56 protein-coding genes and 1 tRNA gene (1 of these 57 running past the window's edge) are annotated in these 55,739 nt (G+C 64.6%); 28 read left to right on the top strand and 29 right to left on the bottom strand.

Annotated elements, in window-relative coordinates; genetic code table 11:
* A protein-coding gene (locus tag ACE3SL_RS12495) for a ribonuclease R family protein (protein WP_374526069.1) crosses the window boundary here: on the top strand, positions 1-213 show its 3' portion. Its footprint begins 2,097 nt before the window's first position; 213 of the gene's 2,310 nt are visible here — the last part of the coding sequence; the start codon falls outside the window, past its left edge; its stop codon occupies positions 211-213.
* Between the two features lie 25 nt (positions 214-238).
* Here ACE3SL_RS12495 and ACE3SL_RS12490 read toward each other — a convergent pair whose 3' ends face one another.
* Positions 239-694 carry a universal stress protein gene (locus ACE3SL_RS12490; RefSeq protein ID WP_374526068.1) on the bottom strand — a complete coding sequence of 152 codons (456 nt, stop codon included), beginning with the start codon at positions 692-694 and terminating at the stop codon, positions 239-241.
* 171 nt (positions 695-865) lie between these two features.
* Between ACE3SL_RS12490 and ACE3SL_RS12485 the strand changes: the two genes are divergently transcribed.
* The 7 genes from ACE3SL_RS12485 to ACE3SL_RS12455 all read left to right on the top strand — a co-directional run bounded on the left by ACE3SL_RS12485 (position 866) and on the right by ACE3SL_RS12455 (position 7,452).
* The gene (locus ACE3SL_RS12485; RefSeq protein WP_374526067.1) at positions 866-2,197 is read left to right on the top strand and encodes a pyruvate dehydrogenase complex dihydrolipoamide acetyltransferase; all 1,332 of its coding nucleotides are present in this window, start codon (positions 866-868) and stop codon (positions 2,195-2,197) included.
* 66 nt (positions 2,198-2,263) lie between these two features.
* On the top strand, positions 2,264-2,692 hold the full coding sequence (locus tag ACE3SL_RS12480; protein ID WP_374526066.1) for an endonuclease domain-containing protein: 429 nt from the start codon (positions 2,264-2,266) through the stop codon (positions 2,690-2,692).
* Positions 2,685-4,082 (top strand): dihydrolipoyl dehydrogenase, encoded by a 1,398-nt coding sequence (lpdA, locus tag ACE3SL_RS12475; RefSeq protein ID WP_374526065.1) that lies wholly within the window; start codon positions 2,685-2,687, stop codon positions 4,080-4,082. The genes ACE3SL_RS12480 and lpdA overlap by 8 nt, the downstream gene beginning before the upstream one ends.
* Before the next feature lie 6 nt (positions 4,083-4,088).
* On the top strand, positions 4,089-4,682 hold the full coding sequence (locus tag ACE3SL_RS12470) for a hypothetical protein (RefSeq protein ID WP_374526064.1): 594 nt from the start codon (positions 4,089-4,091) through the stop codon (positions 4,680-4,682).
* Positions 4,679-5,290, top strand: coding sequence for a phosphatase PAP2 family protein (locus ACE3SL_RS12465; RefSeq protein ID WP_374526063.1), 612 nt, complete (start codon positions 4,679-4,681; stop codon positions 5,288-5,290). The genes ACE3SL_RS12470 and ACE3SL_RS12465 overlap by 4 nt, the downstream gene beginning before the upstream one ends.
* A gap of 54 nt (positions 5,291-5,344) precedes the next feature.
* Positions 5,345-6,058 (top strand): hypothetical protein, encoded by a 714-nt coding sequence (locus tag ACE3SL_RS12460; RefSeq protein WP_374526062.1) that lies wholly within the window; start codon positions 5,345-5,347, stop codon positions 6,056-6,058.
* A 77-nt stretch (positions 6,059-6,135) separates the two neighbouring features.
* On the top strand, positions 6,136-7,452 hold the full coding sequence (locus tag ACE3SL_RS12455) for an amidohydrolase family protein (RefSeq protein ID WP_374526061.1): 1,317 nt from the start codon (positions 6,136-6,138) through the stop codon (positions 7,450-7,452).
* A gap of 34 nt (positions 7,453-7,486) precedes the next feature.
* Here the strand turns inward: ACE3SL_RS12455 and ACE3SL_RS12450 are convergent, their stop codons facing one another.
* The 8 genes from ACE3SL_RS12450 to ACE3SL_RS12415 form a co-directional block, all read right to left on the bottom strand.
* On the bottom strand, positions 7,487-8,272 hold the full coding sequence (locus ACE3SL_RS12450) for a tyrosine-protein phosphatase (protein ID WP_374526060.1): 786 nt from the start codon (positions 8,270-8,272) through the stop codon (positions 7,487-7,489).
* Positions 8,269-9,072 (bottom strand): crotonase/enoyl-CoA hydratase family protein, encoded by an 804-nt coding sequence (locus ACE3SL_RS12445; RefSeq protein ID WP_374526059.1) that lies wholly within the window; start codon positions 9,070-9,072, stop codon positions 8,269-8,271. Before ACE3SL_RS12445 ends, ACE3SL_RS12450 begins: the two co-directional genes overlap by 4 nt.
* Before the next feature lie 103 nt (positions 9,073-9,175).
* The gene (locus ACE3SL_RS12440) at positions 9,176-10,306 is read right to left on the bottom strand and encodes a CaiB/BaiF CoA transferase family protein (RefSeq protein WP_374526058.1); all 1,131 of its coding nucleotides are present in this window, start codon (positions 10,304-10,306) and stop codon (positions 9,176-9,178) included.
* Positions 10,307-10,428: 122 nt separating this feature from the next.
* A complete protein-coding gene (locus ACE3SL_RS12435) occupies positions 10,429-11,679 on the bottom strand; it encodes an acetyl-CoA C-acetyltransferase (RefSeq protein ID WP_374526057.1) in 1,251 nt (416 codons plus the stop codon).
* A 27-nt stretch (positions 11,680-11,706) separates the two neighbouring features.
* Positions 11,707-12,489 carry an SDR family NAD(P)-dependent oxidoreductase gene (locus ACE3SL_RS12430; RefSeq protein WP_374526056.1) on the bottom strand — a complete coding sequence of 261 codons (783 nt, stop codon included), beginning with the start codon at positions 12,487-12,489 and terminating at the stop codon, positions 11,707-11,709.
* A gap of 11 nt (positions 12,490-12,500) precedes the next feature.
* Positions 12,501-13,706 (bottom strand): acyl-CoA dehydrogenase family protein, encoded by a 1,206-nt coding sequence (locus ACE3SL_RS12425; RefSeq protein ID WP_374526055.1) that lies wholly within the window; start codon positions 13,704-13,706, stop codon positions 12,501-12,503.
* Positions 13,703-14,788, bottom strand: a complete 1,086-nt coding sequence (locus ACE3SL_RS12420) for an acyl-CoA dehydrogenase family protein (RefSeq protein WP_374526054.1) — start codon at positions 14,786-14,788, stop codon at positions 13,703-13,705. The genes ACE3SL_RS12425 and ACE3SL_RS12420 overlap by 4 nt, the downstream gene beginning before the upstream one ends.
* A gap of 258 nt (positions 14,789-15,046) precedes the next feature.
* Positions 15,047-16,231, bottom strand: coding sequence for an acyl-CoA dehydrogenase family protein (locus ACE3SL_RS12415; RefSeq protein WP_374526053.1), 1,185 nt, complete (start codon positions 16,229-16,231; stop codon positions 15,047-15,049).
* 122 nt (positions 16,232-16,353) lie between these two features.
* Here ACE3SL_RS12415 and ACE3SL_RS12410 point away from each other — a divergent pair, with 122 nt between their 5' ends.
* The 4 genes from ACE3SL_RS12410 (at position 16,354) to ACE3SL_RS12395 (ending at position 19,815) form a co-directional block, all read left to right on the top strand.
* A complete protein-coding gene (locus ACE3SL_RS12410; protein WP_374526052.1) occupies positions 16,354-17,334 on the top strand; it encodes an NAD(P)H-dependent flavin oxidoreductase in 981 nt (326 codons plus the stop codon).
* Positions 17,335-17,439: 105 nt separating this feature from the next.
* Positions 17,440-18,537, top strand: coding sequence for a flavin reductase (locus ACE3SL_RS12405; RefSeq protein WP_374526051.1), 1,098 nt, complete (start codon positions 17,440-17,442; stop codon positions 18,535-18,537).
* 134 nt (positions 18,538-18,671) lie between these two features.
* A complete protein-coding gene (locus ACE3SL_RS12400) occupies positions 18,672-18,905 on the top strand; it encodes a hypothetical protein (protein ID WP_374526050.1) in 234 nt (77 codons plus the stop codon).
* 403 nt (positions 18,906-19,308) lie between these two features.
* Positions 19,309-19,815: a hypothetical protein gene (locus ACE3SL_RS12395; RefSeq protein ID WP_374526049.1), complete on the top strand. Its 507-nt coding sequence runs from the start codon at positions 19,309-19,311 to the stop codon at positions 19,813-19,815.
* 62 nt (positions 19,816-19,877) lie between these two features.
* On the opposite strand, the gene ACE3SL_RS12390 is transcribed toward ACE3SL_RS12395, so the two are convergent.
* Positions 19,878-20,546, bottom strand: coding sequence for a recombinase family protein (locus tag ACE3SL_RS12390; protein WP_374526048.1), 669 nt, complete (start codon positions 20,544-20,546; stop codon positions 19,878-19,880).
* Between the two features lie 709 nt (positions 20,547-21,255).
* Here ACE3SL_RS12390 and ACE3SL_RS12385 point away from each other — a divergent pair.
* Positions 21,256-21,966, top strand: coding sequence for a GIY-YIG nuclease family protein (locus ACE3SL_RS12385; RefSeq protein ID WP_374526047.1), 711 nt, complete (start codon positions 21,256-21,258; stop codon positions 21,964-21,966).
* Between the two features lie 12 nt (positions 21,967-21,978).
* Here the strand turns inward: ACE3SL_RS12385 and ACE3SL_RS12380 are convergent, their stop codons facing one another.
* The 5 genes from ACE3SL_RS12380 to folK form a co-directional block, all read right to left on the bottom strand.
* Positions 21,979-22,407, bottom strand: coding sequence for a hypothetical protein (locus tag ACE3SL_RS12380; RefSeq protein ID WP_374526046.1), 429 nt, complete (start codon positions 22,405-22,407; stop codon positions 21,979-21,981).
* A gap of 847 nt (positions 22,408-23,254) precedes the next feature.
* Positions 23,255-23,854, bottom strand: coding sequence for a hypothetical protein (locus tag ACE3SL_RS12375; RefSeq protein ID WP_374526045.1), 600 nt, complete (start codon positions 23,852-23,854; stop codon positions 23,255-23,257).
* 814 nt (positions 23,855-24,668) lie between these two features.
* On the bottom strand, positions 24,669-26,306 hold the full coding sequence (locus ACE3SL_RS12370) for a hypothetical protein (protein ID WP_374526044.1): 1,638 nt from the start codon (positions 26,304-26,306) through the stop codon (positions 24,669-24,671).
* 95 nt (positions 26,307-26,401) lie between these two features.
* Positions 26,402-26,477, bottom strand: a tRNA-Lys gene (locus ACE3SL_RS12365).
* Between the two features lie 44 nt (positions 26,478-26,521).
* On the bottom strand, positions 26,522-27,058 hold the full coding sequence (folK, locus tag ACE3SL_RS12360; RefSeq protein WP_374526043.1) for a 2-amino-4-hydroxy-6-hydroxymethyldihydropteridine diphosphokinase: 537 nt from the start codon (positions 27,056-27,058) through the stop codon (positions 26,522-26,524).
* A 23-nt stretch (positions 27,059-27,081) separates the two neighbouring features.
* On the opposite strand from folK, the gene ACE3SL_RS12355 reads away from it, so the two are divergent.
* A complete protein-coding gene (locus ACE3SL_RS12355) occupies positions 27,082-27,771 on the top strand; it encodes a uracil-DNA glycosylase (RefSeq protein WP_374526042.1) in 690 nt (229 codons plus the stop codon).
* On the opposite strand, the gene ACE3SL_RS12350 is transcribed toward ACE3SL_RS12355, so the two are convergent.
* Entirely contained in the window at positions 27,732-28,205 is a 474-nt protein-coding gene (locus ACE3SL_RS12350; RefSeq protein ID WP_374526041.1) for an RNA pyrophosphohydrolase, read from the bottom strand. The two genes, ACE3SL_RS12355 and ACE3SL_RS12350, sit on opposite strands and share 40 nt — an antisense overlap.
* Positions 28,202-29,143 carry an alpha/beta hydrolase gene (locus ACE3SL_RS12345; RefSeq protein WP_374526040.1) on the bottom strand — a complete coding sequence of 314 codons (942 nt, stop codon included), beginning with the start codon at positions 29,141-29,143 and terminating at the stop codon, positions 28,202-28,204. The genes ACE3SL_RS12350 and ACE3SL_RS12345 overlap by 4 nt, the downstream gene beginning before the upstream one ends.
* 187 nt (positions 29,144-29,330) lie before the next feature.
* Here ACE3SL_RS12345 and ACE3SL_RS12340 point away from each other — a divergent pair, with 187 nt between their 5' ends.
* The 5 genes from ACE3SL_RS12340 (at position 29,331) to ACE3SL_RS12320 (ending at position 35,868) form a co-directional block, all read left to right on the top strand.
* Positions 29,331-31,208, top strand: coding sequence for a 2-oxoacid:acceptor oxidoreductase subunit alpha (locus ACE3SL_RS12340; RefSeq protein WP_374526039.1), 1,878 nt, complete (start codon positions 29,331-29,333; stop codon positions 31,206-31,208).
* A complete protein-coding gene (locus tag ACE3SL_RS12335; protein ID WP_374526038.1) occupies positions 31,205-32,242 on the top strand; it encodes a 2-oxoacid:ferredoxin oxidoreductase subunit beta in 1,038 nt (345 codons plus the stop codon). The genes ACE3SL_RS12340 and ACE3SL_RS12335 overlap by 4 nt, the downstream gene beginning before the upstream one ends.
* 38 nt (positions 32,243-32,280) lie before the next feature.
* Positions 32,281-33,234: a metal-dependent hydrolase gene (locus ACE3SL_RS12330; protein ID WP_374526037.1), complete on the top strand. Its 954-nt coding sequence runs from the start codon at positions 32,281-32,283 to the stop codon at positions 33,232-33,234.
* A gap of 158 nt (positions 33,235-33,392) precedes the next feature.
* A complete protein-coding gene (locus tag ACE3SL_RS12325; RefSeq protein WP_374526036.1) occupies positions 33,393-34,673 on the top strand; it encodes a class I SAM-dependent methyltransferase in 1,281 nt (426 codons plus the stop codon).
* Positions 34,674-34,692: 19 nt separating this feature from the next.
* A complete protein-coding gene (locus ACE3SL_RS12320; protein WP_374526035.1) occupies positions 34,693-35,868 on the top strand; it encodes a serine hydrolase domain-containing protein in 1,176 nt (391 codons plus the stop codon).
* 33 nt (positions 35,869-35,901) lie between these two features.
* Here the strand turns inward: ACE3SL_RS12320 and ACE3SL_RS12315 are convergent, their stop codons facing one another.
* Genes ACE3SL_RS12315 through purF form a run of 3 tightly spaced genes read right to left on the bottom strand, consistent with a single transcriptional unit; the run spans position 35,902 to position 38,544 of the window.
* Positions 35,902-36,288 (bottom strand): hypothetical protein, encoded by a 387-nt coding sequence (locus ACE3SL_RS12315; RefSeq protein WP_374526034.1) that lies wholly within the window; start codon positions 36,286-36,288, stop codon positions 35,902-35,904.
* A gap of 59 nt (positions 36,289-36,347) precedes the next feature.
* Complete coding sequence (locus ACE3SL_RS12310) at positions 36,348-37,076, bottom strand: SDR family NAD(P)-dependent oxidoreductase (RefSeq protein WP_374526033.1); 729 nt, start codon at positions 37,074-37,076, stop codon at positions 36,348-36,350.
* Positions 37,077-37,086: 10 nt separating this feature from the next.
* Positions 37,087-38,544 carry an amidophosphoribosyltransferase gene (purF, locus tag ACE3SL_RS12305; protein ID WP_374526032.1) on the bottom strand — a complete coding sequence of 486 codons (1,458 nt, stop codon included), beginning with the start codon at positions 38,542-38,544 and terminating at the stop codon, positions 37,087-37,089.
* Between the two features lie 141 nt (positions 38,545-38,685).
* On the opposite strand from purF, the gene hisI reads away from it, so the two are divergent.
* The 6 genes from hisI (at position 38,686) to ACE3SL_RS12275 (ending at position 44,683) form a co-directional block, all read left to right on the top strand.
* The gene (gene hisI / locus ACE3SL_RS12300) at positions 38,686-39,060 is read left to right on the top strand and encodes a phosphoribosyl-AMP cyclohydrolase (protein ID WP_374526031.1); all 375 of its coding nucleotides are present in this window, start codon (positions 38,686-38,688) and stop codon (positions 39,058-39,060) included.
* Positions 39,061-39,097: 37 nt separating this feature from the next.
* The gene (locus ACE3SL_RS12295; RefSeq protein ID WP_374526030.1) at positions 39,098-39,715 is read left to right on the top strand and encodes a hypothetical protein; all 618 of its coding nucleotides are present in this window, start codon (positions 39,098-39,100) and stop codon (positions 39,713-39,715) included.
* A gap of 65 nt (positions 39,716-39,780) precedes the next feature.
* Positions 39,781-40,212: a MerR family DNA-binding transcriptional regulator gene (locus ACE3SL_RS12290; protein WP_374526029.1), complete on the top strand. Its 432-nt coding sequence runs from the start codon at positions 39,781-39,783 to the stop codon at positions 40,210-40,212.
* A gap of 66 nt (positions 40,213-40,278) precedes the next feature.
* The gene (locus ACE3SL_RS12285; RefSeq protein ID WP_374526028.1) at positions 40,279-42,081 is read left to right on the top strand and encodes an acyl-CoA dehydrogenase C-terminal domain-containing protein; all 1,803 of its coding nucleotides are present in this window, start codon (positions 40,279-40,281) and stop codon (positions 42,079-42,081) included.
* A 46-nt stretch (positions 42,082-42,127) separates the two neighbouring features.
* Positions 42,128-43,612: a phospholipase D-like domain-containing protein gene (locus ACE3SL_RS12280; RefSeq protein ID WP_374526027.1), complete on the top strand. Its 1,485-nt coding sequence runs from the start codon at positions 42,128-42,130 to the stop codon at positions 43,610-43,612.
* Between the two features lie 57 nt (positions 43,613-43,669).
* Positions 43,670-44,683, top strand: a complete 1,014-nt coding sequence (locus tag ACE3SL_RS12275) for a TIR domain-containing protein (RefSeq protein WP_374526026.1) — start codon at positions 43,670-43,672, stop codon at positions 44,681-44,683.
* Here the strand turns inward: ACE3SL_RS12275 and ACE3SL_RS12270 are convergent, their stop codons facing one another.
* Genes ACE3SL_RS12270 through ACE3SL_RS12245 form a run of 6 tightly spaced genes read right to left on the bottom strand, consistent with a single transcriptional unit; the run spans position 44,684 to position 50,359 of the window.
* The gene (locus ACE3SL_RS12270; RefSeq protein ID WP_374526025.1) at positions 44,684-45,535 is read right to left on the bottom strand and encodes a CoA ester lyase; all 852 of its coding nucleotides are present in this window, start codon (positions 45,533-45,535) and stop codon (positions 44,684-44,686) included.
* A complete protein-coding gene (locus ACE3SL_RS12265) occupies positions 45,535-45,987 on the bottom strand; it encodes a MaoC family dehydratase (RefSeq protein ID WP_374526024.1) in 453 nt (150 codons plus the stop codon). The genes ACE3SL_RS12270 and ACE3SL_RS12265 overlap by 1 nt, the downstream gene beginning before the upstream one ends.
* 2 nt (positions 45,988-45,989) lie before the next feature.
* Positions 45,990-46,448 carry a GNAT family N-acetyltransferase gene (locus tag ACE3SL_RS12260; protein WP_374526023.1) on the bottom strand — a complete coding sequence of 153 codons (459 nt, stop codon included), beginning with the start codon at positions 46,446-46,448 and terminating at the stop codon, positions 45,990-45,992.
* Entirely contained in the window at positions 46,445-48,283 is a 1,839-nt protein-coding gene (locus ACE3SL_RS12255; protein WP_374526022.1) for a biotin carboxylase N-terminal domain-containing protein, read from the bottom strand. Before ACE3SL_RS12255 ends, ACE3SL_RS12260 begins: the two co-directional genes overlap by 4 nt.
* Positions 48,284-48,302: 19 nt before the next feature.
* Positions 48,303-48,701 (bottom strand): hypothetical protein, encoded by a 399-nt coding sequence (locus tag ACE3SL_RS12250; protein WP_374526021.1) that lies wholly within the window; start codon positions 48,699-48,701, stop codon positions 48,303-48,305.
* A gap of 59 nt (positions 48,702-48,760) precedes the next feature.
* Positions 48,761-50,359: a carboxyl transferase domain-containing protein gene (locus ACE3SL_RS12245; protein ID WP_374526020.1), complete on the bottom strand. Its 1,599-nt coding sequence runs from the start codon at positions 50,357-50,359 to the stop codon at positions 48,761-48,763.
* A 147-nt stretch (positions 50,360-50,506) separates the two neighbouring features.
* On the opposite strand from ACE3SL_RS12245, the gene ACE3SL_RS12240 reads away from it, so the two are divergent.
* Complete coding sequence (locus tag ACE3SL_RS12240; RefSeq protein WP_374526019.1) at positions 50,507-52,594, top strand: M13 family metallopeptidase; 2,088 nt, start codon at positions 50,507-50,509, stop codon at positions 52,592-52,594.
* A 91-nt stretch (positions 52,595-52,685) separates the two neighbouring features.
* Here the strand turns inward: ACE3SL_RS12240 and ACE3SL_RS12235 are convergent, their stop codons facing one another.
* The 3 genes from ACE3SL_RS12235 to ACE3SL_RS12225 are packed head-to-tail and all read right to left on the bottom strand — an operon-like array spanning position 52,686 to position 54,474.
* The gene (locus ACE3SL_RS12235) at positions 52,686-52,964 is read right to left on the bottom strand and encodes a hypothetical protein (RefSeq protein ID WP_374526018.1); all 279 of its coding nucleotides are present in this window, start codon (positions 52,962-52,964) and stop codon (positions 52,686-52,688) included.
* Positions 52,961-53,308: a hypothetical protein gene (locus tag ACE3SL_RS12230; protein ID WP_374526017.1), complete on the bottom strand. Its 348-nt coding sequence runs from the start codon at positions 53,306-53,308 to the stop codon at positions 52,961-52,963. Before ACE3SL_RS12230 ends, ACE3SL_RS12235 begins: the two co-directional genes overlap by 4 nt.
* Positions 53,305-54,474, bottom strand: a complete 1,170-nt coding sequence (locus ACE3SL_RS12225) for an isovaleryl-CoA dehydrogenase (protein WP_374526016.1) — start codon at positions 54,472-54,474, stop codon at positions 53,305-53,307. Before ACE3SL_RS12225 ends, ACE3SL_RS12230 begins: the two co-directional genes overlap by 4 nt.
* Before the next feature lie 100 nt (positions 54,475-54,574).
* Between ACE3SL_RS12225 and ACE3SL_RS12220 the strand changes: the two genes are divergently transcribed.
* Both ACE3SL_RS12220 and ACE3SL_RS12215 read left to right on the top strand, forming a co-directional pair.
* The gene (locus ACE3SL_RS12220; RefSeq protein ID WP_374526015.1) at positions 54,575-55,477 is read left to right on the top strand and encodes a LysR family transcriptional regulator; all 903 of its coding nucleotides are present in this window, start codon (positions 54,575-54,577) and stop codon (positions 55,475-55,477) included.
* An 82-nt stretch (positions 55,478-55,559) separates the two neighbouring features.
* The coding region (locus ACE3SL_RS12215) for a phosphoadenosine phosphosulfate reductase family protein (protein ID WP_374526014.1) at positions 55,560-55,739 on the top strand (180 nt) is incomplete at its 3' end.

Raw genomic sequence — 55,739 nt, 5'->3', positions numbered from 1 at the left:
CGAGTAAGTTATTCGGTCGGGCAGCGGCTCGACGTCAGGCTGATGGACGCGAACCCGATCAGCGGCGCACTGCGCTTCGAGCTTCCCGATGCGCCCGAGGGCGGTTTCCGCAATCGCCCGCCGCGCCGCGACGGACTGAAGAAAGCGGGCAAGCATATGGTCGGCAAGCGGGGGCGGCCGGGTAATATTCGCCATCAAGGCAAGCGCCGCTAACTTAACGAGTGATGGAAAGCTGACGCTAGCTCAGCGCGTCCAGCCGGGCGATGTCGATCCCGCCCGGCACCAGCATCACCGGGCAGGGGAGGGTTCCCGCATCCTGTCCGGTGAAGTAGGTGACCAGTGGACCCGGTGCGCCACTCGGCGCGGTCGCGAGGACCAGTGCGGACACTTCGTCCTTCTCGCCGATCGCCTCGCGCACCACCTCGACGGGCTTTCCCGATTTGATCAGCGTCTGCGCGGTGATGCCGGCTTCCTGCTGCACGGCATCGACCGCGGCGGCGATCAGCTGTTCGGCATGTTCTCGCGCCTCGGCCTCGATAGTCGCCTGGACGCCGCCGAACGCGACGAAGTCCTGTGGCGGAATGATCGCGAGCACCGTAACCCCGCCGCCCGTTCGCGCCGCGCGCCGCGCCGCGAAGCGCAGCGCAAGGCTCGCCTCGGGACTGTCGTCGATCACCACCAGATATGTCCGCATCGCCCCGACCCCTCGCTATGCTTTGCGAGTGGAGAGTGCGTCACATTCGTATGAAAGGCAAGTTCGCCCCGCTGGACCTTGACCGGAGCAGGGCTTATGGCGAGGAACAATCCGTAGCGGCAGGCGGTGCCTGCAAGACTGACGCCCATAAGATCGAGGACAAAAGCGACGATGCCGATCGAACTCAAAATGCCCGCCCTTTCACCGACGATGGAGGAAGGGACGCTCGCCAAATGGCTGGTCAAGGAAGGCGATGCGGTCAAGTCGGGCGACCTGCTCGCCGAGATCGAGACCGACAAGGCGACGATGGAGTTCGAGGCGATCGACGAAGGCGTGATCAGCCGGATTCTCGTCCCCGAAGGCACCGACAATGTGAAGGTCGGCACCGTCATCGCGGTAATCGCGGGGGAGGGCGAGGATGCGAGCGCCGCCAAGGCCGCGCCGGCGCCTGCCGCTGCTGCTCCTGCGCCCACCCCCGAGCCCGTTCGCGCTGAGCCTGTCGAAGCGCCGTCCTCCTCTTCGGCAACCGCCGCGAAAAAGGACGGTCCTTCGACAAGCTCAGGACAAACGGAGGCAGGCGATCGCGTCAAGGCCAGCCCCCTTGCCAAGCGCATCGCCGCCGAAAAGGGCATCGATCTCAAGGCGGTTTCGGGCACCGGTCCCGGCGGCCGCATCGTCAAGGACGATCTCGAAGGGGCTCCCGCCGGCGCGGCGGCTCCTGCTGCTGCAGTGGCGCCCACAGCGACTGCGTCCGCCCCCGCTTCGACGCCTGCACCGGCTCCCGTGGCCGCCGGCCCGATCCCAGATTTCGGTATCCCGCACGAGGACGAAAAGCTCAGCGGCATGCGCAAGACGATCGCGCGCCGCCTGACCCAGTCGATGCAGGAAGCGCCGCATATCTATCTGACCGTCGATATCCGCCTCGACGCGCTGCTCAAGCTGCGCGGCGAACTCAACGCCAGCCTCGAAAGCCGCGGCGTCAAGCTCAGCGTCAACGACATGTTGATCAAGGCGCTCGCGGTCGCGCTCGAACGCGTGCCCGCGTGCAACGTCAGCTTCGGCGGCGATGTGATGCGCAAATATAGCCGCGCCGATATCTCGGTCGCGGTCAGCATCCCGGGCGGCCTGATCACCCCGATCATCACCGACGCGGGCGGCAAGTCGATGTCGAAAATCTCGACCGAAATGTCCGAGCTCGCGGCGAAGGCCAAGGAAGGCAAGCTCCAGCCGAATGAATATCAGGGCGGCACCGCCAGCATCTCGAACATGGGCATGATGGGGATCAAGCAGTTCACCGCAGTGATCAACCCGCCGCAGGCGATGATCATGGCGATCGGCGCGGGCGAGAAGCGGCCTTATGTGGTCGACGACGCGCTTGCGATTGCCACCGTCATGTCGGCGACCGGCAGCTTCGACCACCGAGCGATCGACGGAGCCGACGGGGCGTTGTTGATGAAGACGTTCAAGGAACTGGTGGAGAACCCGCTGGGGCTGGTCGCGTAATGAACCCCTCTCCCTTCAAGGGAGAGGGAGGGACCCGCGCGCGTCAGCGCGTGGGAGGGTGAGGGGATGGCCGCAGGCTATTCGCAGGAGACGCTGGAACGCGCTAAGGCACTGCGCCGCTCGCTCACCGACCATGAAAAGAAGCTCTGGGGCGCGCTACGTGATCGGCGCCTCGGCGGCTTCAAATTTCGCAAGCAGCAACCGATCGGTCCTTTCATCGCTGATTTTGTCTGTCAGGAGCAGCGCCTGATCGTCGAGGTGGACGGATCGCAGCATGCTGGATCGCAAACCGATGCAACTCGGGACGCCTTCCTCAAAGACAGGGGCTATCGCGTATTGCGCGTCTGGAACAATGACGTGACTGGAAACCTGTCCGGAGTTCTCATGGCAATCCTTGCCGCGCTTTCGGACCCTCACCCTCCCATTGCTGCGCAATGGGCCCCTCCCTCTCCCTCAAGGGGAGAGGGGATTGATAATGGAGCAGACCTTGGCTGACACCAATTACGACCTCATCGTCCTCGGCTCGGGCCCCGGCGGCTATGTCGCGGCGATCCGCGCGGCGCAGCTTGGGCTGAAAACCGCGATCGTCGAGCGCGAACTGCTCGGCGGCATCTGCCTCAACTGGGGGTGCATTCCGACCAAGGCGCTGCTGCGCTCGGCCGAAATCTATCATTATATGCAGCATGCGGGCGACTATGGGCTGAAGGCCGCCCAGATCAGCGCCGACATCGACGCGGTCGTGAAGCGGTCGCGCGGGGTCGCGAAGCAGCTCAATCAGGGCGTTGCGCACCTGATGAAGAAGCACAAGATCACCGTCCATATGGGCACCGGCAAGCTGACCGCGCCGGGCAAGCTGGAGGTGACGGGCGAGAAGGGGACCGAAACCCTGACCGCGAAGAACATCATCGTCGCGACCGGCGCCCGCGCGCGCGACCTGCCGTTCGCGCCCGCCGACGGCAAGCGCATCTGGACCTATCGCCACGCGCTCGTCCCGCCCGAAATGCCGAAGAAGCTGCTCGTCATCGGATCGGGCGCGATCGGGATCGAGTTCGCGAGCTTCTACAAAGACATGGGGTGCGACGTGACGGTGGTCGAAATGCTCGACCGCCTCGTTCCCGTCGAGGACGCCGACGTCTCGGCCTTCCTTGAAAAGGCACTCAAGAAACAGGGGATGACCATCCTCACCGGCGCCGGGGTCGAGGAATTGAAGGCGACCGCGAGCGGCGTCACCGCGAAGATCAAGACGAAGGACGGCAAGGTCGAGCAGGGCGACTACAGCCACGCGATCGTCGCGATCGGCATCGTCCCGAACACCGAGAATATCGGGCTCGAAGCGCTCGGCGTGAAGACGACCAAGGGACATATCGACACCGACGCGATGTGCCGCACCAACGTCCCCGGCCTGTGGGCGATCGGCGACGTCACTGCGCCGCCGTGGCTCGCGCACAAGGCGATGCACGAATCGATCATCGCGGTCGAGGCGATCGCGGGCAATCACCCGCACGCGATGGATGTCCGCAACATTCCGGGCTGTACCTATTGCCGTCCGCAGATCGCGAGCGTCGGGCTGACCGAGGCGAAGGCGAAGGAACTCGGCTACGAGGTCAAGGCCGGCACCTTCCCCTTCATCGGCAACGGCAAGGCGATCGCGCTCGGCGAGGCCGAGGGCTTCACCAAGACCGTGTTCGACGCGAAGACTGGCGAACTGCTCGGCGCGCACATGATCGGTGCCGAGGTCACCGAACTGATTCAGGGCTATACGATCGGCAAGACCGCCGAACTGGTCGAGGATGATTTCATCGGCACCGTCTTCCCGCATCCGACGCTCAGCGAAACGATGCACGAGGGCGTGCTCGCGGCCTTCGGACGCCCGCTGCATATCTAGCCGCGCTTGAATCCGTCGATCCTCCATTTTTCCCGGACGGGCAACGTCATCAAGGCGTTGTTCTTCCTGGGAGTGGCAGCCATCGCGTTCAGCGTGGCCAGCCTGATGCACTCCGAGAGCGCCGCGCCGGCGCCTGTCGTGGTCGGTACGCCCGACATCATGTTGCCGGTCCCGGCGCCGCACCGCGATGTGCTGGCGCCGTTCAAGATGTTGCTTCTCGTCATCGCGGGCGGGGTTTCCCTTTTCTACGCCGGGCGGCACGGGCTGCGGGTGCTGGTGCGGGAGACAGCGGTCCGGATCGAAGGTGGGCGCCTGCATTTCCATGCGAGCTATGGCGCCGAGCCGAATTCTTTCCCTGCCGCAAACATCGCGGAGGCGATCTGCGACCGCGCCGATCGGCTGCCCGGAGAGATTTCCAACGCTGCAAGGCTGGGCGCGCGGATGCGCTACGGTCTCTACCTTCGTTATGGTGCCGACGGGTCGAGCCGCGAGCTGCGCCTTATGGACAATGACGTCGATGGCGGCGCCGAGCAACTGCGCCGCTTCGCGGCACAGCTCGACGCCTGGCGCCGGTCGGCGGCGTGGAAGGCGGATCGATGATGGGGCGAGACAAGCACCTCCTTGCCGCAACGCTGCTGATCGTCGCGGTGATCCTGCTCGGTCTGGCCGTCAGCGCCGGCTGGACGGTTGCCGCCGACCACCGCATCTCGAACGCACTGGCGCTGCGCGTCGGGCAAAGCGATCCCGCCTTCATTTCCTTCATGCAAGGCGCAAGCTGGATCGGCGGTGGGACACCGCGCTGGATCATCGTCATCCTGCTTTCGGCGCTCGTCTGGCGCTGGTGCGGGCGGCGCTGCGCTGTTGCGCTCGCGGGAGCGTCTTTGCTCTCGAACCTCGCCTCGAGCGCGCTGAAGTTCGCCTTCGACCGCGCGCGGCCCGACATCATCGCGCATCTCGACCATGTGAACAGCGCCTCCTATCCCAGCGGTCATGCGACGAGCGCCGCGGTCGTCTATCTGCTGCTCGCCTGGCTCGCGCCGCCGCGCTGGCGTCCGTTCGCGTGGATGCTCGCGGCCGCGATGATCCTGCTCAACGCCTTCTCGCGGATCATGCTCGGCGTTCATTGGGCGAGCGACATCGCCGGCGGCACGATGCTCGGCGCGGCTTTCGCGCTGGCCGGGGCCTGGTGGGCGTCGCGGCGCGTCTAAGATAATCGTAAACCTTCCCTGCTAGAGCGGCGGCATCGGCAGGGGGAATCCGATATGAAGAGCGTCGCCTACAGCCGGGCCAAGCTGACGAAGACCGCGGTCGGTTGCCCGATCCTTGCCGTTGCGGGCCTTGCCTGCCTCGGCCATGTCGGCCCATTCATCAGCGCGATCATCCTGATCGGCTCGGTCCTCCTTGCCGCTTGCGGCGTGCAGGGTGCGCGCAAGCTGCTCGGCGATGCGACGGCGCTGCGGTACGACCGCGACCGGCTGACCATCGCGACCATGTGGTCCGAAAGCTGCGTGCGGTGGAGCGACGTGGCCGAGGTCGGTACTTCGGCGCTCAACACCTATGCTTTTTATGGCCTGATCAAGGTCGGCAGCACCCAATATCTCGACATCAAGATGCGCGGCGGCCTCATGGCGAAGAAATACCGGCTGCTCGGCGATATGCTCGATCTCGACAAGGCGGGTCTCACCCTGCTGGTCGAAGACCTGGCCGCGCACCAGCTCGCTGCCGAAGCGCGCCCGGGGACGCTGGACGACGCTGCGGTACGGGTGCCGCAATGGGCGGCGAGCGCCCCGCAGGCCGAGCTGTTCGACCCCGATGCGGCCCTTGCCAACTATCTGCGGCGGCAAAAGGCTAAGGAACAGCGGGTTTCGGAACCCGTCGCCGCGCCCGGTTTCGGCCGCCGCGATAGCCTCGAAGGCGTGCCGCCCGCGCCGCTGACCGGGGCCCGTCCCGGCGGTTTCGGGCGCAAGATCGTCTAGGGTGAAGATTCCGCTGTCCTAAAAAGTCTCGTTTTGCCATCTATCGAATAGGCACAACGACAAGACAGGGGCGGGATATGCAATCCAGTGTGAAGTTCGGCAGTTTTCTGCGGGGAATCGCTTTCGGGGCGAGCGCGCTTTTCGCGGCGGCGGCGCTGCCGGCGGCGGCGCAGGACGATGCCGGCCAGACGGTGATTACCGCCGCGCGCTATCTCGACGTCCCGTCCGGCAAGACGGTCGACTATCCCGCGATCTTCGTCGGCAAGGACGGGCGCATCACCAGCATCGCCGACGCGCGTACCGTGCGGTGGGGGGCGAACGTCAAGCACATCGACCTCGGCGACAAGACATTGCTCCCGGGCCTTATCGACATGCACGTCCATCTGACCTCGCTGGCCGAGGTTGGCGGTTATCAGGGGCTACGCTATACCGACAGCTTCTGGACGGTGGTGGGCGTCGCGAACGCGAAGACGACGCTCGATGCGGGCTTCACCACGGTGCGCAATGTCGGCTCGGCCGATTTCGGCGACGTCGGGCTCAAGCAGGCGATCGAGGGCGGCTATATCCAGGGACCGCGGATCATTCCCGCCGGCTATGCGATCGGCGCGACCGGCGGCCATTGCGACGAGGGTGGCCTGCCGCCCTCGATGGATCACAAGGGGCCGTCGGTCGTCGATAGTCCCGAAGAAGCGCGCGCCAAGGTGCGCTGGCTGCACAAATATGGCGCGCGGGCGATCAAGATCTGCGCGACCGGCGGCGTCTTCTCGCTCGGCGACAGCGTAGGGGCGCAGCAATTGACGCTCGAGGAGATGAAGGCGATCGCCGACGAGGCGCATATGCTCGGGCTCAAGGTTGCCGCGCACGCGCATGGCGACGAGGGTATCCGCACCGCGATCCTCGCCGGCATCGACACGATCGAGCATTGCAGCCTTGCGAGCGACGAGGCGATCAAGCTGGCGGTCGCGCACAAGACCTGGTTCGACATGGATATCTATAACGACGACTATATCCTCGCGACCGGGACCGCGAACGGCACCGAGCAGGAAAGCCTCGACAAGGAAAAGGCGATCGGCCTCGCGCAGCGCCAGACCTTTCAGCGCGCGGTGAAGGCGGGTGTGCGGATGCTCTTCGGCACCGACGCCGGCGTCTATCCGCACGGCGACAACGGCAAGCAGTTCGCAAAGATGGTGCAATGGGGCATGACCCCGATCCAGGCGATCCGCGCGGCAACGGTGAATGGTGCGGAAGCGCTGGGCATGACCGGCGATGTAGGATCGATCGCGGTCGGCCGCTATGCCGATATCATCGCGATTGACGGCGACCCGCTGGCCGATGTGACCCGGCTCGAGCATATCGGCGCGGTGGTGAAGGGCGGGGTGCTGGTGAAAGACTGATATTCTGTCGCCCCCGCAAAGGCGGGGACGACGATTAAACCACCAGCCGGTCGATCATCGTCTCGCGCATTTCCGGCGTCAGGTTGAGCACCGCTTCGGCATAGGTCGGGATGTCGGCATGGTCGCGCCGTACCGTCGCGAGCGCGGCGTCGAGATAGGCGGGGTTCACCGACATCAGCGCGCGGATCGCATCCTCGTGAATCTCGGCGCCATAGCGCGCGCGGATATGCGCGGCGCCCTGCGCGATCCGTTCCTCGATCTTCCCGGCGGTGTTGGTGAGGAGATAATCCTGCATCAGATCGTCCTCATGCACGCCGAGCAGCCGGTGGACGATGGCGACGGCAAAGCCGGTGCGGTCCTTGCCCGCGACGCAGTGGACGAGGCTCGGCGCATCATGGTCGGCGAGCGCGGCAAGATAGAGCCGCAGGGTCGCGACGAGCGCGGGGCGGTACGGCATCCCCGCATAGGTGTCGATCATCCGCTCGCGCGCGGTTTCGAGGTCGATGGTGCCGCCCGCCGCCTGCAGATGCGGCGCAAGGCCGGCGGTGACGCCGCCCGCGAACAACACGCGGCCCGCGAACTTGTCCGAGCGGCGGCACGGATGCATCTCGCGCTCGTCGTCGCCGCGCAGGTCGATGATCGTATCGAGACCGAGCGCGTCGAGCGCGGTCAGATCCTCGTCGGTCGCCGCCTCATGGTGCGCCGATCGCCACAGCATATTGTCGCGCAGCCGCCCGCCGCCCTCAACGGCATAGCCGCCATAGTCGCGGAAATTATGAATGCCTGACAGGGGCAGGACGCGCTCGGCCAGCATGGTCATTCTCCCGTAAACACCGGCTCCCGCTTCTCGACGAAGGCGTTGATCGCCTCGCGATTGTCGGCGGTTTCGTGGACGATCGCCTGATAGGCGGCGCTGAGTTCGAGGATGTCGCTCATTCGGCTGTGCTGCGCCTCGCGGAGCAACCGCTTGGTAAGTCGCAGCGCGCGCGGCGGGTTGCAGACGATCCGCTCGGCGATCGCGATGGCGCGGTCGAGCAACTGCTCGTCCGGCACCACCTCGGTGACGAGACCATAGTCCTTCGCCGTCGCAGCATCGAAGCGATCGCCGGTCAGGAACAGTTCCGCCGCGCGCGGATAACCGAGTACTTTCTGAAGCAGCCAGGCGCCGCCATCGCCGGGGACGATCCCGACCTTGATGAAGCTGCACGCGAATTTCGCGCTCTCGGCCGCGATGCGGATGTCGCAGGTGCAGGCGAGGTCGCAGCCGAGCCCGACCGCATGGCCGTTGACCGCGGCGATCATCGGAATCTCGCAGTCCATCAGCGCGCGGATCACGGCCTGCACCCCGCGGCGATAATTGGCGCGGGTCGAATCGGGCTGGTCGAGGACGCCGATGCCCTTGCGGTCCTGCATCGATTTGAGGTTGCCGCCGGCGCTGAACGCCTTGCCGCTGCCGGTAAGGATGAGCGCGCTGACGCCGCGATCCGCGCCAAGGGTGCGGAGCGTGTCGATGATGTCGTCGCAGTCCGCGTGGGTGCCGATCGCATTCATGCTCTCGGGCTTGATCATCGTCAGGATCGCGATCTTGCCCCGCCGCTCGACACTCAGAAACTCGCCCATCAAAAACTCTCCTTATCCGCAGGGCAGGCTATGCCTCGCGGCCCATGCTTGCAAGTCAAGGATGGCGGCCGAACGCGCGCGGGCGTCGGACCGCCGAAGCCCCTCAGCGAACCGCGCCGCCCGAACGCAGGCTCGCGATCCTGTCCGCCCCATAGCCGAGTGCGGTGAGCACCGCGTCGCCGTCGGCGCCGACCGCAGGCGCGGGTTGCGGCACGTCGTTGCGCGTTGCCGAATAGCGCGGTGCGGGCGCGGGCTGGGTGACTCCGCCCACGGTGAGGAAGGTCTCGCGCTCGACATTGTGCGGATGCTGCGGCGCTTCGGCGAGCGAGAGGACCGGCGCGAAGCACACGTCGGTCATTTCCATGATCGCACACCATTCGTCGCGCGTCTTGGTCGCGAACAGCGCGGTCAGCTTGTCCTTGAGCGGCCCCCATTGGGCCGGGTCCATCTGGGCGTCGAAAGCGGGGTCGGCATCGAGCCCGGTCTTTTCGCGGAGCAGCGCATAGAATTGCGGTTCGATCGACCCGATCGAGATGAACTTGCCGTCGGCGCAGGCGTAGGTGTCATAGAAATGGGCGCCGGTGTCGAGCATGTTGGTGCCGGGCGCATCGTTCAGCCGTCCCATCGCGAGGAAGCCCCAGGTCATGCCGGCGAGCAGAGCCGACCCGTCGGTCATCGCGCAGTCGATCACCTGACCCTCGCCAGTCTTGGCCGCGTGGAGCAGCGCGCTCGCCATGCCGAAAGCAAGCATCATGCCGCCGCCGCCGAAATCGCCGACATAGTTCACAGGCGGCACCGGCTTCTCGCCCGCGCGGCCGACGGTGTGCAGCACGCCCGACAGCGCGATATAGTTGATGTCGTGCCCCGCGGCCTGCGCATAGGGTCCGAACTGGCCCCAGCCGGTCATGCGGCCGTAGACAAGCTTCGGGTTGTCGGCGAGCAGCACCTCGGGGCCGAGCCCCAGACGCTCCATCACACCGGGGCGATAGCCCTCGATGATGCCGTCGGCATTCTTGCAGAGATCGCGGGCGATCTGCACGGCTTCGGGGTTTTTCATGTCGAGCGAGATCGACTTGCGGTTCCGCGACAAGGGGTCGCGCGGGTCCATGAAACCGCCGGGCCGGTCGATGCGGATCACCTCGGCGCCATGGTCGGCGAGCATCATGCCGCAATAGGGGCCGGGGCCGATGCCGGCGAATTCGATGATCCTGATGCCGCTGAGCGGTCCCGCCATGTTATGTCTCCCATGCCTCGTCATTGCGAGGACCCCGGACTTGATCCGGGGGAAGCGGCAATCCAGAGCAAGCGTAAACCGCCCTGGATTGCCTCGCTTCGCTCGCGATGACGATCGTTGTCCTAGATGCGTTCGATGATGATCGCCGGCGCCATGCCGCCCGCGGCGCACATGGTGACGAGGCCGTAGCGGCCGCCCGAACGTTCGAGTTCGTCGAGCGCAGTGCCGATCAGGATCGATCCGGTCGCGCCGATCGGATGGCCGAGCGCCATCGCACCGCCGTTGATGTTCACCTTTTCGCGGTCGAGGTCGAGGTCGCGGATGAACTTTTCGGCAACGACCGAAAAAGCCTCGTTGATTTCCCAGACGTCGATGTCCTCCTTCTTGAGGCCCGCCTTTTCGAGCACCTTCTTCGCCGCGGGCACCGGGGCGTTGAGCATCAGCGTCGGATCGTCGCCGATATTGGCATAGGCGACGATGCGGGCGCGCGGTTTCAGCCCATGCTTGTCGGCATAATCCTTCGACGTCAGCAGGATCGCCGCGGCGCCGTCGACGACGCCCGATGAGTTGCCGGCGTGGTGGAAATGCTGGATTTCAAGGTCGGGATAGCGGCGGTTGATCTGCTTCCTGAAGGTGAAGCCGTCGCCCATGTCGAAATCGGCGAGGCCGACGAAGCTGGGTTTCAGCGCAGCAAGACCTTCGGCGGTGGTTTCGGGGCGCGGGAATTCCTCATGGTCGAGCGCGACGCTGCCGTCGGTATTGAGCACGGGGACGACCGACTTCGCAAAGCGGCCTTCCTTGATCGCCTTGTCGGCGCGCTGCTGGCTGACGAGCGCGAGCGCGTCGAGCGCTTCGCGGCTGATGCCTTCCATCGTCGCGATCGCGTCGCCGCAGATGCCCTGGTGCGACTGCGGGTGGAGTTCGTCGAGCGCTTCGTGACCCGAGCCCATCAGGCGCGGGGGGATGCCGGCGTTCGCCTGTTCGGCGGCGTAGGCCGTGGTGTAGCTCATCATCTCGGTGCCACCCGCGATGACGCAATCCTCCATGCCGCTCATCACGCTCGCCGCGGCGAAGTTCACCGAGCTGATGCCGCCGCCGCAGAAGCGGTCGAGCGTCGTGCCGCTGGCCTTGGTGTCATAGCCCGCCGACAGCGCCGCCATGCGGCCGAGGTCGCCGCCCTGCTTGCCGTTCTGGCTGGAGGTCGACCAGACGATGTCGTCGACCGTCGCGGTGTCGAGGTTGTTGCGGTCGCGGATCGCGGCGAGGACGGTCGCGGCGAGATGCTGCGGGTGGAGGTGCGACAGCGCCCCCTTGCCGGGCTTGCCGATCCCGCGCGGGGTGCGGACGGCATCGATGATATAGGCTTCGGACATGAGATTATTCCTTTCTGTGGGGAGATATTAGCGGGGCGCCATGCGGATCGCGCCGTCGAGGCGGACGGCCTGGCCGTTGAAATAGGTGTTGCGGACCATCTCCATCGCGAGGCTGGCATATTCCTCGGCCTTGCCGAGGCGCTTGGGGAAGGGGACCGAGGCTTCGAGGCTTTCCTTGACCTTCGGGTTCATGTTGCCGAGCAGCGGGGTGCCGAAGACGCCGGGCATGATCGAATTGACGCGGATGCCGAGGTCCATCAGGTCGCGCGCCATCGGCAGCACGAGGCCGTTCACCCCCGCTTTCGCCGAGCCATAGATCACCTGCCCGATCTGCGCGTCCTGCGCCGCGACGGAGGCCGTGAAAATGATCGCGCCACGCTCGCCGTCCTCGAGTTCGGATAAGGTTGCCATGCCCTCGGCGGCGATCGAGCCGATGCGGTAGCTCGCGGTCAATATGCCGGCGACGCCATATTCATAATCGGCGGTCGGAGTGCGGCGGTATTTGCCCGTCTCCTTGTCGAAGGCGAGCGTCTTGCCGCGCCGCGAGGTCATCGCGCAGTGGACGGCAATGCGTTCCTGCCCGTGCGCCGCACGCGCCTTGGCGAAGCCTCCCAGCACCGAATCCTCATCGGTGATGTCGACATGGACGAACAGTCCGCCGATCGATTTCGCCACCTCTTCGCCGAGCGCGTCGTTGATGTCGAAGATCGCGACTTTCACGCCCGCGGCGGCAAGCGCCTCGGCGGTCGCGCGGCCGAGGCCGGATGCCCCGCCGGTGACGATGGCCGCAGTCGAGGAATCGAATTTCATGGGGAGGCTCCTCAGGCTGGTATCTGGTTGAAGGGGATGCCCTTGTCGGGGCGGTGATCCTGCGGCAGGCCGAGGATGCGTTCGGCGATGGTGTTGAGCAAAGTCTCGTCCGAGCCGCCCGCGATGCGGCCGGTCGGTGCATTGATCCAGCTCGATGCCCAATCGTCCTTGGGCGAGGCATGTTCGTCGAAGGCGAAACCGCCCGCGCCTTGCAGGTCGAGCGCGAGTTCGGACAATTTCTGGCGCGAGCGCACCGCGACGAGCTTGTTGAGCGAGCCTTCGGGGCCGGGCGTCATGCCCGCCTCCATCATCCGCCGCGCGCGGACGTTGATCGAATCGAGCCCGGCGCGCATCGCATAGTTGCGCGCGATCTGCTGGCGGATGCGCCCGTCCTCGATCGCGGGCCTGCCGTTCAGCCGCACCTCCTTCGCAAGGTCGATGAACAGGCCCAGATGGGGGCCGAAGCCCGCGCTGTCGGTTGCGACATAGCGCTCGATCATCAACGTCGCGAGCGCGACCGCGAAGCCGCCGCCGACCGGCGACATGCGATGATCGTCGCTGATCTTCACATCGTCGAAGAAGACCTCGTTGACGTGGCTGTCGCCGCCCGCGAGCTTGATCGGGCGCACGGTGACGCCCGGTGCCTTCATGTCGACCCAGAAGTAGGTCAGGCCTTTGTGCTTGGCGACGGTCGGGTCGGTACGCACGACGATGACGCCATAATCGCTATATTGCGCCCAGCTCGTCCAGACCTTTTGCCCGTTGATCTTCCACCCGTTGCCGTCGGTCTCGGCGCGCGTGCGAAGCCCGGCGAGGTCGGTGCCGCCCGAGGGTTCCGAAAAGAGCTGGCACCAGATTTCCTCGCCCTGCAACGCCTTGAGTACGCGCTCCTTCACGAAGTCGCGGTCGGGACCGAACTGCATCAGCACCGGCACCGGCATCCCGAGCGAGATGCCGAAATAGACGTTGGGGAAGCCGTGCTTCATCTCCTCGGCTTCGAAGCTGATCTTTTCGATATGGCCGAGGCCTTGCCCGCCGAGGTCGGTGGGCCAGTTGATGCCGGCAAAGCCTGCGTCGAACTTCGCCTTCTGGTAACGACGGCCGAGCGCGAGGTCGTCTTCGACGCTCAGTCCTTTGCGCGCCGCCTTGCCGAAGGTCGGCACCATCGATTCGCACCATGCGGCGGCCTTCGCGCGCCAGGCTTCGAGATCGCTCATGCTTCGTCTCCTGCGAGGCGGTCGACCAGCACATCTTCCCAGAAGAAGCTGCTTCCCTGTTCGAGCGCGAGGCTGCGCGCACGGCGCATGTGGAGATGGAGGCCGATTTCCCACGTCACCCCGATGCCGCCATGAATCTGCACGCAGTCGCGCGCCGCCGTGTCATAGGCCTCGGTCGCCGACAGCCGCGCCGCGGCGGCGGCGGTGATGAAATCGGCTTGACCCTCGCGCGACGCCGCGTGGATACAGTTCGCGCGGGCAAGCTCGACGAGGCCGTAAAGCTCGGCGATGCGATGCTTGATCGACTGGAAAGCACCGATCGGCTGGCCAAATGCTTTGCGCGTCACAGCATAGTCGCGTGCGATCTCCATCAGCGCCTCGGCGCCGCCGGTCTGCTCATGCGCGGTAACGACCGCCTGCAGCGCCAGAATGTGGAGCGCGGCGGCACGGGCCGCGTCGCCGGTCGCCAGCGTTTCGGCCGACGTGTCGGTGAAGGTGAGGTCGGCGATGCAGCGGCTGTTGTCGAAACTCTCGATGGCCGTTCGGTTGACGTCGGTCAGGTCGACGAGCACGAGCGCCGGTCCGCTCGCCAACACCACCGCGACATCGGCGAACAGGCCGCCCGACACGGCGCCGGCGACGCCGGTCAACCGGCCGTCGGCCAGCGTCACAGAAGGTTGGGCGGGCAGAGGATCGGCGCCCGCCGCGAAGGCAATCGCGCCGATCGTCTCGCCGCTCGCAAGGCCGGGGAGCCAGCGCGCTTTCTGGGCGTCGGTGCCATAAAGCTCGATCGCTTTCGCAGCGCCGAAGCTCGACGTCAGGAAGGGCGCGCCGCTCAACGTGCGGCCTGCCTGATGCGCGATCAGCCCGAGTTCGATCAGGCCGAGCGCGAGCCCGCCATGAACCTCGGGCAGCGCGAGTGCGGTCCAGCCCTGCTCCTTCGCGGTCGCCCAGAACGGCTGGTGATAGGCACCCTGCATCTGGAGCAGCGGCAGCAATTCGTCCTTGCTGACCCGCGCTTCGAGCGCGCGGCGCGACTCGGTCGCGATCGCCTGCTGCCCCTCGTCGTACAAAATCGACATCGGCCCGATTCCTCTACCCTTGGTCCGCGCATCATCCGGACGTTAACGTAAACGTCAAGTTGTTTTGACGCTACGGAGGCGATAGTATTCGGCTTTGGAAGGGTTATGCGCGTCCTCGTCATCCCGGACTTGATCCGGGGTCCCGCTCAGCGACGCCGAAAAAGCGGGACCCGTATCAAGTCCGGGATGACGAAACAGTCAAACCGCGCGCCCGCTTCTAAAGCGGCCTCGCCACCGACGCGGCCGCCTTTTGTGGCCTCATGCCCGCTGCGCCTTCCAGTCGCGCTTGATCTTCTTGGCGAGGCTCCATTTATGAACCTCGGTCGGGCCGTCATAGATACGGAAGGCGCGAACCTCGCGGAAAACCTGCTCGACGATCGTGCGGTCGGTGACCCCGGTGCCGCCCATCACCTGAACGCAGCGGTCGGCGATGCGCATTAAGGCTTCGGACACAGCGACCTTCGCCATCGAGCTTTCGACCGTACCGAGCGATCCGGTGTCGAGCACCCCCGCGCACCAGTCGATCATCAGCTCGGCCTGCTTCAAATCGATCATATTTTCCGCGAGCATGAAGCCGACGCCTTCATGATCGATCAGCGGCTTGCCGAATGCCTCGCGGCGGTTGGCGTAATCGCTCGCGATCTCGTGCGCGCGGATGCAGCAGCCGAGCCAGCGCATGCAGTGCGACAGGCGGGCAGGGGAGAGGCGCACTTGCGCATAGCGAAAGCCTTCGCCCGCCTGCCCCAGCATCTGGTCGGCGGGAACGCGCAGATTGTCGATGGTCAGCGTCGCATGGCCGCCGGGCATCGAACTGTCGATTGTGTTCGGAATTTCGTCGATGCGGATCGCCAGGTCGGGCAGGTCGATGAGGAACATGCACGCGCCTTCCTCCGCCTTCGCCATGACGATGCCGACGCGCGCGCCCTCGGCGCCGGTGATGAAGGTCTTGCGGCCATTGATCACCCAATGATTGCCGTCGGGGCGGCAGGTCGTTTTCATCATCGACGGGTCCGACCCCGCGCCGCCCTCGTCGGCGGGTTCGGTCATGAAGAAGGCCGAACGGACGCGCCCCTCGACCATCGGTTTCAGGAAGCGTTCCTTGAGTTCGGGGCTGCCCTCCTTGCCGAGCAGATACATATTGCCCTCGTCGGGCGCCATGGTGTTGCAGGCGAGCGGGCCGAGCGGCGACAGGCCCGACTTGATCAGCACCACCGCGGTCTCGCGCTGGTTGAGGTGGCTGCCGTCCGACAGGATATGCGGCGTCAACACGCCCGCGGCACGTGCATGCTCACGCATTTCCATCACCAATTCGTCGGTCGGCGCGCCATGATGGTCGCGGCGCGGGTCCTTTTCATAGGGTATCACTTTCTCGCGAACGAAAGCCTCCACCTGCGTCGCAATCGCCAGCGCCCGATCCGATATGCCCTCGTGCGTCGCCGCCATTTCGATTCCCTTCGTTATCTAACCATTCAACTCTCAACCCGACGTTGACGTAAGCGTCAAGTTAATTCAAGGGAGAAGGCAATGGCGCCGTAACGGCAGGGACAGCAAGGGAAGGACGTATCATGGCTTTCAAGACGCGCATAACCGAAATGCTGGGCATCGAGCATCCGATCGTGCAGGGCGGGATGCAGAGCGTCGGCTATGCCGAACTGGCGAGTGCGGTGTCGAACGCCGGCGGTCTGGGCATCCTGACTGCGCTGACCCAGCCGAGCCCCGAAGCGTTGCGCGCGGAGATCGAGCGCTGCCGGTCGATGACCGACAAGCCGTTCGGCGTGAACATGACGGTCTTTCCGACGATCAACGCGCCCGATTACAAGGCCTATGCGCAGGCGATCATCGACGGCGGGGTGAAGATCGTCGAGACTGCGGGAACGCAAGCGGTGCGCGAGATCTGGGAGATGCTGAAGCCGCACGGCGTGACCATCCTCCACAAATGCACCGCGGTCCGCCATGCGCTGTCGGCCGAAAAGGCGGGCTGCGACATCATCTCGATCGACGGCTTCGAATGCGCGGGGCATCCCGGCGAGGACGATATTCCGGGGCTGATCCTGATCCCCGCGGCGGCGGACAAGGTGAAGATTCCGATGCTTGCCTCGGGCGGCTTCGGCGACGGACGCGGGCTTGTCGCCGCGCTGACCCTGGGCGCCGAGGGGATCAACATGGGCACGCGTTTCTGCGCGACGAAGGAAGCACCGATCCACGACAATGTGAAGCAGGCCTATGTCGAGAATGACGAGCGCGGCAGTTTCCTGATCTTCCGCAGCCTCAAGAACACCGCGCGCGTCGGCAAGAGCGCGGTCAGCGAGGAAGTGGTGCGCCGCCTCTCGGTGCCCGATGCGACCTTCGCCGACGTTGCCGAGCTGGTGAACGGCAAGGCCGGGCGCGAACTGCTCGAGACGGGTGATCTTACCAAGGGCGTCTTCTGGGCGGGCATGGTTCAGGGGCTAATCCATGACATTCCGACCTGCCAGCAACTGATCGACCGGATCATTTCGGAAGCCGATGCGATCATCGATCAGCGGCTCGCCGGCTTCCGGCGCTGATCAAAGCCAAGCTGCCGCCTTGCGGCGCGGTGACGGGTGCCGCTATGCTGGCGCCGTCACCGCAATCTGCCGGCCAATCACCTGCCGGCGCGCCGAGGAATTTGCTTGTCTATCGTCGAATATAAGGGATTTGGCGGTCTCCGCCTGTCGGCCGATCTGGTCGGCGACGAAAATGACCCCGCGATTCTGCTCTTGCCCGACGCAGGGCAGGGGCGTGACGCGTGGCGCAAGGTTGCCGATGCGCTCGTTCTGTCGGGCCGGCGCGTCGTCAATCTGGAGCCGCGCCCGACCGCGGGAGGCGATTGGCATTCGGGCGAGCAGACCGAGCATGTCGAAGATTTGCGCGCCGTCCTCGCACAAATGGGGTCGCGCCCGGTTGTCGTTGCGGCGCGGCGTGGCGGCTGGGTTGCGGTGCAGGCGCTAGCGCCGGACGGGGCACACCTTGCCGCCGGGCTGGTGCTGGTCGACATGCCGGTCAACGATGATGCCGTGACGGCTGCGCCCCGGCTGGCACTCCCCACGCTTGTTGTCCGGGGCGGCTTTGCGCCGGTGGACTGCTCGGCGGTGAGCGAGGCATTCGGTGCCGCACTGCCGATCGGCGAAAGCGCCGATATCGAGGAAGCCGACTTTGCCTTCGCCGCCGACCGCAACGAGGCGCTGCTCGGCCATCTCCTCGATTTCCTCGAACGGCGCCAGCCGCGCGAGGCGATGGAGTTCAAGGCCGGATCGGACCCGCGCACCTTGCGCGATGCGATGGGCTGCTTCGCGACCGGTGTGACGGTCGTGACCGCGCTCGATGCATCGGGAACGCCCGTCGGCCTCACTGCGAACAGTTTCACGTCGGTATCGCTCGATCCGCCGTTGCTGCTCGTTTGCGTCGCGAACACCTCAGGGACTGCGCCGATCCTCCGCGATGCGGCGCATTTCGGGGTCAATGTCCTTCAGATCGGGCAGCAGCCTGCGTCGAATCGCTTCGCAACGAAGGGCGAGGATCGCTTCGCGAACCTGCCTTGGGCGCCGGGGCAGACGGGCGTTCCCCTGCTCGGAAGCTCCCTCGTCTCGTTCGAATGCCAGCGTGAATCGCTGCACGAGGCTGGTGACCATTTCATTTTGGTCGGCCGCGTCGTGCGCGCGCAGTTCGAGCCGCATCGCGATCCGCTGCTTTATTTCCGCGGCAGATACCGGCGGCTCCATTTCGCCTGAACCTCCCGCGGCGCGTATTCATCTCCAATGCGTGCCGAACGGGCGACGAGCCGAGCCCGTCGATCGGTGGCGCGAGGAGCGATGCGTCCGCCCGTTCGTTGATAGATCGACAGCTATCCATCAGGAGGATTGAAATGCCCAGGTTCCGCAAAGCCGCGATCGCACTCGCCGCGATGTCTATCGGCGCTGCTCCGGTCGCCGCCTCGGCCGCTGATATTGGTGGCGCCCGTGCGACATCGGCCATGGACGACGCCAATGAGCTTGGCGGCGGGTCCGGCTGGATCATCGGGCTGATCGGTCTGCTCGCGGGCGTTACCGCCGCCATCATTATCGCCAGCGATGACGATGATGCGCCGGTCAGTCCCTGATCGTGCATCTGGCTGGAATGGTGAGCCCTGCTGGGTTCGAACCAGCGACCTACTCCCGTCCCGCGCCCTGTAGTCCGCAGATTTCCGCCACTTCTTTCGCCGTGACTAGGCCGACTGTGTAGCATCCGCGTGGAGCAAGGCGCAATCGTCTAGATGAGACTTTCCGGCCGTTTGCGACTGCGGGAGTCGGCCCGGAGCGCATTTGTTGATGTTCGATGTTCTCTGACCTATTGGGAATATCGGAACTGGGCGGGGGGAATCTGTGAGAAGCTGGTTAAAACGAGCGGCGATTGTCGCTCTATCTCTTTTACTTCTATTTGGAGTGATAGTCGCGGGGGCTGCTCTCTACGGCTCTCACGAACGGTATACTGAATTCGAGAAAAGCATGAATAGGCTGGGTCCCGTGGCGTTCACTTTTCCCGAGAGCGAGATTTTGTATCGATTAGGGCAGCCGACCCACGTCACTCAAAAGGACACCATGTCCGGGAAGCTGCTGCAAACTGAAAGGACCGCCCACCTACCGCGCGGGAAAAGCATTGACGACTATGGTCAGTGGGAGTGGCTGATCTATGACCCAGAGCTTGGAATCGATTTAGAGTACGGACTTTCGGTAGAGTTTCAAATGTCATCGGATGGAAAGAGAACCATTGAGCGGCTTAGTTGCTACACTCGTCCGTGGTCTACGATTGGCGGCCTTAGTGTCGGAAGCGGGGAGTGGGAAGTCGTTACGCGATTAGGCCAGCCCGACTCGATTTCGTACAGCGATGATAAGAATGTTAAGTACCTTGATTACGACGTTTATGGCCTTCAACTAGCTCTTACCAGTGGTCAGGTTGCCGCCATCCACAGATGGAAAGTTCCCATCCCATCGTTCAGTTGGTGGCTTTTCAATGGCCCGGATAATCGGTGAAAAGCTGTCATGCGGTCAAGCTTTGAAAAAATCAGACCGCCGGGCGCAATCGGGCGGATGCCTTAATCTCTGTCGATCCTCGCCAGCAAGTTGCTCACTGTGGCCGGATGCCAGCGTCCGCCGCGTCGTGTCTGGATCAGCCGTGCGTTCAGTTCGCCCGCGATGCCGGGCAGGGACGATACCCCGGCCGCGCGAATGTCGGCGATGATTGGCGCTAGGTCCGCCGCAAAGGTGTCAGCCCCGGCGCGTATCTCAGCGACTGCCGCCCTGTTGCCCTTCGCGGCACGGCGCAATGCTGCGGCCCCGTTGGGGTTCCCTAACGTGACCCCTCGGGCCTTCGCTGCGGCCAGCGCCTCGCGGGTACGGGTACTGATAGCCTTGCGCTCAGCCTGCGCCACGGCGGCCATAAGGTGGACGGTGAGTTCGTTGGCCTCGGGCATGTCCGCCGCGAGGAACTTGGCACCGCTGTCCTGCAATGCCGACAGGAACGCGATGGAACGGCTGAGGCGATCGAGCTTGGCGACGATGAGGGTCGCGCCTGTCACCTTCGCGCGGTGCATCGCAGCCGCCAACTCCGGGCGCTCCGCGATCTTGCCGCTTTCGATCTCGGTATACTCAGCAACCACGTCCCAGCCCCGGCCTTGGCACAACGACAGGACCGCTTGCCGCTGCGCTTCGAGGCCCAGCCCTGAGCGGCCCTGCTCTGCGGTCGATACGCGATAATAGGCCACTACCCGACACATGCTCATTCCCCTTATAGAACTGACTGACGTTCGTTAGGCCATTCTTTAAGGGCATCGAGACAGGCCGGGCAAGGCGGGCAGGACTCGATTCATCTCAGTTCTGACTCGTCTGGACTCAAGCGACCATAGGACAGGATGAGGCCTTCAAGGCGCGGGCGGGGCGCATATCTGCGGCCCAGCAATGAACGCGCATCCCACGACCGATAGATGCCAGCGGGCATCCGATACCGGCGGTGGCTTCATCCCTGCGCGGCGGCGGCATAGATGCTCAGCCCTCACCAACAGGGAGTAATCATGTCTATCGTTTTCTATCCCGCTGCCCTTAGCCCGTACCCCTCGGACCACCTTGTGTCGGCGCGCAGGGTTGACCCCGCAGACTACCCTGAGCGGGACGGGGTCTGCATCAAGCTAGGCAGGCTGGGGCTGTCGATCAACTGGCGAAGGGGAGGGTGGTTCGCCTAACCCGGAAGGGAATGCCTAAGGGGCTGGCTCGACGGCGTTACGTCGGGCCGGTCCTCTTGCGGCATAAGAGGCGATCCTCGACGGCGCGCTTAAGGGCGGTGCCAGGGGGAATCTGGGGCCGCCCGATACATCAATGCCCCTTCGGATTTTTGCGCCATATATTTGCCGGTGTTGCCCTGTCGCGCGGCGGTGCTATCTCGGTCGGTGTGACCACTGGGCGACAGACAGGGGCGGGATGCGCGAGCATATTATAAGCGAGATAAAACGGCTGGCGGCGGAGAATGGCGGACAGGCTCCCGGAAGCGGTGCGTTCGTCTCCGCGACCGGTATTGGCGAAAGTAAGTGGCTAGGAAAGTACTGGGCGCGCTGGGGAGACGCCCTGATCGAAGCTGGATATGAGCCGAACAAGTGGACTGTGAAGTCGGACCCTGAGGCCGTCCTTGCGGGGGTCGTCGCCGCGTGTCGCCATTTTGGCCATCTACCGACAAAGGCGGAAATGTTGATGCTCCGTCACACCGATAGGTCTGTCCCGGCTCCGAACGTGGTGCGGAACGTAATCGGCGATCGTGCTGACCTGATTGCCGCTCTCCGTTCCCGCGTCCAAGATGACGCAAACAGTGCGGACATCCTTGCTATGCTGCCTAAACAGGCACTCAGCCGCAGACCAGCGCGGATGAGAAATGATGCCAGTGATGGGCATGTGTACCTCATCAAGTCGGGCGATTTCTTCAAGATCGGTCGGAGCGACGAGCTAGAGCGGCGGGTGAAGGAGATTAGGATCGCATTGCCGGATGCGGCCACGTTGCTGCATACCATCGCCACTGACGATCCCCCAGGTATCGAAGCCTACTGGCATCGACGGTTCGCCGACCGACGGGCAAATGGGGAGTGGTTCAAGCTGACGCCTGACGATGTGAAGGCGTTCATGCGCCGCAAGTTCCAGTAAGCGCGGCGTAGGTCAGTCCTGCCGCAATACGCCCCCAAGGCTCGGATCATCTAACCTCGGATCGTCGATGCCGTATTGGCGCAGTCGTGCCTCATCATCGGCTGTCAATGCCGGATAGTATCTTGTTCGATCCGCCCTTGCCGCCTCGGCCGCCGTGCGGAGACTCTCCGAGTCTGTCTCCCAGTCGGTCATGTTGGGGAACGTCGGTGTCGTTCCTGTCGTGTCGGGTGTCAGCCGATCAATGGCGGCGGTTAGGTCACGAATGATCGCCAGCGTAGTCTCATCAGGTTTACGGATGCGGCTTTGATGCTCGCGGAGTTCCGTCTGTGCCTGCCCCATTAGGGAGGACCAAACGTCATGCCGGGCGATAGCTGCTTGATGTTCCCGATCCGGCCGTTCCCGTTCCCAGCCTATGCCTAAATAGATGCCCAGCGCCAGCACTATGCCGACGAGGGCTACGGTTTACAATCCTGTCAGATACATGATGCTCCAAATCCTGCGGCGGCGGGCTGCGGAGCCGTGCGCGATCTTGACGGTGACTTGGGAGAGGATCGGCGCTGGGTCAACGCGCTTGCATCCCTACGGGTGAAACGTGGGATAGGGTCTGTCGAATGGGCCGTTTCCACCCACGCTTTTCCGCGCCTCTGAGCATGGCTTAGCGCCTCGGATTCGCGGTTGCGGTAGGGTAGGGTGGGTCAGGGCCGGAACGAGGCGCTAAGCCCGCTCTCTGAGTCGTCCTGCGGTCGCCCGCTGCCGGGCCTGCCATCGCTTGCGGTCGGCGGTGTCGGGGGTGTCCGTCGAGTAGGACCGCAGACCGTCAACCCTGAGGGCGGTGTTGAACTCTTCGCGGGTGATGATCCGGCCGACCCTTTGCTCGAACAGGGAGCGCAGTTCCTCAAAGGCATACTCGGTCGGCACGGTGAGCCCATATACCGCAGGGGTGAGGTCGCGGCGGGTTACAGGGGCGATCTGCCCGGCGAAGCTCAGGCGTATGAGAATCTTGGTCAGGAACGAGAAGCCAGCGGGGCCAGCTTTGGGGCCGCCGGTCGGGGTTGTCCCTCTGCCAGCCTTCGAGCGGCAGGCTTTGGAGCAATACAGGGAAGAGGCGCGCTGCGAGCGGTAGGTCTTGCTGCACTGGGCACACGTCCGCTCTCGGCCACGCGGGGCCGGGGTGTTGTTCTCGGTTATCGTGGTTCCTTTGGTTGTCGTGGTTTAGATGAAAGACCCCCTCGCCGCTGAACCACGACGAACACGGCGAGGGGTGGCCCGTGGGGACGGGCGGAAAGGGTTAGGCCGCCAAGGGCAGGAGGAAGTCGGCCGGGGCGGTGCCGTCGTCCCCCGCCAGCACGGTGAGGCCGGGCGGAAGATCGAAGCGGATGAAGCCGGAGGGCAGGACCGTGCGGGTTGCCTTAGGGGCGACCGTGCGGACGATCTCAACGATGTCGTCGGGGATGCCGAAGGGGACGCAATGGCGGAAGGGCGACCACCCCGCAGGCTTGTAGTTCTGCATCGCCCACGCCACCTGACTGGTGATGGTGTGACGGCCGACCCGCAGGGAACCGATGGAGCCGACAGGGTATTGCAGGTCGTGGCCAACGGCCGGGATGAGATGGTCAGGGTTAAGGCAGCGGCGGTTCCCGCAGGCACGTTTCAGGGATGTGCCTTTGGGCGGGGCCGTGCCGTGGGCGGTCAGCCATGCAAGCCGCTGGGGATTCTCGGTGCCATATTCTTCTGCCACCGCTCCACGGATGCGGCCATAGCCTTCCGGGGTCAGATACCCCGTCCATGACAGACAGCCGATGGCAGGGTCATGCTCGACGTGCTCGGTGAGGTAGTGGGCGAGCGCAGGGTAATGCTCGGTCGGAAACAGGGTGTCGGTGCCGTCCATAGGCTGTCGTGTCCTTCGTTCGATGATGGGGATGAGCCGGGCCGTGGGGCAGGCCCATAGACGGCGCTGAGCATCGAACGGGGATGCTGGCTGCGATGTGGAGGATCGGTGATGATGGCCCGCGCTGAGGGCAGGCGTAAGGGCTAGGCCCAAGGTCTATGCTTAAGGTAGGGACTACCTGTAGTTTTCTTCTTTGAGGGATAGACCCTAAGGGAAGTCCTTAAGGGTGAATGCCTTAAGGTATATACCTAAGGAATATAATGAGGGTAGACGAAGAACAAACAGGATACAAGAGGGAAAATGATGGGGTGGTCTTCGCGGAAGCGGCCCCTACCCTTGGTCTTATGCAAGAGCGAGGGGTTGGTGATGCCCAGCCATGGTCAGGTGCTAAGGCACGTAGTTGGTGAACCACATCTAGGCACAAGATATTGAGCGCGGCAGGGGGTGTCCGCTATCGCCTTTTCTCCTATAGGGTGTACTTAGTGATCCCCATTGATTTCATTGATGTTTTTCGACGCCGCTGAAAGGCTCTCAAAACCGGGGGCAACCACCGTATATGGTGATCGGGCAGACAGGCGGCTCTGGCTTCCTGCTAGAGGGCAACCTTGGTGATCCCCTCTTGGCCTTTGTCCTATAGCGAGTGGTTATCGAACCCCTCTCGGCATATGCCTCTAGAATCCCCTAGGGACTCGCCTGAGCGGCGATAGGGGAAAAGATGGCATGGGTGGCGGCGGCGAGGGGATGGCGCTCAGCGGGACTCCTAGGAGTCTCCTGCTATGGCAGGTGTTTGGTGATGCCGCTCCCCGGCCGGATGCTAGAGGGTGGGTTTGGTGATGCCCGGCACGATATGCTCAAGGCCCAAACCGGGGTAGGAGACCTCGCGCAGCGCGTCGAGTTTGGCCCTCAGCGACAGCCCGTCACCATAGCCTTTCTTCGCGCCACCTTCGGTGCGCCGGGACAGCGCCGCAGCGGTGCGCTCAGGGAGGCCCGCTTCGCGCAGCCGATCTTCGAAGCCGTGTCGGAATGAGTGCATCCCCAGCTTGCGGCCTTCAAAGCCCTTGTCCCTGACGTGGCCGCTGAACCATGCGGACAGGCGATGGCCGACACCCTGTTCGACCTCGGCCGGGAACAGAAAGCCCGACTGGCATTGCGCTGCGAAGGCCGGGAAGCCCAGCCGGATCAACTCTGGGTGGATGGGCATGGTCGAGCGGGCAGCGGCATTTTTCAGTGACCGGGCATCGTTCGGTTGCAGCTTTATCACCGGTATGCCCTCGGCCTCGCCCACGTCCTCGACGCGCAGCCCTACGGCCTCCTTCAAGCGGAAGCCGTGGAACAGGCAAAGGAGCGGAACCCAATACCGGCCGGGGTGTTCGTCACGCTGTTGCCAAGGGCGTTCCCAAGGCGCGGCGCGGAATAGCGTCCCTAGCTGGTCGGCGGTGAAGGGGTCGCGCCGGTCGGCGTCGTCCACGGTGTCTTTGATCTTGAGCTTGTGGAAGGGGTGCGAGGTAAGCCAGCCCTCGGTGACGGCCCAGTTGAAGACCGCAACAACGTGGACGATGTACCCGTCATTCACCGTCTTTGTGGACAGGGACGGGATGCTGAGAGACTGAGCCTTGAGGATGGCCTCACGGGCGGGGAGGTTCCTCAGTGCTGCCCGTGTCCCCATGCCTACGGGTAGTTGCTGGATCAGGCCCACGAACTGGCGGGCATCGTCGCGAGTGATGCTGCCTACGGCCCGCTCTGCGAACTCTTCGCGCAGCAGTCGGGCGACCGGACCGAAGGCGCGCTTGGATGACGCAGACCAGCCTGCGATCTTCGCCTGCTCATACTCGGTCAGCAGGTCGTCCACCGTCCTGACGGTCGTCGCCGGGACATCCTCAGGGACAGCCAACAGGTCGGCATCGGCCGGGGTGTAAGCGGCGTCACCTTCAAGCCGGGCAACGGCGGCGCGGTGCAGTTCGACAAAGGCCCGCATCAGCATCCGTCGCAGATAGTCGAGTGCAGGGTCGTCGCTATCAGCGGAGATTCCCGCCTGCCGCATCAGGGTGCGCCCCACGGCCAGCACGGGGCCATAGTCGTTCCGGCCCAGCATATCCTGCGCCGTCGCCAGCCGCCCACGGGCATCCCGCAGCAACTGGTTATGGTCCAGCTTCTCCATCCGTCGTGTGACAGTGAAGGCGGGCAACTGGCTGTTGAAGAACTCAGCGGCAAGGCGGTGGGCTTCGGCCTCCGTGAGTTCGCGGCCGGGTGCTTCGCTGGCATGGCTGCGCGCCTCGTTGACCTTAGCGCGGTACTCAGCGGCGATCAGGGGCAGCTTGTCGGCGGCCTTCTCCCTGTCCGTCTCGCCTGTGCTGCGGACGAACTCGCGACCGAGAATCGACGCGCAGTCGTTAGGCCAGCGCTTACGGACTTGCCATGCGACAGACCCCTTGCGGCGCGATAGGCTGAACACTTCCCCGTCCTCCCCCGTGTAGCAGTTTTGTGGTGCAACGGAGACAGAAGAGGACGGCATAATCCGCAGTTTTACAACAGTTTCAACGGGATGGTTGGTGAGCCCTGCTGGGTTCGAACCAGCGACCTACTGATTAAAAGTCAGTTGCTCTACCGACTGAGCTAAGGGCCCGACGGGACGCCGACGCTTGGCGGCACCCGAAGTGAGGTGCCGCCCTAGTGCGCCTCGGCGTTCCGGTCAACCGGCTTGGGGCGGATAAGGCGCGCCGCCATCTGGCGCACCGTTTTCGCGCTGAGCGGATGGCGCCAGTCAGGCGCGATCGCGCGCAGCGGACCGAGGACGAAGGCTCGGTTCGCCATGGCGGGATGCGGGACGACGAGATTGCCGTCGCTCCATGCGCCCTCCGACCATAATAATATGTCGAGGTCGAGCGTGCGGGCGCTCCATCGCTGGCCGGTACGGCGGCCGAATGCGGCCTCGATCCGCTGCAGCCGTTCGAGCATCGCGGGCGGCGCGAGCGGCGAAGCGACGAGCGCGACGGTATTGGCATAGCGCCGGCGCGACGGACCGATCGGGTCGCTGGTGATGATCGGACTGACATCGATGGGTTCGATATCGTCGCTTTCCAGTTCGGACAGAGCCGCCAGCAGCACGCGCCGCGGGTCGCCATGGCGCGCGTGGCGGCGGTTCGAGCCTAGGCCGATCGCATAGAGCGCCAGGGGAATATCGGAAGGCGGCGTTGCGCTGGACATGCCCCAGCGCCTATCGCAGCCGCATGAAGATTGTAAGCCCCTTGCCCGGCACCGAACCGCCGCGCGACTGCCCGCGTTGCCCGCGGCTCGTGGCGTACCGGCGGGCATGCCGGGCGGAATATCCCGATTGGTGGAATGCCCCCGTCTATGCCTTCGGCGATCCGGAGGCATGGCTGGCCTTCGCGGGACTGGCCCCCGGAAAACATGGCGCCAATCGGACCGGGCGTCCGTTCACAGGCGACTATGCCGGCGACCTGTTGTTCGCGACCCTCGCCGCATTCGGATTGAGCGAGGGCCAGTATGAGGCGCGGATCGACGATGGGCTGAGGCTCAAAGGTGCGATCATCGTCAACAGCGTCAAATGCCTGCCGCCGCAGAACAAACCGACGCCGAAGGAAATCGCGAACTGCCGCCCCTTTTTCGAGACGCAGATGGCGGCGCTGCCGAAGGTGCGGGTCGTCATCGCGCTCGGCCGCATCGCCCACGACGCGGCGCTACGCGCGGCGGGCGTCCGGCTCGCGGGCTATCCCTTCGCGCACGGCGCGGTTCATATGCTGCCCGATGGACGATATCTGGTCGATAGCTATCATTGCTCGCGCTACAATACGAACACCGGGCGGCTGACGCCGGAGATGTTCGCCGATGTCTTTCGCACCGCGCTCGCGCTGCGTGATCAGACGAGCGGGCGGAATTCCTCTACCACCGCGCGGTAGAGCTGGCGCTTGAAGGGAACGATCAGCTTTTCGAGTTCGTCGAGCTCGGCCCAGCGCCACGCACGGAATTCCTGATGATTCGTGGCGATATCGACGTCGCTGTCCGCGCCCATGAAGCGCATCAGGAACCAGAACTGCCGCTGGCCGCGATATTTGCCGCCCCACATCTTGCCCATCAGATGATCGGGCAAATCATAGAAATGCTCGATCTTGCTGCGCGCAATGATCTCCACCAACCCGCCGTGGATGCCGGTTTCCTCGCCGAGCTCGCGGATCGCGGCTTCCTCGGCTTCCTCACCGGGATCGATCCCGCCCTGCGGCATCTGCCAGGCTTCGCTCGACGAATCGAGTCGCTGGCCGACGAAGACGCGGCCATCGCGGTTCGCCAGCATGACGCCGGCGCAGGGGCGGTAGGGGAGATTCTCGTCGCTCATGCGGTGGCTTCGGTGACGATCGCCTTCAGGACTGTCAAGGCGCCGCGGATATCGTCCTTCGCGCTCGGGATACCCTGTGCAAGGCAGATATAGCCGTGGATCGTGCCTTTCGCCTCGCGGTAGGTGGTCGGCACGCCGGCTTCGATCAGTTTCGCGGCATAGGCGCGGCCCTGATCGCGAAGCGGGTCGAGGCCCGCGGTGATGAGCAGCGTCGGCGGCAAGCCCTCAGCGGGGAAATCGATCGGCGCGGCGCGATAGTCGGCGGGATCGGCGGCATATTGGTCGCCGAACCATTTCATGCCGCCTTCGGTCAGCAGGTGGCCGTCCTTGAAATCGCGATAGCTCTGCCAATCGTGATGGGTCGTTACGGCGGGATAGATGGGGTGGATCGCGACCACCGGCTTCGACGCGGGCTTGTCGCGCAGCGTGAGTGCGGTTGCGATGGTCAGATTGCCGCCGGCGCTGTCCCCCGACAGGACAAGGCCGGTGCAGGGGAAATTGTCGGCGACCCAGCGCGTCGCGGCTTCGCAATCGACCGGGGCGGCAGGGAAGGGATGTTCGGGGGCGAGGCGATAATCGATCGCGATCACCGGCATGTCGAGAATGCGGGCGGCCTCGGCGCAATAGGGATCGTGCGTATCGAGGTCGCCGATCACCCAGCCGCCGCCGTGATAGAAGACCATCACCGGACCCGCTTCGCGATCCGGCCGATTGTCATAGATGCGGATCGGAATGTCGCCCGCGACCCCCGGAATGCTGCGATCCTCAACCTTCGCGATCTCGCCGCGCGGCACGTCGGCCATCTGCCCCATCACGCGCATCATCTGGCGAGCCGCCTCGGGCGGGAGTTCTTCCATCTTCGGACCTTCCTGTGCGTTCAGGAAGGCGAGAAACGCCGCCACGTCGGGGCGGGTGTAATGGGTCGTGCCGTCGGCCATATTGTCGGTCCCTCTCGTTCTTTTCGTTGCGCAGCTATTCGGCATCGGCCGCCCGAATTCAATCGCGAAATGAAACCCACCGCGCGCCGATGCTTTGCGGCGCACAATTTTTTCTGAATTGCGGCGCGCGCCGCAGAGGCCTAGGCCACTGTCACAGGTTCGCAAGATTCAAAGGCAGACAGAGAAAATGGCGACAGCGGTAGAGGACCGGGCCGGGAAGAATCCAGAAGACCGGCGGCAGTCCCCCCTTTCCGACGCAGTGGTAGTTCGATTTGCAGGCGATAGCGGCGACGGGATGCAGCTGACCGGTGGTCAGTTTACCCTCTCGTCGGCGCTCGCGGGCAATGACTTTGCGACCTTCCCCGATTTTCCCGCCGAGATCCGGGCGCCACAGGGAACGCTGTTCGGCGTTTCGGCCTTCCAGATCAACTTCGGTTCCTCGGCGATCGACACCGCGGGCGACGCGCCCGACGTGCTCGTTGCGATGAACCCCGCGGCGCTCAAGACCAACGTCCCGTCGCTGAAAGCCGGCGGCCTGATCATCGCAGACGAAGGCGAGTTCAACGAGCGCAACCTCGCCAAGGCGAAATATGAGGCGAACCCGCTCGAGGACGGCAGTCTTGCGAAGTGGCAGCTTCTGAAGCTCAACATCAGCCAGCTCACGATGGACGCGGTGAAGCCGTTCGGGCTCGGCAACAAGGAAGCGCTGCGCTGCAAGAATATGTGGACGCTGGGGCTCGCACTCTGGATGTTCGACCGCGATCGCCAGCCGTTGATCGACTGGCTGAACGGCAAGTTCGCGAAAGACCCGAACCTCGCGGCCGCCAACGTCGCGGCACTCAACGCCGGCCATGCTTATGGCGAGACTGCCGAGCTTGCGGGGCCGCTCAAGCAGCATCATGTCGATCCGGCGCCCGTCGCGCCCGGCCTCTATCGCACGCTGACCGGGGCCGAGGGTATCGCGCTCGGCCTCGTCGCGGGCGCGCAGCTTGCGAAGCTGCCAATGTTCTTCGGCGGTTATCCGATTACGCCCGCTTCGGCGATCCTGCACCATCTGTCGCGGCTCAAGGAATATGACGTCACGACCTTTCAGGCCGAGGACGAAATCGCGGCGATCTGCTCGGCGATCGGTGCCAGCTATGGCGGTTCGCTCGGCGTGACCAGTTCGTCAGGCCCCGGTATCGCCCTCAAAGGCGAGGCGATGGGCCTTGCGATCATGACCGAGCTGCCGCTCGTCATCGTCAATTCGCAGCGCGGCGGTCCCTCGACCGGGCTGCCGACCAAGACCGAGCAGTCGGACCTCTACCAGGCGGTCTATGGCCGCAACGGCGACGCCCCGATGCCGGTCATCGCCGCGCGCTCGCCCGGCGACGCGTTTGAATGCGCGATCGAGGCGTGCCGCATCGCGGTGCAATATATGACTCCGGTGATGCTGCTCACCGACGGCTATATCGCCAACGCCGCTGAGCCGTGGGCGGTGCCCGACCTCACGACCTATGAGGCGTTCCCGGTCGAATTCCTGACCGAGGTGCCCGAGGGCGGCTTCAAACCCTACGGCCGCGATGAGAATCTGAAGCGTCCGTGGGTCAAGCCCGGCACGCCCGGCCTGCTCCACCGCATCGGCGGGATCGAGAAGGAACTCGATACCGGCCACATCAACTACAGCCCGCCGAACCATCAGGCGATGACCGACCTTCGCAAGGCGAAGATCGACGGCGTCAAGGTTCCCGACCAGATCGCCGAACTGGGCGCCGAAGGCGGCAAGCTCGCGGTCGTCGGCTGGGGCTCGACCTTCGGCCCGATCCATCAGGCGGTGCGCCGCAAGCGCGCTGAGGGTGCGGACGTCAGCCACATCCACATCCGCCACATCTGGCCGCTGCCCGCCAATCTCGGCGAGCTTTTGAAGAGCTATGACAAGGTGATCGTGCCTGAGATGAACACCGGGCAGCTCAAGACGGTGCTGCGCGATCAATATCTGGTCGATGCGCGGCCGGTGAACAAGGTGTCGGGCCAGCCCTTCACCATCGCCGAAATCGAGGCCGCGATCGAGGGAGCCCTCCAATGAACGAGATGACGACCATCGCGCGCGCGACAACGCTCAAGGATTGGGAAACCGATCAGGAAGTCCGCTGGTGCCCCGGCTGCGGCGACTATGCGATCCTCAAGGCCGTGCAGCGCACGCTCCCTGAAATCGGCGCGGTGCCTGAGAATACGGTGTTCGTCAGCGGCATCGGCTGCTCCTCGCGCTTCCCCTATTATATGGAAAGCTATGGTTTCCACACGATCCACGGCCGCGCGCCTGCGTTCGCGACCGGGCTGAAACTTGCCAATCCCGAGCTCGACGTGTGGATCGTCACCGGCGACGGCGACGGGCTGTCGATCGGCGGCAACCACACGATGCACCTGATCCGCCGCAATCTCGACTGCCAGATCATGCTGTTCAACAACGAGATCTATGGCCTGACCAAGGGGCAATATTCGCCAACGAGCCGCGTCGGGACGACCAGTCCGTCGACGCCCTATGGCTCGGTCGATCGCCCGGCGCAGCCCGCGGCCTTCGCGCTCGGCGCGGGCGCGCGTTTCGTCGCGCGCGGCTTCGACGTGTCGAAGGAATTGCCGAACGTGCTGAAGGCGGCGCATGCTCACAAGGGTGCGGCCTTTGTCGAGATTTTCCAGAACTGTATCGTCTATAATAAAGACGTGTTCGAGGATTTTGCGGCTCCCAAGGGTGCCGAAGATCGCCAGCTCTGGCTCAAGCAGGGCGAGCCGATGCTGTTCGCCAAGGGAACGAAGGGTATCGCGCTCGATAATGAGGCACTGACCCTGAAGGTCGTCGACGTCATCGATGGCGACTGGAAAGCCGCGGGGGTGATCGTCCACGACGTCACCAACCGCAGCGTCGCGCACATGCTCGTCGAGATGCGTTTCGGCGAATTCCCGATGGCGCTCGGCGTCCTCTACGACGATCCGCGTCCGACCTTCGAAGCCGATGTGTGGCGTCAGAACAGGGCCGCGGCTGAAGGCAAGACCGCCGATCTGCAGGGCTTGCTCAAGAAGGGGCAGACCTGGACGGTGACCGAAGGCGGTCCCGAGCTCTGACCTTGCGGCATCGGGGCGGATCGGATGGATAGGTCCGCATGGACAATCTGACCCACAGCCTCGCCGGTGCCGCTCTGGGCCAAGTGGGGCTCAAGCGAAAGACCGGCCTGGCGATGCCGGCGCTGATCCTTGCCGCCAATCTGCCCGACATCGACGCGGGCTGCGCAGTCTATGGCATCGAGTCGCTCGCGATGCGGCGCGGGATTACCCATGGGCCGCTCGCGCTGCTGATCCTGCCGCTACTCCTATGGGGCCTGCTCGTCGCGTTCGACCGCTGGCAGGCGCGGCGGGGGACTCGCCCGGCGAGGCGATTGCCTGTGCATCGGGGCTGGCTGCTCGCGCTCTGCTATCTCGGCTGCTTCAGTCATCCGGCGTTCGACTGGCTCAACAATTACGGCATCCGCCTGCTCGAGCCGTTCAGTCATCGCTGGTTCTACGGCGATACGCTGTTCATCATTGATCTGTGGATATGGCTCGCGCTCGGCGTGTCGGTTTGGCTGTCGCTGCGCCGCGAGCGGCAGGGTCGCGCCGATTGGCAGCGTCCGGCATGGATCGGTGTCACCGCGGTCTGCGCCTATATCTTTACCAACGGCCTGATCACCGGCGCCGCCGAACGAACGGCGACCGCTGCCTTGCTCGCGAGCGGGCACAAGAACCCGCTCGTCGTCGCCAGCCCGCCGCCGCTGGCCTTCTGGAGACGGGACGTTTTCTGGCGCGATGCCGACCGTTACGGCGATGGGCGTTTTACGCCCGGTGTCGGCGGCAATCTCGACATCACGGGCAAACCGACCCGGATGGACGACCCGCGCCTTGCGACCTGGGTGAAAGGCGACCCTGCGGCGCGCGCCTTTCTGTTCTGGGCGCGCATGCCGGTGGCCGAATCCGATGGCGACGCGATCATATTGCGCGACCAGCGCTATATGCAGCCGCTGGCGCGTGATCGCTTCATGGTGCGCGTCGAAGCGCCCGAGACCGCAAGCTATCCCGAATGACCATATGCGCTTCCGGCGAAACTCGCGCCGGGTTCCGGGCGTTGTCCGAACGGGATTCATCGGCTCCCAAAGCAAGCACAAACGCTAATATCCGTGACGCCATGAAAGCGCGCGACGCCTGATTGTCAGAATGCAGCTTTTGCGGCAGGAAGAGGATAATGAACACGCATGTCAGTCCCCGCCGCGGCAAGGAGCTGCTGCGCGCAGATCTCGCCTTCCGCTCGGGCGGCCTGCTCGCGCGCCTGATCGCGCTGGCACCGGCGGGTTTGTTCCATCGCCAGCTCGACCGGATCGATACAGGTCTTGCACATGGTACGCTCGAGGGGCATTTGCCCGACGGCAGCGTTCGCATCCTCGGCGGGCGCGGGACGGGGCCGACGGCGGTCGTCCATCTCCGGAGCTGGGCGGCGCTGGTCCGGCTCGCGCTGTCGGGATCGGTCGGCTGGTATCGGGCTTGGGAAGCCGGCGAATGGACCTCGCCCGATCCGGTGCCGCTGTTCGATCTGTTCATGCGCAACGGCGAGTCGCTGGGCAATGTCGGGCGGTCGCGCGGGCCGCTTCGCTGGTTCCACCGCGCCGCGCATTTCCTCAACCGCAACAGCCGGGCCGGGGCGCGGCGCAACATCCACGCCCATTACGACCTCGGCAACGACTTCTACGCGCTGTGGCTCGACCGGGGCATGAATTATTCGAGCGCGTTGTTCGCCGATCCCGGCCAGTCGCTCGAAGAGGCGCAGGAAGCGAAGGTCGATGCAATCCTCGATCGCCTCGACCTCAGGTCGGGGAGCAGGCTGCTCGAAATCGGTTGCGGCTGGGGCGCGCTCGCCGAGCGTGCGGTCGAACGGCACGACGTGATCTACACCGGCATCACCCTGTCTCCCGCGCAGGCCGAGATCGCCGATCGGAGGCTGCACGCGATCGACCTGTCGGGCCGCTCGCGGATCGAGCTTTGCGATTATCGCGACGCCGAGGGTCCCTATGATGCGATCGCCAGCGTCGAAATGGTCGAGGCGGTGGGGCAGGCCTATTGGCCTGCCTACCTCGATGCGATTTCCACGCTGCTGCGGCGCGGCGGGCGCGCGGCGATCCAGTATATATTGATGAACGATGCCTTGTTCGAGCGCTATGCGGCGGGTACCGATTTCATCCAGGCCTATATTTTCCCAGGCGGGTGCCTGATTTCGGAAAGCCGCTTTCGCGCCTTGGCCGAGGAGCGCGGTCTTGCATGGCGCGACGTCCGGCGCTTCGGCCGCGACTATGCCGAGACCCTGCGTCAGTGGCGCGAGCGCTTCGATGCGGCGGTGGCGGACGGAAAGCTTCCGGCGGGCTTCGATGAGCGTTTCGTGCGGCTCTGGCGCTATTATCTGCAATATTGCGAAGGCGGCTTCCGCGGCGGCGGGATCGATGTTGCGCAGGTCACTTTGGAAAAAACGGGCTGAAAACAGGGGAGGAAGCGACATGCGAAGATTTTTGGCGGCGGCGCTGCTGTGCGCCGCGGCGGGCGGGTGCAGTGCGCCAGCGACCACCCAGCAGAAAACCGACCAACTGCCAAAGGATCTGAATGTGCTGTTCTGGACCCAGGATCAACGCGACGCCGCCTTCCGCACGATGGAGACGGTTCCCAAGGTCGTCGTCCATACGATCAAGGCGGGCGGCCCGGTCTATCCGCTGCCGCAGGGCAAGCCGATCGACCTCGGCCTCGACGTCGATGCGTATATGGCGAAGCAACGCAACGCCGGGCTGATCATCGTCCAGGACGGCAAGGTCAGACTGGAGAAATATGCGCTCGGCTATGGTGCTGTGGGCCGCTGGACCAGCTTTTCGGTCGCCAAGAGCTTTACCTCGACCCTCGTCGGCGCGGCCGTGAAGGACGGTTCTATCAAGAGCCTCGACGACAAGGTTACCACCTATATCCCCGGCCTGCGCGGTTCGGCTTATGACGATGTCAGCGTCCGTCAGCTTTTGACGATGACCTCCGGCGTCAAATGGAATGAGGATTATACCGATCCGAAGTCCGACGTCGCGCAGTTCAACCTGCAAAAGCCGGTCGCGGGCGAGGACATCACCGTCAGCTATATGAAGACCTTGCCGCGCGAAGCGCCCGCGGGGTCGAAGTGGGTGTACAAGACCGGCGAGACCAATCTGATCGGCGTTCTCGTGTCGAGCGCGACGGGCAAGACGCTGTCGGACTATATGTCCGAAAAGGTGTGGAAGCCGTTCGGTATGGAACGGGATGCCGTGTGGATGCTCGGGCCGACGGGGCACGAGATCAGCGGCTGCTGCATCTCGGCGAGCCTCAAGGATTATGCGCGCTTCGGTCAGTTCATCCTGAACGGGGGGATCGCGGGCGGGCAGAAAATACTGCCCGACGACTGGCTGCCGTCGGCGACCACCAAGCAGGCCGACATCGACTTTCCCGGTCGCGGCTATGGCTATCAATGGTGGACGAACGACGACGGCAGTTTCGCCGCGCAGGGGATTTTCGGGCAGGGCATCTTCATCGACCCCAAGCGCAAGCTGGTGATCGCGTCGAACGGCAACTGGCCGACTGCAACCGATCCCGAAGGCGTCGGCAAAGCGCGTGAGGTCTTTTACAAGGCTGTGCAGGCTGCCGTGGACCGGGAAGCGAAATAAGACACGTCGCCCCTGCGACGGCGGGGGCGACGGCTAGGGCTCGACGCTGCCCACCGCCCGCTGCGCGGCCCATGCCGCGACGAGCGGAACGAGCAGGCCCAGCGCCATGATCCACCAGCTATCCGAGAAATCGGTGGCGCTGTAGATCGCCGCGCCGATGACCGCGCCCGCGACGATCCAGCCCGGGCCATCGCCGTTCGAGATGCGCATGGCGAGCCAGGCTCCGCCGAAGGTCCCGACGAACCAGCCGACGATCAGCGCGATCGTCGATCCCAGCGGGATGAGGATTTCACCCGTATCGACGTCAAATTCGGCAGGAGCAATCTCGCTGCCGGCATATTGCGCCAGCCACAGCAGCGCGAAGGCGACGAGAATGCCGACCGCAGCCGCCATCGCCGATCGCAGGATATTGCTCTTCATTCTTGTGCCCTCGCCACGCGGAATATGCCCGCAATTGGCACAGATATGCGAAGAACGGGTTAAGCGTCTACCATCACCTTGGGCAGCGCGTGAAACGCCGTGCTGTCAAAGCCCGCGACCATCAGCTTCGCGACAAATTCGCCGACCGCTTCGGGGTCCTTGATGCTCTGCGGATCTTCGCCGGGATAGGCGCGCGCGCGCATCTGGGTACGGGTGCCGCCGGGGTCGAGGATCGCGGTGCGGACGGTCGAGATGTTGCGCATTTCGGCGCCATAGCTCGTCACCAGCGCTTCGAGCGCCGCCTTCGACGCGGCATAGGCGCCCCAATAGGCGCGAGGTTCGCGCGCGACCCCGCTCGACAGCGCGAGCAGGCGGCCCTTCGCGGCGCGGCGGAGCAGTGGATCGAAATTGGCGATCAGCGCCTGCTGCGCGATCAGGTTCAGCGTCAGCAGCTTGTTGAATTCCTTGCCGTCGATCGCCGCGACGGGGGTCAGCGTCCCGAGCATCGCGGCGTTGAGGACCAGCATGTCGAGCTGCTGCCAGCGCTCGGCCATCGCGCTCGCAAGGCGGGCGATGCTGTCGCCGTCGGTGAGGTCGAGCGGGGCGATCGTCGCGCTGCCGCCCGTAGCGTGGATGCGATCCTCGAGTTCCTCAAGGCCGCCCGCGGTGCGCGCGGTGATCACGACATGCGCGCCGCGCGCCGCGAGCGATTCCGCGATCGCTTCGCCGATGCCGCGGCTCGCGCCGGTGACGAGCGCGACCTGTCCCGCCAGTTCTTCAGATTTCATGGTCATTCCGTCAGACAACGCGCTCGGCAAGCAAGGAAAATTGGTCGTCGATGCTGTTCTCGTCGAAGTCGGTCAGCGTCGTGGGATAGTCGCCGGTGAAGCAGGCGTCGCAATATTGCGGGATTTCATCGTTACGCTTCGCTTCGCCGAGCGCGCGATAGAGGCCGTCGATGGTCAGAAAGGACAGGCTGTCGGCGTTGATGAAATTCGCCATCTGGCCGACGGTCATCTGCGCGGCGAGCAGCTTGGCGCGCTCGGGCGTATCGACGCCGTAGAAGCAGCTATGCTGGGTCGGCGGGCTCGCGATCCGCATATGCACCTCGGCCGCGCCGGCATCGCGCATCATCTGCACGATCTTGAGGCTCGTCGTGCCGCGCACGATCGAATCGTCGATCAGTACGATCCGCTTGCCGGCGATCAGCGCGCGGTTGGCATTGTGCTTCAGCTTGACGCCGAGGTGGCGGACCTTGTCGCCGGGCTGGATGAAGGTGCGCCCGACATAGTGCGAGCGGATGATCCCGAGCTCGAAGGGAATGCCTGATTCCTGCGCGTAGCCGATCGCCGCGGGCGTGCCCGAATCGGGAACCGGGATGACGAGATCGGCCTCGACCGGATTTTCGCGCGCGAGCTCGGCGCCGATCGCCTTGCGGACCGAATAGACGCTCGTCCCTTCGACGATCGAATCGGGGCGCGAGAAATAGACATATTCGAAGATGCACGGCCGCGCCGCGCGTTCCGCGAAGGGATGATGCGAGGTGAGCTGGCCATCGCGGATGATCACGAGTTCGCCGGGTTCGACCGACCGCACGAATTCGGCGCCGACCACGTCGAGCGCGACCGTTTCGGACGCCAGGATATGGGCATCGCCGAGCTTGCCGAGCACGAGCGGGCGAATGCCGAGCGGATCGCGGCAGCCGATCATACCCTCGGCGGTCAGGCAGATCAGCGAATAGGCGCCCTCGACCTGCTTCAGCGCGTCGATGAAGCGGTCGATCAGCGTGCGGTAGTTCGACGTCGCGACGAGGTGGATGATCACCTCGGTATCGCTCGTCGATTGGAAGATCGACCCACGGCGGACCAGAATCTTGCGCAGCGCCGTCGCATTCGAGATATTGCCGTTGTGCGCGACGGCGAAGCCGCCGGTCGCGAGGTCGGCGAACAGCGGCTGGACGTTGCGCAGCGCCGTCTCGCCGGTGGTCGAATAGCGGACATGGCCGATCGACGAGGCGCCGCCGAGCTGGCGCATGATGTCGTCGCGGTCGAAATTGCCCGCGACATGGCCCATCGCGCGATGCGTGTGGAACTCTTTGCCGTCGAAGGCGGTGATGCCCGCGGCTTCCTGTCCGCGGTGCTGCAGGGCGTGCAGCCCCAGCGCCACGACGGCGGCGGCGCTCTCGGCGCCGTAAATACCAAAGACGCCGCACTCCTCGCGGAGTTTGTCGTCGTCGAAAGGATGGGTCGTCAGCATGTCGATCCGGCAGCGAGGGGCGATGACTGCCGCGCATATAGGGAGGCTTGTTCCAAATGTCGCCCCCCAACTTCACACTATTGTCACGCAGGCCCGGACATGGGGTGACAGCGGCCCGCATCCTGCCCTAAAGCGTCGGATATGGACCAGGCTCAGGACGAAATCGACCGCTTCCAGCCGCGCTTCGATGCCGCGGGACTCGTCACCGCGATCGTCACCGATGCCGATACCGGCACGCTGCTGATGGTCGCGCACATGAACGCAGACGCGATCCGCCTGACGCAGCAGACCGGATTCGCGCATTTCTGGTCGCGTTCGCGCCGGTCGCTGTGGCGCAAGGGCGAGACGTCGGGCCATGAGCTGGCGCTCGTCGAGATGCGCGTCGATTGCGATCAGGACGCGCTGTTGTTGATTGTCCGGCCTGCGGGGCCGGCTTGCCATACGGGGCGGCGGTCATGCTTTTATCGTCGTGTCGAGACCGATGGCCGCCTGACCTTTCTGGACGACGATGCCTAAGGCTCGAGGCGCGACATTTTTCCTGTTCGCCCTGAGCTTGTCGAAGGGCCGCTCTTTTCTTTGGCAGAAAGAAAAAGAAGAGGACGGTGCTTCGACAAGCTCAGCACGAACGGCATCTTGGGCGGCTCTTGGTCTCGGGTTGATTCTGCCTCTTTTTCTTGCCGGTTGTGACCGGCATGCAAGTGACGCTGCCAGTAGCGAAATCGATGCCGGAAATCCGCTCGAAATCGCCGCCCGCGAACGCGGCGTGGTCCGCCCCGATACCGCGCCGCCGACCGGTGTGTTCGAGCGCGCGCACGAGCTTGGGCGCGATGCGATGTGCGCTGTGCCCGACGGGGCCGGGCAATGGCGCTTCACGGTCAGTGCATCCTATGGGCCGAGCCTTTCGTGCGTGGCAAGTGGAACGATCCGGCAGGAGGACGCCGGCTGGCGGATGCGCTTCGCGGGCACCGAGGGCTGCGAAGCGCTCGTCCAAGAGGAAGAGGATGAGCTGCGCCTGCCGGGCCGGCTGCCCGCACAGTGCGACAGCCTCTGCCCCGCACATGCGTCGTTGTCGGGGCTTCGCCTGCCGCGCGCGAGCTGGTCCGAAGCCGATGCGAAACGCTTGCAGATTCGCGACGGACGCGGCAATATTATCCAGCCCTGCGCGGGCTGATACGGGACATCTTCCGCTTGTCGGTCAGCCTTGACGTTCACGTCAACGGAAACTATCCTCGCGCCATGACCGAAGAATACGGCCACGCCCATATCGATACGCCCGACCATCTCGGACGCGATCAGTTCAGCATCACCGACCTTTCGACCGAATTCGGCGTCACCGCGCGCGCGCTTCGCTTCTATGAGGACGAGGGGTTGATCAGCCCGTCGCGCAAGGGGTTGTCGCGCATCTATTCGAAACGCGATCGCGCGCGGCTCGCGTGGATATTGCGCGCCAAGCGCACGGGTTTCAGCCTTGCCGACATTCGCGAGATGATCGACCTTTACGACGTCGGCGACGGCCGCAAGCTCCAGCGCCAGGTGACGATCGAGAAGTGCCAGCAGCGCATCAGCCTGCTGGAGCGTCAGCGCGACGACATCGACAGCGCCGTCGAGGAACTGACACGTTTCATCGATACGGTGAAAAAGGTCGATGCCGGCCAGAAAGTGCGCTGAGTTTCGGCTTCACGGCCTCCCCGGGCGAGAACATTGCCAACACCTTGCTTTTCAGAGAGATGAGTCATGCCTGCCTATCGTGCCCCCGTCCAGGATACGCTGTTCCAGCTCAACGAGGTGCTTGGGATCGAGCGCTATGCGAACCTGCCCGGCTTCGCCAATGCGTCGCCCGACATGGTCGAGGCGGTGCTGAACGAAGCAGGCAAGTTCTGCGAGGAAGTGCTGTTTCCGATCAACTATTCGGGCGACCAGCAAGGCTGCACGCGGCACGACGATGGTTCGGTGACGACCCCCGAGGGCTTCAAGGAAGCGTATAAGGCCTATTGCGAGGCCGGCTGGACGCTGCTGACCCAGCCCGAGGAGTTCGGCGGGCAGGGGCTGCCGCACGTCGTCGGCTTTCCGGTCGAGGAATATCGGATGGCCGCCAATCAGGCGTTCGCCATGTATCCGGGCCTGACGCAGGCCGCGGTTGCCGCGATTCTCGTCAAGGGATCGGAGGAACAGAAGGCGACCTATGCGCCCCGCATGATTTCGGGCGAATGGGGCGGGACGATGAACCTCACCGAGCCGCATTGCGGCACCGACCTCGGCCTCATCCGCACCCGCGCGGTGCCGAACGGCGACGGCAGCTATGCGATCACCGGCACCAAGATCTTCATTTCGTCGGGCGAGCACGACCTCACCGACAACATCATCCACCTCGTCCTCGCGAAGACCCCCGACGCGCCCGACAGCGTCAAGGGCATCTCGCTGTTCATCGTGCCCAAGTTCCTCGTCAAAGACGATGGCTCGCTCGGTGAGCGCAACACGCTGTCGTGCGGGTCGATCGAGCACAAGATGGGCATCCACGCCAACGCGACCTGCGTGATGAACTATGATGGCGCGAAGGGCTGGATGGTCGGCGAGGAGAACAAGGGCCTCGCCGCGATGTTCGTGATGATGAACGCCGCGCGCCTCGGCGTCGGCATTCAGGGGCTGGGACAGGCCGACATCGCGTTCCAGAACGCGGTGCAATATGCGCAGGACCGCCGTCAGGGCCGCGCGCTCACCGGCCCCGCCGACCCTCAGGAAAAGGCCGACCCGCTGTTCGTCCACCCCGACGTGCGCCGGATGCTGATGGACGGCAAGGCGGTGGTCGAGGGGCTGCGCGCGCTCTGCCTATGGGGCGCGCTGCAGGTCGATCTCGCGCATGCGGCGGAAACCGAAGAGGAACGGCAGCAGGCCGACGATCTCGTCAGCCTGCTCACCCCGGTGATCAAGGGCTATGGCACCGACAAGGGGTTCGAGGTCGCGGTGAACGCGCAGCAGGTGTTCGGCGGCCACGGCTACATCGAGGAACAGGGCATGAGCCAATATGTCCGCGATGCCCGCATCACCATGATCTATGAAGGCGCGAACGGCGTGCAGGCGATGGACCTCGTCGGGCGCAAGCTCGCCCAGAACGGCGGCCGCGCGATCCAGGCCTTCTTCGCAATCGTCGACGCCGAATGCGCCGCGGCGAAGGACAAGCCAGCCTTTGCCGATTTCGCGGGCCGCCTCGAAAAGGCGAACGGCGAGCTCAAGGCCGCGACGATGTGGTTCATGCAAAACGGCATGACCAATCCGAACAATGTCGGCGCGGGCGCGCACCATTATATGCACATTACCGGCATCGTCGCGCTCGGCCTGATGTGGCTGCGCATGGCCGAGGCGGCGCAGAAGGCGCTCGACGACGGGCGCGGCGACAAGGCTTTTCTCGACGCGAAGATCGTAACCGCGCGTCACTTTGGCGAACGCTTCATCCCCGACGCGGGTGCGCTGCGCCGCAAGATCGAGGCAGGGAGCGAGGCGATGATGGCACTGACGCCGGAGCAGTTCTTCGCTGCCTGACAAAAAGCGCTTGCAACCATCGCGGTCATCATGCGTGCTGGCGGCGATGGGGAGCGAACTGACACCGATTGTCGTCGAGGGCCGCAACTGCTGGCGGATCGAGCGCGCCGACAAGGTGCGGATGATCGTCGATGCCGCCGATTATTATGCGCTGCTCGAACGGCTGATGGCCGATGCGAAGGAGCGCATCCTTCTCATCGGGTGGGATTTCGACCCGCGCATCGCATTGAAGCCCGACAGCCAAGGGAAGGGCGAACCGCTCGGCGACTATCTGCTCCGCCTTGCAAAGAATTGCCCCGATCGCGATATCGATATTCTCCGCTGGAATTTCGGCGGGCTCAAGCAGTTCGCGATGCCGCGCATCGTTTCGATGGTCCTGCGCTGGAAGATCACCCGCGCGATCAGCTTCCGCCTCGACAGCGCGCATCCGGTCGGGTGCAGTCATCATCAGAAGGTTGCGGTGTTCGACGATCATCTCGCGGTCTGCGGCGGCATCGATGTCGGCGCGCGCCGCTGGGATACGCGCGCGCACAAGGACGGCGATCCGCACCGTACCGCGCCCGACGGCAAGCCCTATATGCCGTGGCACGACAGCACGATGATCCTCGCGGGACCGGTCGGCAACGCGCTTGCCGACCTCGGCAACGAGCGCTGGCAGCGCGCAACGAAAAAGCCGCTACGTGAACTGAACCGCAAGGGGGAGAATTGGCCGGACGATCTCGATCCCGATTTCGAGGGCGTCGATGTCGCCATTTCGCGCACGCGCGCCGAATATGACGGCCATCCCGAAATCCGCGAGATCGAGCGCCTCTATCTCGATATGATCGCGGCGGCGAAGCGCTTCGTCTACCTCGAGAATCAATATTTCACATGCGGCAAGATCGCCGCGGCGATCGCCGAACGGCTTAACGAGGATGATCCCCCCGAATTCGTGATGGTGATGCCCAAGACAGCCGATGGCTGGCTCGAACAGATGGCAATGGACGCGGCGCGGGTGCAACTGGTGCGTGCGGTTGCGAAAGCGAAGCATGGCGATCGGCTGAAAGTCTATTATCCGCACACCGAGGGGGGTGAACCTATTTATGTCCACGCGAAGACCGCGATCCTCGATGATCGGCTGATCCGCGTCGGATCGGCCAATCTCAACAATCGCTCGATGGGGCTCGACAGCGAGTGCGATGTGACGATCGACGCCGCGCTGCCCGCCAATCGGGGCGCCGTTCCCACGATCCGGCGCCTGCGCGAATCGTTGATTGCAGAACATCTGGGCGTTGGCCCCGAGGAGGTCGCACGACGCTTCGAGACCTGCGGCTCGCTCATTGAAACGATCGAGGGGCTACGCGGCGCGGGCCGCTCGCTTGCATGGCTCGATCTCGTCCCGCCGGGGCCGCTCGACGAGTTCATCGCCGAGAACGAGCTCCTTGATCCCACCAGCCCCGATGCGATGTTCGAAAGCCTGACCGAGCGGGGGCTCAGGAAGAGCTGGCATCGCGGGCGCGACTGGATGCGGAGGCTTGGCCGCAAACGCTGAATCGCCAGTGCGGATAATTACTTGCGGTCATTGCTTCGGCTCATATGATGGCGGTCGATGACCGACGCTGGACCCACGCCGATCGTGCCAAAGCGGCTTTCCGCCTTCATCAGTCATCATAGCTCGCAGGTCGCGACCGCGCGGCGGTTGAAGGCGATGCTTGCGGATCATGGTATCGACGGCTGGCTTGCCCCCGACGATATCGCTGCGGGAACCGCTTTCGATCAGGCCATTGTCGACCAGATCGCGCGTTCCGACGCGATCGTCCTGCTTTTTTCTGCCGAGTCCGACCAGTCGCGCCATGTGAAACGCGAACTGATGCTGGGTGAGGATGGCAGGAAGCCGATCCTGCCCGTGCGGCTGGAAGACGTGCCGGCGCAGGGACTCGCCTATTGGCTCACCGATTATCAGTGGAGCGACTGGTTCGCGGGCGAGGAGCAGGCGGTCAACCGGATCGTCGCGGCCATGACGGACGGACCGGCGCCGGGTTCCCCCGCCGTCGCAGCAAAAACGCGCCCTGCCTCGCGGAACCTGGCCTTATGGCTGGGCCTCGCAGTAACCGTGGTCATCGCGGCGCTTGCCGGTGGCTTCTGGTGGCAGTCGCGGGGTTCGGATGCGATGGCGGGCGGTGAAGGAGCGGTCGCCGATAACCCGATCGAGCCCGGCATCTGGACCAGCAAGCGCGAGGTCGTGAAAATCCTCTTTCCGGAGGAAATCGCGCCCGAATATGAGAAGCAGTTCAAGGCGCTGCTCGAAAACGATCCCGATCCCGAAGACTGCATTTCGGAGAAGATCGCGGCCCGACCCGATGTCGAGCTGTTCGATCCGGGGCATCAGTCGAGCTGCACCATCGGCAGTTTCAAGATGAACGGCGGGCGAATCAGCGGTTATCTCAACTGCAAGATCGCGGGTGATCCGAATGGCAATCTGCAGGCGACCATTCGCGGGACCTATACCCGCACAAGCATGGAGTTCGACAATGTCGTCACCATGCAGACGAGCCAGGGCATGGTCCGCTTCCGCAGCCATGAAACGCAGAAATGGCTGCGCGGTCCCGCCTGCGGCGCCTGATCAATCGGCGAGCGAGAGGATATGCTGCGCCTGCTTGAGGTGCGGTGCGTCGACCATCTTGCCGTCGACCTGGAGCACCCCGACGCCGGGATTGGCCGCGAAGGCATCGACGATCGCCTGCGCGCGGACGACTTCCTCGTCCGATGGCGTAAAGGCGGCGTTGATCGGCTCGACCTGCGACGGATGGATCGCCATCATGCCGGTGAAGCCGTCGCGCCGCGCGCGCGCGGCATAGGCGGCAAGGCCGGACTCGTCCTTGATCGCGGGAAAGACGGTGTCGATCGCCGCGACGCCAGCGCCGTGCGCGGCGAACAGGGTCAGGGCGCGCGCGACCTCATAGGGCGAGGTATAGCTGCCATCCTCGGTCCGGCTCGTCGTCGCGCCGATCGCGGCGGGCAGGTCCTCCGCACCCCAGGTCAGTCCGACGAGGCGGTCCTTTGCCTCGCGATAGCTGCCGAGCGTGAAGATCGCCGCGGGCGTTTCGGTCGCGATCGGCAGGACCGGCGGCAGCGACGCATCGCGCGCGGATTCGCTCCGCAGGATCGTGTCGAGCTGCTGGATGCTCGGGGCGCCTTCGGCTTTCGGCAGCATGATCGCATCGGGACGTCCGCCGACGATCGCGGCGACATCGGCGGCAGTCATGTGCCCGTCGAGGGGGTTGACGCGGACCAGCGTGACGACCTCGCGTTCGCCTGCCAGATAGTCGGCGATTGCGGTGCGCGCGGTCTCCTTGTTTGCGGGCGAGACCGAATCCTCGAGGTCGAGGATGATCGCATCGGCGCCCGATGCCGCGGCCTTGGCAAAGCGTTCGGGACGGTCGCCTGGGACGAAGAGGAGCGAACGGAGGCGCATCAGGCGGCTTTCTTCTGGATCAGCGCCGATCGCTCGCACTGGCAGACGATCTCGTCGCGCTGGTTGATGCAGCGGTGCAGGAAGGTCACGATACCCGCATTCGGCCGCGATTTCGATTCCTTGAGGCCGATCACCTCGCTCGTCGCGCGCAGCGTGTCGCCGAGGAACACCGGCTTTGGCATCACGAGCTTGTCGTAGCCGAGGTTTGCGACAAGCGTGCCGAGCGTCGTATCGCCGACCGACAGCCCGACCATCAGGCTGAAGGTGAAGGTGCCGTTGACCAGGATCTGACCGAACTCCGACGCCTTCGCCGCCTCGATGTCGAGATGCAGCGGCTGCGGATTGTGCGTCATCGTCGTGAAGAGCAGATTGTCGGTCTCGGTCACCGTGCGCCGGATGTCGTGCGTCAGCGTATCGCCGATCGCCCATTCGTCGAAATATTTCCCTGCCATGGTCAGTCCCTCAAATGCAATTTCATGCCGACATGGCTCTGTACGAAGCCGAGCCGGGCGTAGAAGCGATGCGCGTCGGTGCGCGTTGCCGATGATGTAAGCTGGACGAGTTTGCAGTCGCGCGCGCGGCATTGCTCGACCGCCCACAGGATCATCTGCTCGCCGAGCCTTTGCCCGCGCAGGTCGGCGGCGATTCGCACCGCCTCGATCAGCCCGCGCCAGCTTCCGATGAAGGAAAGCCCGGGAAGGAAGCTCAATTGCATCGTCCCGACGACGCGGCCGTCCAGTTCGGCCGCGATCAGATGCTGGTTTGGATCGCCATCGATCGCCGCGAAGGCGGCAAGATAGCGCGGGTCCGATGGATCGGCCTCGCGAGCGGGCGGGATCGTGTCCTCGGCCAGCATCGCGAGGATGACGGGAAGGTCGGCGCGCCTAGCCTCGCGGAGGACGAGTTGGCTCATTCCGCCGCCTCGATCTTCGCGAGCAGCGCTTCGACCTGAACCTGCGCGCCCGCGACCGCGTTGAGTTCGGCGACCACGCCGTCGAACGGCGCGGTCAGGCTATGCTCCATCTTCATCGCTTCGAGTGTGAGCAGCTTCTGCCCCTTCGTCACCGCGTCGCCCGCGGCGACATCGACCGCGATGATCTTGCCGGGCATAGGGGAGAGGATCGCACCGTCGCTCGCTGCGCCGCCGGTGCCACCAGCGGCGCGCCAAGGCGTGAGCTGCCAGACTGCGCCGCTTTCGGCGACGAGCATGGCGGGGGCGGGTTCGTCGGTGCCGGAACCGTGCAACCTCACATCGACGCGCTTGCCGTCGAGCAGAAAGGGAGCCGTCCGCACGTCGGGCGCATTAAGGCGGAACCCCGATTGCAGGACGCGCGGCACCATCGCCATCGCGGCATTGGTCAGCGCGGCTTCGGTCGGCATCGGTTCGGCAGCCATGCTGTCGCCGTCACGGCCGATCAGTCCGGTGTCGACCGTGCCCGCGACGAAATCGGGATGGTCGAGCGCGGCGATCAGGAAAGCCGAGTTGGTCTTCACCGGCCAGATCGCGCTGTCCTCCAGCATCTCCGACAGCATTTCGCGCGCTTCCTCGCGATCCTCGCCATAGGCGATGACTTTGGCGATCATTGGGTCATAGAAAGGCGAAACCTCGGCGCCTTCATAAACGCCGGTGTCGATACGGCCGAGATGTTCGGGAAGCTGGAAGAGTTCGAGCGTGCCGATGCTCGGCAGGAAACCCTTCGCCGGGTCTTCGGCATAGAGTCGCGCTTCCATCGCCCAGCCGTTGATCGCGAGTTCGTCCTGCGACAGCGGGATCGGCTCGCCGCTCGCGACGCGGAGCTGCCATTCGACCAGATCGACCCCGGTAATTTCCTCGGTCACAGGATGCTCGACTTGCAGCCGCGTGTTCATTTCCATGAACCAGATGCGATCGGCGCGCAGGCCCTCGCTGGCGTCGGCGATGAACTCGATCGTGCCCGCGCCGACATAGTCGACCGCCTTCGCGGCGCGCACCGCAGCGGCACAGAGTTCGGCGCGCGTCGCTTCGTCCATGCCGGGGGCGGGGGCCTCCTCGATCACCTTCTGGTGGCGGCGCTGCAGCGAGCAGTCGCGCTCGAACAGGTGGACGACGTTGCCGTGGGTGTCGCCGAACACCTGCACCTCGATATGGCGCGGGGTCAGGATATATTTCTCGATCAGCACATGGTCGTTGCCGAACGACGCCGCCGCCTCACGCTGGCACGAGGCGAGCGCGTCGGCGAAGTCGGCCGGGCTATCCACCTTGCGCATCCCCTTGCCGCCGCCGCCCGCGACCGCCTTGATCAGTACGGGATAACCGATTTGCGAGGCCTGCTCGGCAAGGAAAGCCGGGTCCTGATTTTCGCCCATATAGCCCGGCGTCACCGGCACCCCGGCCTCGGCCATCAGCTTCTTGGCGGCGTCCTTGAGGCCCATCGCGGTGATCGATGATGGCTTGGGCCCGACCCACACGAGCCCGGCATCGGCAACCGCCTGCGCGAACTCGGCATTCTCGGACAGAAAACCGTAGCCAGGGTGGATCGCCTCGGCCCCGGTCGCTTTGGCGGCCGCGATGATCTTCTCACCGATCAGATAGGATTCGCGCGCCGGCGACGGCCCGATATGCACCGCCTCGTCGGCCTCGCGCACATGCAGCGCCCTGGCGTCGGCGTCCGAATAGACCGCAATGGTCCGGATGCCCATCTCGCGCGCGGTACGGATGATACGGCAGGCAATTTCGCCGCGGTTGGCGATGAGGAGGGACTGGATCATGGAAATTTCACGTCGCCTTTCAAATTTCACCCGTGTCGCGCCGGTCGAGGGGAATGGTTTCGCGTCCCGTCAGATAATCGACGAAGATCGTCTTCACATCCTGCAGGCCGAAGACCTTGCTTCCGCGCCGCCCGCGCCGCTTGTCGCGCAATTCGTATAACGGTCCCGGCGGCCCGAGCCGCGAATGGATCAGATAACCGCCATAGGTCGCCTCGGCTTGCAGGGAGCAGCGGTCGCAGGTTTCGATGCTGATATCCTCGCACTGCGCCTTGCCGAAGCAAAGCCGGAGCGCATCGCGGAGCTGCCGCTCGCTCTGCACACGGACTTCGCGACTGCGGCCGTCGGCGGTGCTGATGGTGAGCATGGCGGGCTCGAAACCCGGGGATCTGGCTTCTGCTCCTGCCGCGGCAAACAGCATCAGTCCCGAAAACGCGAGGACGAGGCGGCGAGTGAATGTCGATGGCTGGACCACGGCACTTACATCCTGAACACGCCAAACCCGCGATCCTCGACCGGGGCGTTCAGCGTTGCGGAAAAGGCCAGCCCCAGCACGTCGCGCGTCTGCGCCGGGTCGATGATGCCATCGTCCCAGAGGCGCGCGGTGGCGTGATAGGGGTTGCCTTCATCCTCGTACTTCTGGCGGATCGGCGCCTTGAAGGCTTCGGCTTCTTCCGCCGTCCATTTGTCGGCATCGCGGTGGACAGTCGCGAGCACGCTCGCCGCCTGCTCGCCGCCCATCACGCTGATCCGCGCATTGGGCCAGGTGAAGAGGAAACGGGGCGAGTAAGCGCGCCCGCACATGCCGTAGTTGCCCGCGCCGAAGCTGCCCCCGATCAGCACGGTGATCTTCGGCACCGTCGCGGTTGCGACCGCGGTCACCAGCTTGGCGCCATGCTTGGCGATCCCCTCGGCCTCATATTTGCCGCCGACCATGAAGCCGCTGATGTTCTGGAGGAAGAGCAGGGGAATGCGGCGCTGCTGCGCGAGCTCGATGAAATGCGCGCCCTTGACCGCAGACTCGCTGAACAGCACGCCGTTGTTCGCGAGGATCGCGACCGGAATGCCCCAGATATGCGCGAAGCCGCAGACGAGCGTGCTGCCGTAATTCGCCTTGAACTCGTGAAACTCGCTGCCGTCGACGATGCGCGCGATGACCTCGTGCACGTCATAGGGCGCGCGCACGTCCTGCGGGATGATGCCGTAGAGCTCCTCGGCGTCATATTTCGGCGGCCGCGGGTCTTTCATCGCAACGTCGAAGCCATCGTCGACACCGAAGGTCGAAACGATGTCGCGCACGATCGTCAGCGCATGCTCGTCATTCTCGGCGAGATGATCGACGACGCCCGATTTCTTCCCGTGCAGGTCGCCGCCGCCCAGATCCTCGGCGCTGATCTCCTCGCCCGTCGCCGCCTTCACCAGCGGCGGACCGGCGAGGAAGATGGTGCCCTGATTGCGGACGATGACGGTCTCATCGCTCATCGCGGGCACATAGGCGCCGCCCGCGGTGCAACTCCCCATCACGCAGGCAATCTGCGGGATGCGCTTTGCCGACATGTTCGCCTGATTGAAGAAGATGCGCCCGAAATGGTCGCGGTCGGGAAAGACCTGATCCTGATGCGGCAGGTTCGCGCCGCCGCTGTCGACGAGGTAGAGGCAGGGCAGGCGGTTCGCCTCGGCAATCTCCTGCGCGCGAAGATGCTTCTTCACCGTCATCGGGTAATAGGTGCCGCCCTTCACGGTCGCGTCGTTGCAGACGATCATCGCCTGCCGCCCGGACACGCGGCCGATACCCGCGATCATCCCGGCACCCGGCACCTCGCCCTCATACATGTCGCCCGCAGCGAGCTGACCGATTTCGAGAAAGGGCGAGCCCGGATCGAGCAGCCGCTCGACGCGCTCGCGCGGCAACAGCTTGCCCCGGCTCGTGTGCCGCTCGCGCGACTTTGCGTTGCCGCCGAGCGCCGCCTCGGCGACCCGGGCGTACAACTCGTCTCGCAGACCGCGATTGTGCGCAGCATTGGCGCGGAACGCGTCGCTGTCCGCATTGACCATCGTGCCCAGAACAGGTGCGCTCACGTCTCAAACTCTCCCGATGAAGTGGTGCGGGATTACCCCGCCGCTCGTCGACGGACAAGGACCGCACGCCGAAATTGGTTGGCATTGAAACCAGTTCGTCACAGGCCTATGCCCGCTGCCTGCCCTCTGGAAAACAAGGTCTGTCTCATGAAAAAAGCTGCTTTCGCCATCCTGCTGTCCACTGCCGCGATTATCGCGGGTCCCGTCGCCTGCTCGAAGGGCGATGACAAGGCCGCAGCCACTTACACCGTCGGAACCGAACTCGGCATCAGCAAGGATGCGATGGATACGAGCGTGAAGCCCGGCGACGATTTCTACGCCTATGCCAACGGCAACTGGCAGAAGGTGACCGCGATTCCGGCGGACCGCTCCTCGATCGGCGCGTTCTACATCGCCTTCCTCGAAACCGAGAAGCGCACCCGCGAGCTGGTCGACGCGATCGTCAAGAGCGGCGGCGATCCCAAGACCGACGACGGCCGCATCGCCGCCTTCTACAACGCCTTCACGAACACCAAGGCGATCGACGCCGCGGGGATGAAGCCGGTCGAGGCCGATCTCGCGCGCTTCGCCGCGATCACCGACAAGGCCGGGCTGTCGAAGGTCCTCGGCGAACAGACCCGCGCCGATGTCGATCCGCTGAACGCGACCGATTTCAACACCGAGAACCTGTTCGGCATCTTCGTGACGCAGGGGCTCGCCACCCCCGGCGAGGTCATCCCCTATGTGCTGCAGGGCGGCCTCGGCCTGCCCGAGCGTGAATATTATCTGTCGGCCGATCCGAAGATGGCGACGATTCGTACCCAATATCAGGCCTATATCGCCAAGCTGCTGACCGCCGCGGGCCAGCCCGACGCCGAAGCGAAGGCGAAGCGCATCTACGACCTCGAGGTCAAGATCGCGAAGGCTCATGCCAATCGCGCCGAGAGCGAGGATTTCGCCAAGTCGGCGGGCGTGTGGAGCAAGGCTGATTTCGCCGCGAAGGCCCCGGGCATCGACTGGGACGCCTATCTGGCAGCCGCCGGCCTCGACAAGGCGACCAAGTTCGGCGCCTACCATGCGAAGGCGATCACCGGCCTGTCGGCGCTTGTGGCGTCGGAGCCGCTCGATGCGTGGAAGGACTGGCTGACGTTCCACCAGATCAACAGTCACACCGACGTGCTGCCGACCGCCCTCGATAGTGCGCACTTCGCCTTTTACGGCACGACGCTTTCGGGCACACCGGAGCAGCGCAGTCGCGACAAGCGCGCGCTCGACGCGCTGAACACCTATCTCGGCGATGCGGTCGGCCGCGTCTATGCCGAGAAATATTTCCCCGCCTCGGCGAAGGCCGAGGTCGGCGACATGGTGAAGGGGATCAAGGCCGCGTTCGCGAAGCGCGTTGGCGCGATCGACTGGATGGCCCCCGAAACCAAGAAGGAAGCGATCAGGAAGGTCGAAACGATCGTCGTCGGCGTCGGCTATCCCGAGACGTGGCGCGACTACGGAAGCTATACGGTCAGCGCCGACAACGCCTATGCCAACGAGGTCGCTGGCGACAAAGCCGAATATGCCCACCAGCTCGCGAAGATCGGCAAGCCGATGGACAAGGGCGAATGGTGGATGACCCCGCAGACGGTCAACGCGGTCAATCTGCCGGTGCAGAATGCGCTGAACTTCCCCGCCGCGATCCTGCAGCCGCCTTTCTTCAACGCTGCCGCCGACCCCGCCTATAATTACGGCGCGGTCGGGGCCGTCATCGGCCACGAGATCAGCCACAGCTTCGACAATAATGGCGCGGCGTTCGATTCGACCGGGGCGCTGCGCAACTGGTGGACGGCGGCCGACCTCAAGAAGTTCGAGGAGGCGGGCTCGGCGCTCGCCGCGCAGTTCGACACTTACAAGCCGTTCCCCGATCTGGCGGTCAACGGCAAGCTGACGCTGGGCGAGAATATCGCCGACGTCGCGGGATTGCAGGCCGCTTACGACGCCTATCATGCCTCGCTTGGCGGCAAGACCGCGCCGGTGATCGACGGCTTCACCGGCGACCAGCGCTTCTTCATCGCTTATGCGCAGACCTGGGCGACCAAGATGCGCGACGAGGCGCTGCGCGCGCGCATCGCGACCGACGGCCACGCGCCGGGGATGTACCGCGCGCTCACCGTCCGCAACCTCGACGCCTGGTACAAGGCGTTCGATATCAAGGAAGGCGACAAGCTCTACCTTGCACCCGACAAGCGCGTGCGCGTCTGGGGCTAAGCCAACCCCGTCATTGCGAGCGGCAAAGCCGCGAAGCAATCCAGAGCGAGCGTCAACCGCTCTGGATTGCTTCGCGTCGCTCGCAATGACGCTAATCATCGGAGGCCTGCTTCGCAGCGGGCTTCTTGCGGATCAGGTGGCTGTAGACGCCGACGCAGTTGATGCAGAGCAGCGCAACATTCTGCCAGCCGATGCCCTCGCTGTCGGGTTGCAGGAAACCCCAGCCGATCAGCGCAAGGCTGCTCGTCACGAAGATCACGAACGCCCAGCCGTTCCATCTCTCGCCGAGGTTGAGCGAGACGAGCAACGCTGCGATCGTTGCCGCGGCGGCGCCATAATATTGCAGCGCGTCGAGGAGCGTCTGGTTCACAGCGCGCCCAGCAGCGCGAACAGGCCCGAGGCCGTCAGAAAGGGCCAGCCGATATGCTTGCCGCGCGTGTAGGCCGCGTCGAACAGCCCGGTCGCGGTCCACGCGGCACCGATCAGCAGGATCAACCCGCGCGGCGTCCCCGTCCAGACGACCGAAACTGCCGACACCAGCATCAGCAGCGACAGCGCGTGCCAGGCGAGGCGAAACACCTTGCGCGCCAGATCGGCGCCCATCACGCCCTGATCGAGCGCCATCAGCGGCTGGATCAATCGGCGCTCACCCAGAAAGCCGTGAACCAGCGCCGTCGCCGCCATGAAGGCGGCCGACAGCCAGAGCCAGATCACGCGCCGGCGCCGATCAGTTCGCGGCCGATCAGCATGCGGCGAATCTCGTTCGTCCCCGCGCCGATGTCGAGCAGCTTGGCGTCGCGCCAGTAACGCTCGACCGGCCAGTCTTTCGTGTAACCCGCGCCACCGAGCGCCTGGATCGCCTCACCCGCAACCTTCACCGCATTCTCGCTCGCGAGCAGGATCGCGCCCGCGGCGTCGAATCGCGTCGTCTGCCCGGCGTCGCACGCCTTGGCGACATTGTAGACATAGGAGCGCGCCGACTGGAGCATGACATACATGTCGGCGACCTTCGCCTGCATGAGCTGGAACGACCCGATCGGCTTGCCGAACTGCTTGCGCTCGCGAACATAGGGAATGACCGTATCGAGGCACGCCTGCATGATCCCGAGCTGGAGCCCGGCGAGCACGACGCGTTCATAATCGAGCCCCGACATCAGCACGCCGACGCCGCCGTTTTCAGGACCCATGACCTGCTCTTCGGAAACCTCGCAATCGGTGAACACAAGCTCGGCGGTCGGCGAGCCGCGCATGCCGACCTTGTCGATCTTCTGCCCGATTGCGAAGCCCGGCATGTCCTTTTCGATCAGGAAGGCGGTGATCCCTCGCGACCCGGCCTCGGGGCTGGTCTTCGCGTAGACGACCAGCGTGTCGGCGTAAGTGGCGTTGGTGATCCAGAATTTCGTTCCGTTGAGAACATAGCCGCCCTGCACCTTGTCGGCCTTGAGCTTCATCGACACGACATCGCTGCCCGCGCCGGCTTCCGACATCGCAAGACTGCCGACATGTTCGCCGCTGATCAGCTTGGGGAGATATTTCGCCTTCTGCTCATTATTGCCCCAGCGGCGGATCTGGTTGACGCAGAGGTTCGAGTGCGCGCCATAGGAGAGGCCGATCGCGGCGCTGGCGCGGCTCACTTCCTCGACCGCGATGACATGCTCGAGATAGCCGAGACCGAGGCCGCCATATTCTTCCTCGACGGTGATGCCGTGCAGGCCGAGCGCACCCATCTGCGTCCACAGTTCGTCGCGCGGGAACCAGTCTTCCGCATCTGCTTTCGCGGCGAGCGGCGCGATCTGCTCGTCGGCGAAGCGGGCGGTGGTTTCGCGGATCATGTCGGCGGTTTCGCCGAGCGCGAAGTCGAAATCGGGGGTGGCGCGCATGAGAGTCCTATCGATCGGGAGCGGGACGGAGCGCGATACTGCATCAATATCGGGACATATGGAAATTGAAACGAGAGCGGATTTTGCATAAAGAAAATTTATGATAAAGCGCGCCCACATCCGCCACTTCCTCGCTGTCGTCGATGCGGGCAGCTTCACACGGGCCGCGCTGCGCATCCGCGTCACCCAACCCGCGCTGTCGACGGGGATCGCCGAACTCGAAAAGCTGGTCGGCACGCCGCTCTTCATTCGCAATCGCCGCCAGATCCGGCTGACCGAGGCGGGCGGGCGCTTTCTTCCGATCGCGCGCGACCTCGAACGCGGCTTCCGCACCGCCGACAGTTTCGGGCACGACGCCGACCGGCAAGCGAGCGAACTCAGGCTCGGGGTGATCCGCTCGGTGCCCGGCGAACTGCTGCAGGCGATCGCCGCCGCGCTCCGCCCCGGTTTCGCGATCGAACTCAGCGAGGGGAGCGAATCCGACCTCCGCGCCGCGCTCGGCAGCGGGCGGATCAACATGGCGCTCGCGCCGCTCCGTCCGGGCGAGCACGGCGGTCATGTGCTGCCGCTTTACGACGAGCCGCTGGCGATGTTCGTCGCGGCCGATCATCCGCTCGCGGGGCGGATCGAGGTCAGACCGGAGGAACTGGCCGCCGAAACGATGATCGCGCGCCGTTCGTGCGAATTTCTCGATGCGACGAGCCGCTTTTTCACGCGACATGGCGTGCGTCCGCGCTTCGCCTTGCGCAGCGAGAGCGACGAGCGCTGCCTGCGCATGGTCGCCGCCGGGATCGGCATCACGACCGCGCCGGTGTCGCTCGCGATCGAGGGCATCGTTCCGCTGAAGGTCGCGGGCTATGATTTCCGCCGCGAACTGGGGCTTCTGTCCGATCCGGCGTGGACGGCGCTGCCCGAGATCGAACCGCGCCTCGCCCATGCGCACGAAACGATCGGCGCGATTGCCGCGGAGTGGCGCCGGGCAAAGGTCGATGTCGCCCTGTAATCCGCCGCCCCACAAGTCTGGCTTGCATGGGCGAAAGGCCATACAGTTTGCGCACGGCCCGGGGGGACGGCAAGGGCGGGGCATGACGGACACATTGACGCATTTGGACCGATTGGAGGCGGAGAGCCTTCACATTATGCGGGAGGTATTGGCGGATGCTGTGAAGCCCGTGATGTTGTACAGTGTTGGGAAGGACAGTGCGGTGATGCTGCATCTGGCGCGGAAGGCGTTTTATCCGTCGCCGCCGCCGTTTCCGTTGCTG

The organism is Sphingopyxis sp. (assembly GCF_041916015.1).
In the GTDB taxonomy this organism is placed as follows: Bacteria; Pseudomonadota; Alphaproteobacteria; order Sphingomonadales; family Sphingomonadaceae; genus Sphingopyxis.
The sequence above is the reverse complement of the archived record's forward strand: the minus strand, read 5'-3'. Positions and strand labels throughout refer to the sequence as shown.

Excerpts from the sequence above, each read along its gene's own strand:
- ACE3SL_RS12480 (WP_374526066.1), top strand. The coding sequence starts at position 2,264 with ATGGCCGCAGGCTATTCGCAGGAGACGCTGGAACGCGCTAAGGCACTG.
- ACE3SL_RS12240 (WP_374526019.1), top strand. The coding sequence starts at position 50,507 with ATGAAAAAAGCTGCTTTCGCCATCCTGCTGTCCACTGCCGCGATTATC.
- ACE3SL_RS12455 (WP_374526061.1), top strand. The coding sequence starts at position 6,136 with ATGCAATCCAGTGTGAAGTTCGGCAGTTTTCTGCGGGGAATCGCTTTC.
- ACE3SL_RS12425 (WP_374526055.1), bottom strand. The coding sequence starts at position 13,706 with ATGAGCGATCTCGAAGCCTGGCGCGCGAAGGCCGCCGCATGGTGCGAA.
- ACE3SL_RS12345 (WP_374526040.1), bottom strand. The coding sequence starts at position 29,143 with ATGGCCGACGGCACGACCCATTACACCCGCCCCGACGTGGCGGCGTTT.
- ACE3SL_RS12415 (WP_374526053.1), bottom strand. The coding sequence starts at position 16,231 with ATGGCGGCGACGCACGAGGGCATATCGGATCGGGCGCTGGCGATTGCG.
- ACE3SL_RS12260 (WP_374526023.1), bottom strand. The coding sequence starts at position 46,448 with ATGAGCCAACTCGTCCTCCGCGAGGCTAGGCGCGCCGACCTTCCCGTC.
- ACE3SL_RS12355 (WP_374526042.1), top strand. The coding sequence starts at position 27,082 with ATGAAGATTGTAAGCCCCTTGCCCGGCACCGAACCGCCGCGCGACTGC.
- ACE3SL_RS12225 (WP_374526016.1), bottom strand. The coding sequence starts at position 54,474 with ATGCGCGCCACCCCCGATTTCGACTTCGCGCTCGGCGAAACCGCCGAC.
- ACE3SL_RS12255 (WP_374526022.1), bottom strand. The coding sequence starts at position 48,283 with ATGATCCAGTCCCTCCTCATCGCCAACCGCGGCGAAATTGCCTGCCGT.
- ACE3SL_RS12490 (WP_374526068.1), bottom strand. The coding sequence starts at position 694 with ATGCGGACATATCTGGTGGTGATCGACGACAGTCCCGAGGCGAGCCTT.
- ACE3SL_RS12310 (WP_374526033.1), bottom strand. The coding sequence starts at position 37,076 with ATGAAATCTGAAGAACTGGCGGGACAGGTCGCGCTCGTCACCGGCGCG.
- ACE3SL_RS12485 (WP_374526067.1), top strand. The coding sequence starts at position 866 with ATGCCGATCGAACTCAAAATGCCCGCCCTTTCACCGACGATGGAGGAA.
- ACE3SL_RS12375 (WP_374526045.1), bottom strand. The coding sequence starts at position 23,854 with ATGGACGGCACCGACACCCTGTTTCCGACCGAGCATTACCCTGCGCTC.
- folK (WP_374526043.1), bottom strand. The coding sequence starts at position 27,058 with ATGTCCAGCGCAACGCCGCCTTCCGATATTCCCCTGGCGCTCTATGCG.
- ACE3SL_RS12325 (WP_374526036.1), top strand. The coding sequence starts at position 33,393 with ATGAACACGCATGTCAGTCCCCGCCGCGGCAAGGAGCTGCTGCGCGCA.
- ACE3SL_RS12410 (WP_374526052.1), top strand. The coding sequence starts at position 16,354 with ATGGCTTTCAAGACGCGCATAACCGAAATGCTGGGCATCGAGCATCCG.
- ACE3SL_RS12265 (WP_374526024.1), bottom strand. The coding sequence starts at position 45,987 with ATGGCAGGGAAATATTTCGACGAATGGGCGATCGGCGATACGCTGACG.
- ACE3SL_RS12330 (WP_374526037.1), top strand. The coding sequence starts at position 32,281 with ATGGACAATCTGACCCACAGCCTCGCCGGTGCCGCTCTGGGCCAAGTG.
- ACE3SL_RS12435 (WP_374526057.1), bottom strand. The coding sequence starts at position 11,679 with ATGTCCGAAGCCTATATCATCGATGCCGTCCGCACCCCGCGCGGGATC.
- purF (WP_374526032.1), bottom strand. The coding sequence starts at position 38,544 with ATGCTGACGACCCATCCTTTCGACGACGACAAACTCCGCGAGGAGTGC.
- ACE3SL_RS12285 (WP_374526028.1), top strand. The coding sequence starts at position 40,279 with ATGCCTGCCTATCGTGCCCCCGTCCAGGATACGCTGTTCCAGCTCAAC.
- ACE3SL_RS12400 (WP_374526050.1), top strand. The coding sequence starts at position 18,672 with ATGCCCAGGTTCCGCAAAGCCGCGATCGCACTCGCCGCGATGTCTATC.
- ACE3SL_RS12275 (WP_374526026.1), top strand. The coding sequence starts at position 43,670 with ATGACCGACGCTGGACCCACGCCGATCGTGCCAAAGCGGCTTTCCGCC.
- ACE3SL_RS12460 (WP_374526062.1), top strand. The coding sequence starts at position 5,345 with ATGAAGAGCGTCGCCTACAGCCGGGCCAAGCTGACGAAGACCGCGGTC.
- ACE3SL_RS12430 (WP_374526056.1), bottom strand. The coding sequence starts at position 12,489 with ATGAAATTCGATTCCTCGACTGCGGCCATCGTCACCGGCGGGGCATCC.
- ACE3SL_RS12445 (WP_374526059.1), bottom strand. The coding sequence starts at position 9,072 with ATGGGCGAGTTTCTGAGTGTCGAGCGGCGGGGCAAGATCGCGATCCTG.
- ACE3SL_RS12465 (WP_374526063.1), top strand. The coding sequence starts at position 4,679 with ATGATGGGGCGAGACAAGCACCTCCTTGCCGCAACGCTGCTGATCGTC.
- ACE3SL_RS12450 (WP_374526060.1), bottom strand. The coding sequence starts at position 8,272 with ATGACCATGCTGGCCGAGCGCGTCCTGCCCCTGTCAGGCATTCATAAT.
- ACE3SL_RS12350 (WP_374526041.1), bottom strand. The coding sequence starts at position 28,205 with ATGAGCGACGAGAATCTCCCCTACCGCCCCTGCGCCGGCGTCATGCTG.
- ACE3SL_RS12290 (WP_374526029.1), top strand. The coding sequence starts at position 39,781 with ATGACCGAAGAATACGGCCACGCCCATATCGATACGCCCGACCATCTC.
- hisI (WP_374526031.1), top strand. The coding sequence starts at position 38,686 with ATGGACCAGGCTCAGGACGAAATCGACCGCTTCCAGCCGCGCTTCGAT.
- ACE3SL_RS12320 (WP_374526035.1), top strand. The coding sequence starts at position 34,693 with ATGCGAAGATTTTTGGCGGCGGCGCTGCTGTGCGCCGCGGCGGGCGGG.
- ACE3SL_RS12270 (WP_374526025.1), bottom strand. The coding sequence starts at position 45,535 with ATGCGCCTCCGTTCGCTCCTCTTCGTCCCAGGCGACCGTCCCGAACGC.
- ACE3SL_RS12315 (WP_374526034.1), bottom strand. The coding sequence starts at position 36,288 with ATGAAGAGCAATATCCTGCGATCGGCGATGGCGGCTGCGGTCGGCATT.
- ACE3SL_RS12385 (WP_374526047.1), top strand. The coding sequence starts at position 21,256 with ATGCGCGAGCATATTATAAGCGAGATAAAACGGCTGGCGGCGGAGAAT.
- ACE3SL_RS12340 (WP_374526039.1), top strand. The coding sequence starts at position 29,331 with ATGGCGACAGCGGTAGAGGACCGGGCCGGGAAGAATCCAGAAGACCGG.
- ACE3SL_RS12220 (WP_374526015.1), top strand. The coding sequence starts at position 54,575 with ATGATAAAGCGCGCCCACATCCGCCACTTCCTCGCTGTCGTCGATGCG.
- ACE3SL_RS12250 (WP_374526021.1), bottom strand. The coding sequence starts at position 48,701 with ATGCTGTTTGCCGCGGCAGGAGCAGAAGCCAGATCCCCGGGTTTCGAG.
- ACE3SL_RS12440 (WP_374526058.1), bottom strand. The coding sequence starts at position 10,306 with ATGGCGGGACCGCTCAGCGGCATCAGGATCATCGAATTCGCCGGCATC.
- ACE3SL_RS12335 (WP_374526038.1), top strand. The coding sequence starts at position 31,205 with ATGAACGAGATGACGACCATCGCGCGCGCGACAACGCTCAAGGATTGG.
- ACE3SL_RS12420 (WP_374526054.1), bottom strand. The coding sequence starts at position 14,788 with ATGTCGATTTTGTACGACGAGGGGCAGCAGGCGATCGCGACCGAGTCG.
- ACE3SL_RS12280 (WP_374526027.1), top strand. The coding sequence starts at position 42,128 with ATGGGGAGCGAACTGACACCGATTGTCGTCGAGGGCCGCAACTGCTGG.